The sequence below is a fragment of the Acidobacteriota bacterium genome, from assembly GCA_016184105.1.
GTDB lineage: Bacteria > Acidobacteriota > Vicinamibacteria > Vicinamibacterales > 2-12-FULL-66-21 > JACPDI01.
The window spans coordinates 1-57391 of sequence record JACPDI010000035.1 but is presented as its reverse complement, the minus strand read 5'-3'; the positions used below and the strand labels follow the sequence as shown (position 1 = coordinate 57391).

Sequence of the window (57391 nt, the reverse complement as noted above, 5' to 3'; positions counted from 1 at the left end):
GGAGAGCCCGCCCTTCGGATCGCCGCCGCCCGGGGCCGCGACGGGGATTGCCGGCCCGTAGAACAGCGCTTCTCCAGGGGCATTCCGATCGGCGGCGTCGGTCCAGATGAAGAACCGGTCCACTTGCGGGTAGGTGGCGAGCCCCTTGCGATAGGCCGCGGCGACGAGGTCGAACCGGCCCGCCACGAGGAACGGATGGTTGACCGAGGCGAGCGTGTCGAAGACGGGGCCATCGAAGGTGGCGCGGATTCGCTGGGCGGCGGCCGCCGCCGTCTGCTCGGAGATCTTCTGCAGGATGACCGTGGTCTGCCGGTCCAGCGCGGCCAGCGCCCTGTGATGGAGGAAGATGACGAGCGTGGAAGCGCAGAGGAGTGCCGCGATGACGAAGACGACGGGGTCAGGGCGCCGCGGCCGGAAAGCCCTCCACATCGGGAGCAGAACCGTACTCCCACCGGAAGCGGCCTGTCAATGATCGACGCTCGGCCCGGGTCCCCCCTCGCCAGGGACTTCTACGCCCGGCCCACCCTCATCGTCGCACGCGACCTCATCGGGATGGTCCTCGTTCACGAGACCAGGACGGGCACCGCTTCGGGCGTCATCGTCGAAACCGAGGCGTACATCGGCGAATCCGACCCGGCCTGTCATGCGGCGCCGGGACCCACCGAGCGCAACGCACCACTGTACGGGCCGCCGGGATTCGCGTACGTCTACGTGAATTACGGCATCCACTACCTGGTGAACGCGGTGACCGAGCCTGACGGCTGGCCGGCAGCGGTCCTGATCCGCGCGCTCGAGCCGCTGGAGGGCATCAGCGTGATGCGCCGCCGGCGCGCGCGCGGCACGCGCCGCAAGGGGGCGGACTTCGACGAGGTGGAATTGTGCCGCGGGCCCGGCAACCTCACGCGGGCGCTCGGGGTCGACCTGCGCCAGAACCGCTGCGATCTCACCGGCAGCGCGCTGCGCATCGAGGACCGCGGACTGGCGGCGGGCAGGGACGTGCACTGGTCGCCGCGGATCGGGATCACCGTCGGCGTCGAGCACCACTGGCGCTGCGTGGATGCGCGCAGCGCGGCGGTGACGAAAAGGCAAAAGGCAAAAGGCACTCACCTTCTTATTTGAGCGCTCGTGACCGTCACCGGCACGTCGATCGCGCGCCCCTCGCGGATGATTCCCAGTTTCACGGTGCTGCCGATCGGCGCGTCGGCGAGCAACCGCACGAACTGCGACGGGTCGTCGACGTTCTGGCCGTTGAAGCGGACGATGATGTCGCCCGGGCGGATGCCCGCCTCATACGCGGCCGAGCTGCGGGACATCTGGTAGACGACCGCCCCGCGCATGTCCCGCGCGCCCAGTTCCTGCGCGAGCTGCGTGGTCAGCGGCACCACGTCGAGGCGGCCGACCGATCCGCGGCGCACCTCGCCGTACTTCATGAGGCTGTCCATCACGCGCCGCGCGAGATTGCTCGGCACGGCGAAGCCGATCCCCTGGTACCCACCCGACCGGCTGAAGATCGCGGTGTTGATCCCCACCAGCTCGCCGCGCGCGTTGATGAGCGCGCCGCCGGAGTTGCCGGGATTGATCGCCGCATCGGTCTGGATGAAATCCTCGTAGCCCGCCACCTGCCCCTGGAGGCTCCGCTTGGTCGCGCTGACGATGCCCAGGGTGACGCTGGAGCTGAGGGAGAACGGGTTGCCAATCGCGAGGACCCACTCGGCGACTTTCAGCTTCGACGAGTCCCCCCAGTCGAGCGTCGGCAGGTCGCGCGCGTCCACCTTCAGCAGCGCGATATCGGTGAGCTCGTCCACGCCGACGATCTCCGCCTTGACCTCGCGCTTGTCGGCAAAGGTCGTCGTGATGCGCGCGCGCAGGTTGCCGACCACGTGCGAGTTCGTGAGGATGTATCCGTCGCTCGAGACGATCACGCCCGACCCGAGGCTCGATTCAATGCGGTTCCGGTAGCCGAAGATGTCGCTATCGTCGCCAAAGAACTGGCGGAAGAACGGGTCGGCCGCGAACGGCGAGTTCCGCTCGCGCACGACCTGTTCGGACGCGATGTTCGTGACCGCGTTGACCGCGCGTGACGCGACCGCGGAGAAGTCCGGGAGGCCACCGGTCACGGGCGGTGCCGCCGCGGCGGTCCGGGCGCCTCCCGGCTGGGCGACCGTGGCCGGCGGCAGGGCCATCACATCGTCGGCGGATCGCATGCGGCCGGCGAGGACGAGGCCCGCGGCGACGCCGCACGTGATGAAGACGAGGGCGAGAACAAGTTTGCGCATGGCTGGCATCAGTGGACGCGGCCCCGGCTAGGTGACGTCGATGCGGCGCGGCTCGGGCCGCGCGGATTTCGGCACGGTGATCGTCAGCACGCCGTCGCGGAATTCCGCGGCGATCCGCGCGGCATCGATGGCCTCGGTGAAGAGGAAGGCGCGTCCGAAGGGTCCCTGGAGCCGCTCCATCTGGAGGTACGCCGCGGGCGGCACGCCGGGTTCGGGCCGGCGGCCTCGAATCACGAGCTCTCCGTCGTGGACTTCGATCTGGATGTCGTCGCGCGTGAGGCCCGGCAGCTCCGCGGTCACGACGTACCGGTCGTCGGTCTCGAACACGTCGACCGGAGGGGTCCAGCCGCCCTCGGGCCCGCGCCCCAGCTGGTCCTGCAGCGCCATCAGCTCGCGGAGCGAATCCCACGACATGCCTCGATCCTAACACCCCGATTGCCGATTGCGGACTCGCGATCCCACGATTGCGGATCCGGCGATTTCGGGGCTAGGATAGATGGTTCGGGAGACAGCAGGAATGAGTTCAGTACAGGCCACACGGCTCCGGCGGGGCATGCTCATCAAGATGGGCAGCGACCTGTTCCGGATCATGGATCTTCAGCACATGACGCCGGGCAACAAGCGCGGTTTCGTCCAGGCCCGCATGCGCAATATCCGCACGACGACGTTGTCGGACCACAAGTTCAGGGCCGAGCAGGACGTGGAACGCGCCACGCTCGACGAGCGCCAGATGCAGTACATGTATCGCGACGGCGACTCGTTCCATTTCATGGACACGGACTCGTACGAGCAGATCCACATCAATGAAGAGACGCTCGGCGACTCGGTGAATTACCTGATCCCGGAGATGGTGATCGCGGTGGAGTTCTACGGGAGCGAGCCGGTGGGCATCGAGCTGCCGCAGACGGTCGATCTGAAGGTGCTGGAGACGACGCCGGCGATCAAGGGGGCGACGGCCAGCGCGCAGCTCAAGCCGGCGCGCACCGAGACGGGGCTCGTCGTGCAGGTCCCGCCGTTCGTCAACGAGGGAGACATGATCCGCGTCAACACCGAGTCTGGCGAGTACCAGTCGCGCGTATGACCGAAGTCGTTCAGCCGCGTTCCACCGGCGGGTGGATCGAGGTCGTCACCGGCAGCATGTTCAGCGGCAAGAGCGAGGAGCTCATCCGCCGGCTGCGCCGCGCGCAGATCGCGCGGCAGAAGGTGCAGATCTTCAAGCCCGCCATCGACAACCGCTACGGCGACGACCACATCACGTCGCACAGCGAGATGCGCATCCCGTCGGAGAACGTCGCCAGCTCGCGGGAGCTGCTCGACAAGGTCCATCCCGACACGGAAGTGGTCGGGATCGACGAGGGGCAGTTCTTCGACGCCGAGCTGCCGATGATCTGCAACTCGCTTGCGGACCAGGGCAAGCGGGTGATTGTCGCCGGCCTCGACCAGGACTACCTGGGGAAGCCGTTCGAGCCGATGCCGCAGCTGCTGGCGATCGCGGAATACATCACCAAGACGCTCGCGATCTGCATGGTGTGTGGCGCGCCCGCGAACCACACGCAGCGGCTGGTCGCGAGCCGGGAGCGGGTGCTGGTCGGCGCGCACGGCGCCTACGAGGCGCGGTGCCGCCGGTGCTTCGACCCCAGACTGGGGCAGTAGAGGGGGTCAGATCCCGAATTCTCACTTTTTTCTAGGGCTGACCCTAAGGGTCAGCCCTAGAAAAAAGTGAGAATTCGGGATCTGACCCCTAGAATGGTCGCATGGAAGCGCTGCTGCCGCGGGTGCTGTTCGTGCTCGGCGTGGGGTTTTCCGTGGCAAACGCGCGGCTGCTCCTGCAGTTCCTGCGCTTCCTGCGCCTCCGCTCCTCGGCCGTGCTCACCTGGCCGGCGGGGCGTCCCGCCTATTCGCATTTCTTCGCCGCGCTGGCCGGCGCGCTCGGCCTCCTCATCATCGTCAAGCTCGTGATCCAGCGGCAACCGCCGTCGAACGCCTTCGGCGAGAGCATGATGCTCGTCTACTACGGCTACGCGGCGCCGCTCAGCTGGCGGATCGGCCGCGGGTTCTACCAGGACGGCATCTGGTCGGACACCGGCTTCATGCGCTACGCGGAGATTGGCGGGCTGACGTGGCGCGAGAACGAGACGATCACGCTCGTCGTCATTTCGCGCGCGCGCCGCCTCGCGCGGCGCCTCGAGGTGCCGCTCAACCTCTACGGCGAGGCGCGCCGGATCCTGCGCGATCACATCGCCGCGCACGACATCCACTTCGCGGGACAAACGCTCGACCTGGGCGGGCACGACGAGCGGGAGGATGTGTAGGCACGAACCCTCGTGCGAGCCTTCGTCTATCGAAAGTACTGAAGCACCCACTGCAGCAGCCCCGGCCCGCTCGAGGTGGGGTCCTGCAGCCATGACGGGGGCGTCAGCCAGATGAAGGCGAGGATGGCGATCACCATCAGGTCGTACTGCCAGGTGGCGCGCTCGTAGGTCCAGAAGAGCGCATTCCAGACGATCACCGCGGGGAGCGACAGCGTCCGTTTGACCGTCATACCGTCACCCGTTCGGCCGCGCGCAGCTCGCGCCACGTGTAGAAGATCCGGTCGGCCACGGTGACGATCGACAGCACGAGGATGACCCACATCACGGCCGCCATGCGGTTGGTGAACGCGCCGATCATGAACAGCACGATCCGCTCCGGACGCTCCATGAAGCCCACCTTGCAGCGCGGGATCAGCGACTCGGCGCGCGCGCGCGCGTAGCTCGTCATGATGGAGAACAGCATCGCCAGCGCCGTGATCATCACGTAATCGGTCCGCCGCAGCTCCGAGTAGAGGTAGATGAGCCCGATGAACAGCGCGATGTCCGAGAAGCGGTCGATGACCGAGTCCCAGAAGCCGCCGAACTTGCTCACCAGCTTCGTCTCCCGCGCGACGTTGCCGTCGATGAAGTCGAAGATGTTGGCGACGATCATGATGACGCCCGCCAGCGTGAACCGGCCGACGCCGAGCGCGGTCGCCGCCGCCACGTTGATGAGGACCCCCACGAAGGTGAGCACGTTCGGGTGGATGCGCAGGGCCACCGCCGCGGCAATGATGAGGCGCAGCGGGAACATGCAGACGGTGCCGATGAAGCCGGTGACGGTCATTCAGTTGCTATAATGAAAGGTTCGAAAAACGCGCAGAATCAACGTAGTAACAGTAACGCATGCCCATCAGGGACCTCAAGAGCCAGATCGCCCGCCTCCCGGAACAGCCCGGCGTGTATCTCTATTACAACGCCACCGGGGAGACGCTGTACGTGGGGAAAGCCCGCGTGCTCAGGGACCGGGTGCGCAGCTACCTGAACGCCTGGGGCACGAGCCCCCGCCACGACGCGCTGCTCGGCGAGGCGGAGCGGCTCGAGACCATTGTCACCGATTCGGTCGTCGAGGCGCTCGCGCTCGAAAACCACCTCATTAAGCAGCGGCAGCCGCGCTACAACATCCTGCTGCGCGACGACAAGAACTACCCGTACCTGCAGCTGACCACCAGCGAACGGTTCCCCAGGGTGCTGGTCGCGCGCCGCGTCGAGCGCGACGGCGACGTGTACGTGGGGCCCTTCATGCCGGCCTGGCTCGGGCGGCGGACGATGGCGCTGACGCACCGGCTGTTCGGCATCCGCTCCTGCAACGAGGAGATCACCGGCCGCCGCGGGCGGCCGTGCCTCGAATACGACATCAGGCGCTGCATCGCGCCGTGCGTGGCGGAGATCTGCTCGGAGGCGCAGTACCGCGCGGCGGTCGCCGATACGCAGCTGTTCCTCGAGGGGCGCAACGAGGAACTCCTCGAGGACCTGCGGCGCCGCATGGCGGACGCGGCCGCCGGGGAGCGATACGAGCAGGCGGCGCAGCTGCGCGACGCGATCAGGACGATTGAAACCGTCGCCACACGGCAGCAGAAGATGTCGACGCCGGCGCTCGGCGACCGCGACGCGTTCGGCCTGAAGGCGGGTCCCGCCGGCGCCTCGGTCCAGGTCTTCCAGATGCGCGACGGCCGCGTGATCGAGCGCATCGAGCTGTTCGCGGAGGGCGCCACGGAGGCGGAGGCGGAGGCTGAGGCTGAGGCTGAGGCTGAGGCTGAGGCTGAGATCCTCGAGGCGGCCATCCAGCAGTTCTACGAACATCGCGAGCCGCCGCCGGAGATCCACGTGCCGCTCGACCTGCCGGACGCGGACCGCGAGGCGCTCGAGTCGTGGCTGTCCGCCCGCGCCGAACGCAAGGTCAAGCTCGTCGTGCCGCGCCGCGGCGAAAAGCGCGGCCTCCTCGAGCTGGCAACGCGCAACGCGGCGGTCGCCTACAACGCGCGCTTCAACGAGAACGTCGCCGCCAACTACGACGCGCTCGAAACGCTGCGCCTGGTGCTCAACCTCCCCGCCCTGCCGCGGCGAATCGAGTGCTTCGACATCTCGACGATCCAGGGGGCCGAAACGGTCGCGTCGCTGGTCGTCTGCGAGGACGGCCGGATGAAGCGGGGGGAGTACAGGAAGTTCAGGATCAGAGGCCGGAGGCCGGGTGCCAGAGGCCAGAGGCCAGGCAGCGGAGGCCAGGCACCGGAGGCGACCCCCGAGCGCGCAGCGGTACCTGGTGGCCTCCGGCCTCCGGTCCCGGTCGCCTGGCAAGACGATTTCGCCGCCATGAACGAAGTCGTCCTGCGCCGCTATCGGAAGCTCCTCGAACACGGCGGGCCGTTTCCGGACCTGGTGCTCATCGACGGTGGCAAGGGACAGCTCAACGCCGCGTACGACGCGTTGCAGCAGCTGGGGCTGGCCAATCTCGTGGCGGTCGGCATCGCCAAGAAGGAGGAGCTGCTCTACACCCGCGAGCACGCCGATCCGATCGCGCTGGCCGCGGAGAGCCCGGCCCTGCTCCTAATCCAGCGTATTCGCGACGAAGCGCACCGGTTCGCCGTCACCTTCCACCGCAAGGCGCGGACGATGCGGGACCTGCGGTCGGCGCTGGACGATATCCCCGGCATCGGGCCGCGCCGCCGCCGCGCGCTGCTCACCCACTTCGGCAGCCTGGCGGGCGTCCGGCGCGCCACGCGCGAGGAGCTCGTGCGCGTCGTGGGCCCGAAGGTCGCCGACGCGGTGCTCGCCCACTTCGCGGCCAATCCGTGAGGTACCGCGGCCTTTCTTGCTTCAAACTCTTGAGCCTCCGGGGCTTTTCCCGTATCCTGAACGTCTCTCGTGAGCAGACCCCGTGTTGTTTCCGGCATGCGCCCGACCGGGCGCCTGCATCTCGGCCATCTCGTCGGCGCGCTTCGAAATTGGGCGACGCTGCAGGACCGTTACGACTGCTATTACTTCGTCGCCGACTGGCACGCGCTGACGAGTGAATATGCGGACACGCGCGAGATCGTCGACAACGGGCTCGACAACGTGGCGGACTGGATTGCCGCCGGCATCGATCCGACGCGAAGCGTCGTCTTCGTGCAGTCGCTGGTGCCGGAGCACGCCGAGCTCTTCCTGCTGCTGTCGATGGTGATCCCCATCCCGTGGCTGGAGCGGGTGCCGACCTACAAGGAGCAGATCGACCAGCTCGCCGACAAGGACCTGTCCACGGTGGGGTTCCTGGCGTATCCGCTCCTGCAGACCGCCGACGTCGTGATGTACAACGCGAAGTACGTCCCGGTTGGAGACGACCAGGTGCCGCACCTCGAGCTGTCACGCGAAGTGGTGCGGCGCTTCCACAACTTCTACGGGCCGTTGTTCGAAGAGCCGCTGCCGCTGCTGACGCCCACCTCGCGGCTGCCGGGCCTCGACAACCGGAAGATGAGCAAGAGCTACGGCAACGCCATCAACCTCTCGGACGACGCGGAGACCGTGCGCAAGAAGGTCATGCAGATGTACACCGACCCGAAGCGGATCCGGGCCGACATTCCCGGCACCGTCGAGGGCAATCCGGTGTTCGTCTACCACGACGCCTTCAACCCGGACGCCGCCGAGGTGGAAGACCTCAAGACGCGCTACCGCGCCGGCAAGGTTGGCGACGTGGAAGTCAAGACGAAGCTCGCCAGGGCGATCAATGCGATGCTGGAGCCGATGCGCGAGCGGCGCGCGGAGGTGCTGCGCGATCCGAACGCGCTGCGCGACATCATCCAGGACGGCTCACGCCGCGCTCGCGCGGTGGCGCGGGAAACGATGGACCGCGTCCGCGCAGCGGTGCGGCTGCGATACTAGATAGGCACGAGTCATGGGGCACAAGGCACAAGGAGGTTCCTTGAGCCTCGTGCCTCGAGCCTCGTGCCTGGATTCACATGGACCAGCCCGAATTCGAGTCCGTCCTCGAGCAGTATCCCGTGCGCCTCGAGATCTTCGAAGGGCCGCTCGATCTGCTGCTGCACCTCATCAAGAAGCACGAGGTCAGCGTCTACGACATCCCCATCGCGCTCGTCACGAAGCAGTACCTCGAGTACCTCGAGCTGATGGAGGAGTTGAACCTGGACGTGGCGGGGGAGTTCCTGGTGATGGCCGCGACGCTGATCCACGTGAAATCGCGGATGCTGCTGCCGCGCCCGGATCCGTCGCAGGACGATCCGCTCGAGGATCCACGCGACGCGCTCGTGCGCCGGCTGCTCGAGCACCAGAAGTTCAAGGCCGCGGCGGAACTGCTGCACGAGCGGGAGACGATCCGCAGTGCACAGTGGAGCCGCCCCGACGGCGCGGTGCAGGACCTGACCGACAATCCGCCGGAGCCGGAGCTGGAGGTGGATCTCTTCAGCCTGCTCACCGCGTTCCGGGGCGTGCTCGAGCGCGCGAAGCAGCGCGCGATGGTCCCGTTGCCGCCCGAACAGATCCCGATCGAGGTCCGGATCGACCAGCTGCTCGGCCGGTTGTCGGAAACCGACGCGTGCGGGTTCGAGGACCTGTTCGCCGACGTGCAGACCCGGTCCGGGCTGATCGTCACGTTTCTCGCGCTGCTGGAGATGATCCGGCTGAAACTGATCCGCGTGTTCCAGTCCGGCGCCTTCGGCCCGATTCGCGTGTACAAACGCGCGCGCCCCGCCGATGCGCCGCATCCGATACTCGATCCCGAGGTCAAGCGGTGACCGATCGCCGCCAGATTGCCGATGTCTGAGCTGAAAGCCGTCCTCGAAGCGCTGATCTTCGCCTCGCCCGAGCCGTTGACGCCGAAGTCCATGTACAAGCTCCTCGAAGGGGAGCCGAAGGAAGACGTCGATGCCGCGCTCGAGGAGCTGAAGAAGGACTACGAACGCCCGGGCGGGCTGCAGATGGTCGAAGTGGCCGGCGGCTTCCGCATCGTCACGCGCCCGGAGCTGCACGAGTGGGTGCGCCGGCTGTTCCACCACCAGTCGACGCTGAAGCTGTCGGTACAAGCGCTGGAGACGCTCGCGGTGATTGCCTACAAGCAGCCGGTCACCGCGCCGGAGATCGCCGAAATTCGCGGCGTGAACACCTCGGGCGTCGTCGGCACGCTGATCGATCGCAAGCTGATCAAGATCGTCGGCCGCAAGCCGGTCGTCGGCCGGCCGTTCATGTACGGGACGACGCGCGAGTTCCTGGACCGGTTCGGGCTGAAAGATCTGAACGACCTGCCGAAGATCGAGGACATGGCCGACCTCCTCGGCTTCGAGCCGCCAAGCGGCCTGACGCCCGGGGCGGCAACCGTGACGTTGCCGTTCGAGCCCGCCGAGCCGTCGCCTGCAGAATCCGCGGAACGCGCGGAGCCACCTTCCGAGTCGAAGGATGACACGCCGGAGACCGTGCACTGAGCAGGTGTGGCGCGAGCCTTCCCGCCTCCGCCCAGGCTGCGGCGGGTCCGCCCCGCAGCAATATCACGGCAGCCCCGCGGCCTTCCTCAGCTTCGCCACTTCCGCGGGACTCAGCTCCCGGTAATGTCCGGTCTTGAGCTGGGGGTCGCGCACAGGTCCGATCCGCACGCGCCTCAGGCGCATCACCGGGTGGCCGACGGCGTCGAACATCTCGCGCACCTGCCGGTGGCGTCCCTCGTGGATGCCGATGAGCACCACGGCCTGAGGGCCGCTGTCTGCGTCGATCTTCTTCGCCAGCTTGACGGTGGCCGGTGCGGTCTTGCGCCGTTCAATCACGATGCCGGAGGCGAGACGGTCGAGCGCGTGCGCATCGGGAATCCCGCGGACGCGCGCTTCGTAGAGCCGCTCCACTTCGTGCCGCGGATGCGTCAATCGCGCCGCCAGCTCGCCGTCGTTCGTGAGCAGGAGCAGCCCCTCGGAGTCGTAATCGAGCCTGCCCACCGGGTACACGTACTCCTTCACGCCCTTGAGCAGATCCATCACGGTCGGCCGCTTCGCGGGGTCGGACCTCGTCGTCACGTACCCGCGCGGCTTGTTCAGGAGAAGGTAGCGCTTGCGTTGCGCCGCGCGGATCCGGCGCCCGTCGACGCGGATGTCGTCCTCGGCCGGGTCCGCCTTCGACCCCAGCTCCGCCACGACCTTCCCGTTGACGGAGACGCGTCCCTGCTGGATCAGCGTTTCGGCAGTGCGCCGCGACGCGACGCCCGCCTCCGAGAGAATCTTCTGAAGCCTGACTGCTGTCACCGTGAGCCTCTGTGTGGTGCTGGTGGTCTTCGTGGTCATTTCGTCCAGGTCATTCATCGAGCACGGCCGTCCAGAACCATATCAGCTTCCCGATCTCGACGACGTCGACCGGGCGGTCGAGCTCGGCGTGGGTGATGAGCGGCGTCAGGAGCAGGCGCACGTCGGTGGCAGGCGCGAGATGGCGCGCGAGCAGCGTGGACTCGACCGCGGGGATGACGTTGTCGTCGCTCCCGTGCAGAAGGTAGACGGGCGCGCGCGGCGCCGGGGAGCGTTCCGCGGACAGCGCGGCGTCGCCGGCGAGCGCCGCGACGTGCGGCAGGACAACCGGCCCGAGCCTGCCGACGTCCCGCGCGTTCACGTAGCGCATGTACGTGCCCGCGGGCTCCGGCATCCGCGCGGCCAGGGTCCTGGCTTCCTCGAAAATGGCGCGCGCGCGGCGCTTGTCCACCATGTCCACGTGCGACGCTTCGAGAAACACGTTGATGGCGTGACGCAGCGCCTCGACCTGTTCCGGAGGGACGACGCGATCGGCGACGCCGAGCAGGATGATGGCGACGCCGTAGTCGTGGGGCGCGCGGTACTGGCCGTCCGGCTGTCGTCCCGTGCAGAGATATTCCAACGTTCGTGGCAGATCGCCGTGCCCGCCGAAGGAAAACGCGAACGCGGTCCTGTCGCGCAGCGCCGGGCGCCCTGCGGCGACGACCGCCAGGCTGCCGGCGAAGCTGATGCCCATGAGGCCGACGCGTCCTTCGGGCGCGAGCTCGGGGCGGCCGGCCATCCAGACGCCGGCGTCCTCGATCATGTTGGTTGTCCGCGGCGTGATGGCGTAGTGTTTGAGATCCGGCAGCTCGATCGTGGCGATCGCGAGCCCGCGCGCGGCGAGATACCCGGCGAACGCCACGAGCCGGGGCTCGTCGATGCCGGCCGCGTGCACGCCTGGCACGAGCACGACGCCGCGGCGCACGGCCCCTTGCGGGCGGTAGATGCGCGCGGCCAGCCGGCCGTGCCGCGACGGCACCGTGACCGCCGTCGTGCGATACGCGAGCTCGCCGAAGGCCGCGATCGGCTCGGCCCAGCCGTGGATGTCCGCGGCGCGGAGCACGAAGGCGGCGCCACGCTGGTAGCCGGGCAGCACCAGTCCGGCCGCGACGAGCGCCGCCGCCACCACGAGCAGCGTCACGGGTCGAGCGCTCCGCACGGGGGCGATGATATCGTGATCAGGCACGAATCATCGGGCACAAGGCACAAGGAAGTCTCTCGTGCCTCGTGCCTGAAGCCTGGACATGAAGCCACTGATCATCGCCATCGACGGCCCGTCGGGAGCGGGCAAGGGCACCGTGGCGCGCGCCGTCGCGCGCGCGCTGCAGTATCGACACGTGGATACCGGCGCGATGTATCGCGCGCTCGCCTGGAAGGCGATGCAGGAGGGGCAGGATCTGTCAGAGGAGGCTGGCGTGGCGGCCATCGGCGAGCGCGCCATCTTCGAGCTGGATGCCGGGCGCATCCGGATCGACGGTCACGACGTGGCCGCGGCCATCCGCACGCCGGATATCGATGCCGCGGCGGCCCTGGTGGCGCGGCATCCGGCGGTGCGGCGCGTGCTGGTGGCGCGCCAGCGGGAGTACGGCCAGGACGGCGCCATCGTGATGGAGGGGCGCGACATCGGCACCGTCGTGTTCCCGGACGCCGACGTGAAGATCTACCTCGACGCTTCGCCCGAAGAACGGGCCCGCCGCCGCGCGCTGGACCCGGCGCACGCCAGCTCGCAAGGGCGAGCGCTGTCGGAGGTGGCCACCGCGCTGGCCGCGCGCGACCGGAGCGATTCGACGCGCGCGGCTTCGCCGCTCGCCATCGCGCCGGACGCCGTGGTGATTGATACGACGGGGGTGCCCGTCGAACAGGTCGTCGCCCGCGTGCTGGAAATCGTGCGAGCGCGCGAATAGGGTTCAGGATTCCAAACCCAGAACCCTACTTCTGCCGCTCTCTGTAGTCTTCCGCCGACGCGGGATCCAGCTCCCACCGCTTCTTGTCGCGATCGTCGATCTTGTCCACGCCGCGCAGTTCCTCGTTGTCCTGGTACTCGACGCCGAGCGCCTTGCCGATGTCGTCCACGCGCTGCTGATCCGGCGTCGGGTTGTCGCCGCCGGGCGCTTCCTCGCCGCTCGAGTACGCGTTCTCCCAGTCGGCGTCGACGTCGCCTCCCGTGAGGGCCGGGCTGGTCTCGGTGTGCTCGCGCAAGGCCTCGCGCAGCTCCTCGCGACCGGTCCGCGCAGCCGACGGGTGACGGTCGAGGTCGAGCGAAGACGGCGGGCCCTGAACGTCCTCCTCCTCCACCTCGGGGAGCCGCTTCCGCTCGCGTTCCAGGTACGGCGATCGGCCCCCTTTTGCCGTCGGGCGGGCCTTCAGGCGCGCGCTGGCCCGCGGGGTCCGTCCCGGCGGCTTCCGGGAGGTTTTCTTCGACGTTGTCCTGCGGGCGGTCTTCCGGACGGTCTTCCGGGCCATCTTCCGGGTTCGTTTCCGCGCCGGTTTTGTCGCTTTCCGGCGCCGTTTGGCCGCCCCCTTGCGTCCCGCCGCTCGCCGCTTCGCCTTCGCCATGCGCCCCCTCTTTAGCTTGACCGTACGCCTGTAAGTAATTTATATTGTATTGCTTATCGCAAATCCAGCGACAGCAATCTAGGGTCCGCCGGAGCCCGAAATTCCGGTAGTTCGTCAGAGGAGGACCGGCAGTTCATGGCAAGTTCAAACGAAATCACGAAGAAACCGATCGAAGGAGGTGCTGTCAGCGACGACGCGGTCGATCCCGAGGAATATCAGCGACTGCTGGAACTCTATGACAACAGTTTCCGGAATCTCTCCGAGGGAGAGGTGGTCAAGGGCACCGTGCTCAAGGTCACCCCGTCGGAGGTCGTCGTCGATGTGGGCTACAAGTCGGAGGGGATGATCCCGATTGAGGAGTTCATCGACGAGACCGGCACCGTGACGGTGCAGCCGGGCGACACGGTGGACGTGCTGCTCGAGCGCACCGAGGACCGCGACGGCTACGTCGTGCTGTCCCGCGAGAAGGCCGAGAAGATGAAGATCTGGGACGAGGTCGAGAAGGCCTACGCGGAGCGGAAGGTCGTCATCGGCCGCGTCATCGAGCGGATCAAGGGAGGCCTCGCGGTGGACATCGGCGTCCGCGCGTTCCTGCCCGGATCGCAGATCGACGTGCGTCCCGTCCGCAACCTCGACGCGCTGAAGGGGCAGGAGCTCCGCATGCGCGTCATCAAGGTCAACAAGAAGCGGGGCAACATCGTGCTGTCGCGCAAGGCGCTGCTCGAGGAGGAGAACGCCGAGCGGAAGAAGCACACGCTCGACACGCTCGCCGAGGGCAAGGTGCTGCGCGGCACGGTGAAGAACATCACCGACTACGGCGCCTTCATCGACCTGGGCGGCATCGACGGCCTGCTGCACATCACGGACATGTCGTGGGGGCGCGTCGGCCATCCCTCCGAGCTGTTCAAGGTCAACGACGAGATCGATGTCGTCGTCCTCAAGTACGACCCGGCGACCGAGCGGGTGTCGCTCGGGCACAAGCAGCTGGTGGGCGATCCGTGGCAGACCGTCATCGAGCGGTACCCGGTGGGACACCGCGTGAACGGGAAGGTCGTGAGCCTCACCGACTACGGCGCGTTCATCGAGCTGGAGCCGGGGGTCGAGGGGCTGATCCACGTTTCCGAGATGTCGTGGAGCAAGCGCGTGAAGCACCCGTCGAAGGTGCTGAACGCGGGGGATCCGGTCGAGGCGATGGTCCTCGGCGTGGATCCGGCGGCGCGGCGGATCTCGCTCGGCCTCAAGCAGGTCGAGTCGAACCCGTGGCACGAGCTTGCCGACAAGTACCCGGTGGGCACGAACATCACCGGCAAGGTGCGCAACCTCACCGAGTTCGGCGCGTTCGTCGAGGTCGAGGAGGGCATCGACGGCCTGATCCACATCTCCGACATGTCGTGGAGCAAGCGGATCAAGCACCCGTCGGAAGTCCTCAAGAAGGGGGACACCGTCCAGGCGATGGTGCTCAATATCGACGCCGACAACCAGCGGCTGTCGCTCGGCCTCAAGCAGCTGCAGACCGACATCTGGGACGAGTTCTTCTCCCAGCACAAGGTCGGCGAGATCGTCGAGGGCAAGGTGGTGCGCGTCACCAATTTCGGCGCCTTCGTCGAGCTGGCGGACGGCATCGAGGGGCTGATCCACGTGTCGGAGTTCGACGACCAGCGCGGCGAGCGCCTCGAGCTGCAGGTGGGCGAGAGCTACCAGATGAAGATCATCAAGCTCGTGCCCGGCGAGCGGAAGATCGGTCTCAGCATCCGCGCGCTGAAGAGCGACGAGTTCCGCACCGACTGGGAGGAGTACAACGAGTCGTCCGGCCGCCCGGGCGCCACGCTCGGCGACCACTTCCGGCAGCTGAATCGGGGCGAGTAAGCGAAAGGGGACCCTCATGGGGGCACCAATGACCAAGGCGGAACTCGTCGAAGAAGTTTCGCGCGTGTCGGATCTCACGAAGAAGCACTCCGAGCTGATCGTGGACACGGTGTTCAAGAGCATCATCGATGCGCTGCACCGCGGCGAGAAGATCGAATTGCGTGGGTTCGGCAGCTTCCGGCTGCGGCAGCGTGAGCCGCGGAAGGGACGCAACCCGAAGACGGGTGACAAGGTCGACGTGCCGCCGAAGAAGGTGCCCTACTTCAAGCCTGGCAAGGAGCTGAAGGACCTGATCAACCGCATCGAGGCGGAAGCGGCGGTCGCGCCGGCTCCTGCGTCGGTGGTCCCGGGGATCCCCAACGGCTCCGATTCGATGCTCACCTGAAATCCTTGTTGTGGCTGCCACGAATGGCGTGGCAGCCGCACCAGTCACGCTGTGGAGCGACTCTGGAGCCCGTGGAGGCTCGCGTACGTGACCGGTACCGGTAATCCGGATCCGGGCTGCATCTTCTGCGGCGCGCTCGATCGCGCGGCGGCGGAGCCGCTCGTCGTCCACGTCGGCGAGACCTGTTTCGTCATTCTCAACCTGTATCCCTACAACAACGGCCACCTGATGGTGGTCCCCAAGCGGCACATCGGGACGCTGGCGTCCGCGACGGCCGAGGAGCTGGGCGAGCTGATGCAGCTGACGCAGCTCGCCGAAGTCGCCTTGACCGAGGCCTACACCCCGCACGGGATGAACATGGGCATCAACCTGGGGCGCCCGGCCGGAGCCGGCGTTCTCGACCACCTGCACATCCACGTCGTGCCCCGCTGGAACGGCGACACCAATTTCATGTCGGTCGTCGGCAACGTGCGCGTCCTGCCGGAGGAACTGCCGCAGGTGTCGGCGAGGCTGAGGCCGATCTTTGAGCGGTTGTGCAGCCGCCGGCCTTGAGGCCGGCGATTTCGGCTGCGCCGGTCTGAAGACCGGCGGCTACACGTCTACGCCACTATGGACTTCTCCTTCACCCCTGAGCAATCCGCCTTCCGCGACGCCGCGGCGCGGTTTGCGTCCGCGCGCGTGGCGCCGCAGGCGGCGCACATCGATCGCGACGCCGAGTTTCCACGCGCGCTGATTGCCGAGGCCGCGAAGGCCGGGCTGTGCGGCGCGACGATCGCGCCCGAGTGGGGCGGCGCCGGCCAGGACTACGTGGCGTACGCGCTGGCGCTCGAAGCGGTGGCGCGCGCCAGCGCGACGGTCGCCGTCATCCTCGCCGTCAACAACTCGCTCGTCGCGGAGCCGATCGCGCAGTTCGGCAGCGACGCGCAGAAAGACGCCTGGCTGCGCGATCTCGTGAGCGGCCGCCGGCTCGGCGTGTTCGCGCTGTCGGAGGAGCAGGCAGGGACCGACGCGGCGAACCAGCGCACCATCGCGACCCTCGATGGCAGCGGGTACGTGATCAACGGGCGGAAGGTGTGGACCGCGAACGCCGAAGCGGCCGACGTCGCGGTCGTGTTCGCCGCCACGCAGCCCGGGCTGCGCGGCCGCGGGGTCTCCGCGTTCCTCATCCCGTTCGATACGCCCGGCGTCCACCGCCACGTCTCGGCCGACTCGCTCGGCGTCCGCGGGCTCGGGTGCATGGACCTGGAACTCAAGGACGTGCGCGTCGACGCGGGGGCGATGCTCGGCTCGCGCGGCGAGGGTTTCAAGATCGCGCTGTGGGCGCTCGACGGCGGGCGCGTCGCGATCGCCGCGCAGGCGCTGGGGGTCGGCGCCGCGGCGCTCGACGAGGCGCTCGCGCACGCGAAACAGCGGGAGACGTTCGGCCAGCCGATCGCGAACTATCAGGCGATCCAGTGGATGCTCGCCGACATGGCCACCGAGCTGGAAGCCGCGCGCATGCTCATGTGGCAGGCCGCCGACGCGCGCACCCGCAAGCCATCCGCCCGCCTCGAAGCCTCCATGGCGAAGCTCGCCGCGTCCGAGGCTGCGCACCGGGCGGCGGACAAGGCGATGCAGATCCTGGCCTCCGCCGGCTACCGCCGCGGCTCCACCGTCGAGCGGCTGTTCCGCGACGTTCGCGCGACGGAAATCTACCAGGGCACCTCAGAGGTCCAGCGGATGATCATCGCCGAGCAGGTGCTCGGGCTCCGGGGCTGAGCGGGCTCTGACGGATGGTTCTCACGGATTGCAGAACACAAGAGGCTTTCCGTTGTTCTCATCCCAGGATCTGTTTCGCGATCGTCTGCAGCTGCAGGTTTGACGTTCCCTCGTAGATCTGCCCGATCTTGGCGTCGCGGTACAGCTTCTCGACGGGGTAGTCCTTCACGAAGCCGTAGCCGCCGAAGAGGTTGACGGCGAGCGACGACACGCGTTCGGCGACTTCGGACGACAGCAGCTTGCAGATCGCCGCCTCGGTCAGGAACGGGCGGCCGGCATCCCGGAGCCGCGCGGCATTGTAGACGCTGAGCCGCGCGGCTTCGATCTCCGCGGCCGCGCGCGCGAGCTGGTGCTGCACCGCCTGGAAGTCGGCGATGCGCTGCCCGAACTGCCTGCGTTCTTTCGTGGCCGATGCCAATCCGCCCTTCGTTGAGGGTTTCGATCGCCACCTTGTAGCCCTTCCCGACCTCGCCAAGCACGCCGGTCTTCGGCACGCGGCAGTCCTCGAGGATCAGCTCGCACGTGCTGCTCGCCCGGATCCCGAGCTTGTCTTCCGTCTTGCCAACGGTGAATCCGTCGAACCCGCGCTCGACGATGAAGGCGGTGATGCCCCGGTACCCGGCGCCGGGGTCGATGCTGGCGAACACGATGAAGATGTCCGCCTCGTTGCCGTTCGTGATCCACAGCTTGCGCCCGTTGAGCACGTAGTGGTCGCCGTTGTCCACGGCGCGGGAGGCCAGCGCGAAGGCGTCGCTTCCCGACCCGGCCTCCGAGAGGGCATACGCGCCGACGGTCGTCGCGGCGAGCCGCGGCAGGCAGCGCTGCTTCAGCGCGTCGCTGCCCCAGCGCATCAGGGCGTTGATCACGAGCGTGTTCTGCACGTCCACGAGCACGCCCACCGACGGATCCACGCGCGACAGCTCTTCCACCGCGAGCACGGAATGGAAGAAGCGGCCGCCCGCGCCGCCGTGCGCCTCGGGCACTTCGATGCCCATGACGCCGAGGTCGAACAGTTTCTTGATCAGCTCTTTCGGGATCTTCGCCTGCTCGTCCATCTCGCGGGTGAGCGGCCGGACGTGGTCTTCGGCGAAGTCGCGCACGCTGTCACGGAAGATGATCTCGTCTTCGGTCAGGACGGTCAGTGGAGGAATGCTGTCGACTGTCTGCTGGCTCACAATCTGCAAATGTTATCATTCCATCCGGGCCGCCAGATCGTCCGATCTGTCATGAACAGAGCCATTGTCGTTCCGCTCGCCCTCCTGCTCGGCGCCGCCGCTCTCGCTGCGCAGACGCCCACCCCCGCCGGCCAGCAGCCGCCACCGGCGCCGGCGGGGCAGGCACCGCAGCAGCCGATTTTCCGGCGAGGCGTCAGCTACGTCAGCGTTGACGTCATCGTGACCGACAACAAGGGAAACCCCGTTCTCGACCTGAAGCCCGAAGACTTCGAGGTGACCGAGGAAGGGAAGCCGCAGAAGGTCGAATCGTTCCAGGTGATCAGAGTCGGGCAGGAGGCTGGCGGGACCGTCCCGTCCCCGATCCGGACGCAGGCGGACATCGAGCGCGAGGCGGAGCGCGCCGACGTGCGCATCTTCGCGTTCCTGCTGGACGACTACCACGTGCGGCGCGGCGCGAGCCTGGGCGTGCGCGACCCGCTCGTCCGGTTCGTGCAGCAGCAGATTGCGCCGACCGACCTGGTCGGCATCATGTATCCGCTCACGCCGGTCAGCGATTTCGCGCTGTCGCGCAACCGCGACGGGCTGGCGAACGCGTTGAAGAGCTTCCTGGGCCGGAAGTACGAGTACGAGCCGCGCAACGAGTTCGAGGAGCGATACGCGTACTACCCCGCGGAGACGGTCGAACAGATTCGCAACCAGGTGACGCTCTCGGCGCTGCGCGCGCTCGTCACGCACCTGGGCGGCCTGCGGGAGGGACGGAAGGCCGTGATCCTCGTCAGCGAGGGGTTCTCCAACACGCTGCCCGCTCAGCTGGCGGACCCCGTGGCGGCGATGCCCGGGTACGGAAACCCCGCCCGCGGCCGTCCGGGCGCGGTGCCCGATTCGGCGGGGCCGACCACCCGCGACTTTTTCGCGCAGGTGGACCTGATGTCGGAGCTTCGCGAGGTCTACTCGGCCGCCAATCGTTCCAACACCGCGATCTACACGCTCGATCCGCGTGGGTTGTCGGCCTTCGAGTTCGACATCAACGAAGGGGTGGGGAGCAACGTCGATCGCCAGATGGCCAATGCGACCCGCGACACGCTCTACACGCTGGCGGGCGAGACCGACGGGCGCGCGATCATCAACCGCAACGATCTGGACGGCGGCCTGCGGCAGATCGTGCGCGACTCGAGCGCGTACTACCTGCTCGGCTACAACTCCACGGAGTCGCCGGCCGACGGGAAATTCCACGCGATCAGGGTGCGCGTGAAGCGCCCCGGCGTGCAGGTCCGCGCGCGCAAGGGCTACTGGGCGTACTCGGCGGAAGACGCGGCGCGCATCACCGAATCGGGCGCCGCCGCGGCGGCCGGCACGCCCGCGGTGCCGCCCGAAATCGAACGCGCACTCTCGTCGATGGCCGTGCCGCGCAGCCGCCCCGCTCGCACGTGGATCGGCACCATGCGTGCCGATGACGGCAGGACGCAGGTGACCTTCGCGTGGGAGCCGGCGTCGGCCGGCCCGGGATCGGTCGGTGGCGCGACACCGGCCAGAATCTCGCTGACGGTCGTGGCTCCCGGCGGCGAGCCGTTGTTCCGCGGGACGGTGGAGGAGCGCACGGCGGCGCGATTCGTGGTGCCGCCTGGCCCGGTGCAGATTCGCTACAACATCGAGGCCGCTGACGGCCGCGTGATCGATTCGGACAGCCGCGAGCTGGTGGCTGCCGATTACCTCCGGCCGCAGCTTCAGCTGTCGACCCCGGTCCTCCTGCGCGGCCGGACGGCGCGCGACCTGAACGCGCTGCGCGCGGACGCCGCGGCCTCTCCGACCGCGTCACGCGAGTTCAGCCGCGCCGAGCGCCTGGTTGTCCGCGTCCAGGCCTATTCGCCGGGCGACCAGCCGCCGGCGGTGACCGCGCGTCTCCTCAATCGAACCGGCAAGCCGATGGCGGATCTGCCGATGAAGGCGCCGACCGGCGGCGCGCGCGACTTCGAGGCCGAGCTGCCGCTGGCCGCGCTCGCGGCCGGCGAGTACCTCGTGGAGATCAAGGCCTCGGCGGCCGAGGGCGAGGCGAAGGAACTGGTGGCGTTTCGGGTCGGGAGCTGACGTCGGCCGGGCTCAATCCACTGACTATCGCCCGCGCACGCGCAGCGGCCGCGCCGCGTCGGTCGCGGCCCCGATCTTCACCGCGTACCCGCGCCTGAGCGCGACATCGTCATCGGTGACGATGTGCACGTCGAGGAGGCGGGGGGTGCGGCGGCCGGTGCGCAGGTAGTTCGTCTCGGCGAGGGCGGCGCTCCAGCCGTCGAGCCAGTCCATGAGGGCGCGCCGCTGGTTGTAGCTGCCGGCGAAGTGCACGAGCAGGTCGATGTCGCTCGACGCGCCCGCCGTCCCGTTCCGGGTGCTCCCGAAGACATAGAACGCTTCGATCCCGAGGCGGTCGATGTCCGCCTCCTCGGCGATGCGTTCCGCCATTCGCATGCGCCAGCGCGAGTGCTCGTCGCTCGAGTAGGACGGCGGCGCCGCCGCCGGCTCCACGGCCCGGAGGCTCCGCGCCTGCACGGCTTCGGGCTCCGCAAACATCCCGAGCGCCTGCTCCTGGTCGGCGTTCATCAGGACGCGCAGCGTGAGCCCGCCCGTGGCCTCGGCGACGTCGATGACGCGGATCGCGCGCGCCAGGTGCGCGTACTTCGGGAGCATGGCGGCCAGGACGCTCGGCCTGGTCTGCAGGAAGTTGACGTCGAAGATCGTGTCGGGGTCGTCGGGGAAGATCGGCAGATACCTGATCGCCGACTCCACCAGGTCCTGGAAGAAGTGGGTGCCGAACGACAGTTCCGGCACGTAGCTGCCGCGGCGCGCCGCCACTTCGATCAGCATCGCGGAGTGGTTGATGTCCGAATAGGTGACCTGCACGCCCAGCCGGATGTCGCCGCGGCTGCCCCAGCGCCCCGGCCCGATGAGCACGAAACGCCGCTTCGGCAGCAGCTTGTTCAGCCGTCCCACGGCACGGCCCACCTCGATCAGGTCGGTGCGCTTCGCGAGCGACTGGTAGCCTTCCGGATCGACGTACACGATGTGCGTGAGGTTGGGGACGCGCCCGTCGGACACGTACCGCTTCGTCGAGAACAGCACGCGGTCGCGCGGCACGTCCTGGGGCACCGAGACGGCCGCCTCGGCGGCCGCGGAGCTCTGGGGGCGGCACTGCAGCAGGTAGAACCGTTCGCCATCGGACGCGAACTCGATGTCGACCGGCATCTCGAGCTTGTCGCTGAGCACGCGCAGCAGCGCCCGCATCTTCGCGATGAAGCGCGTGTCGCGCACCAGCCCTTCGAAGGTCACGACCGTCACCGCGCGCTTCGGGTTCCACCCGAACGGGGGCATCCGCAGCACGCCGCTTTCATCCATGACGGAGATGATCCGGCGGACCATCGGGTACTCGTCGCCGTGCTGCGCGATCAGGTCGGAGACGAGCACCGTCTCGAACTGCCGCGTCTCCAGGTTGATGACGTCGATCTTCTTGGGCGAGTAGCGCTCGATCTCCTCGCGCGTGACGTTCACGCGCAGGCCCGGCTGCCCCGGCGCGATGAGCACCGGGTAGTCGTCGCTGACCCGATCGACCGCGCGGGTGCCGAGGCCCGGCACGAGCCGGAGGAGCCCGTCCTGCCGCCGGATGCGCGGCGACCACCGGAACTCGTTGCGGCTGAACGCGACGCCGCCGTACGCCGGGAGGAAGTAGGGCCCGACCCGCGTGCCGACCACCGCCTGGATCATGATCGCCATCTCCTCGTAGAAGTCGAGGAGCCCGCGGGCCGCGCGGTACTCGATGGGGTCGGGGCCGAAGACCGAGGCGTAGACCTCGGCGATCGCATCGAGCAGCGCGGCCAGCCGCTCCCGCTTCGTGCCCTGGTTGGCGAGGAACAGGCTCTTGTACTTCCCGGAGAACGAGCTGCCGATGCGGTCCTCGAGCAGCGACGAGCTGCGGACGATCAGCGGGACCTCGCCGAAGTCGTCGAGCGCGTTCGACAGGCCCTCCACGAGGTCCGGCGGGAACTCGGAGTGCTTGAACACCTGCACGATCTGCGGGTACTCGCGCCGGATCTGCTCGATGTCCAGGTACTTCCGGTTCTGCACGTCGTCCAGCTCGTTGTACTCGAAGAAGGCGAGCGCGGCGTCCGAGGTGAGGTACCACGTCTTGGGAACGTTGATCTCACCGAGGAGCTCCGCGTCCTCGTGCGCGCGGCCGATGATCGCGGCGGCGAGCAGCAGTCCGGACGCCTTCCCGCCCAGCTTCCCGTGACTGCTCGCGGCGTCGACCGTTCGAGAGAGCACGCGGCTGTAGTCCTCGACGCCGATGAACCGCTTCGCCTTGGCGACGAACTCGATGTCGTCGGTCAGGAGGCGGCGGGCGAGCGCCGCGCGCAGCCCCGTGCGGACGGCACGCGACAGCTCGCGGTCCCGCCCGGCGAAATGCTCCTGGAAGTGCAGCGCCTGCGCGATGTCGGAGAGCGACCGGTGCTGCCGCTGGACCGCCTCGATGAGGATGCCGGACTTGTCGTCCTTGATCCACTTTTCGAGGTCCTTGAGGATTTCCTCGGGCGCGAGGTGGCGCGACGCGATGCCGAAGGTTTCCTCGACCGGAGCGGTCGCGGCCCGCACCGCGATCGGCTGGTTGTCGGTCAGGGCGTCTTCTTCCGGCAGCCCCGCGGCGGCGCGTTGCAGCAACGGCTGCGCCTCGTTGATCCCCCGCCAGCACAGGTGGTTCACCATGCGCCGGGTGATACGGCCGAGGAGAGCCGGGTCACTCTCGCGGAGGAATGAAACGACGGACTGCCAGTCGGACATGGAAAAGGGCCGCACGCCCACAGGGACGTGCGGCCCTTAGTGTACAGCTATACCCACCCTCGATCCCTGCACGCCCGGGCGACGCGGTTGATGGCGACGACGTAGGCGGCGTCGCGCATGTAGAGCTTCTGGCGCTGCGCGATGTCGTAGACGCCCGCAAACGCGCTGGTCATCTTCGTGTCCAGCTTGCTCAGGACCTCTTCGCGCTCCCAGTAGTAGTTCATGTTGCTCTGCACCTGCTCGAAGTAGCTGCAGGTGACGCCGCCGGCGTTGGCGAGGAAGTCGGGAATGTTGAAGATGTTCCGCTTCTTCAGCACCTCGTCGGCTTCCGGCGCCGTCGGGCCGTTCGCTCCCTCGGCGAGAACGCGGACGCTGCGGGCGATCTTCTCGACGTTGTCCGCGCGCACCTGGTTCTCGAGCGCCGCGGGAATCACTACGTCCACTTCCTGCTCGATCCAGGCGCCGCCGGGCAGGATCTCGCACCCGATGTCCCGCGCCTTGGCCTTGTCGATCCCGCCGAACTTGTCGGTGATCTGCATGAGCGAGTCGAACTGCAGGCCGTCGGCCCGGCGGCAGGTGTACGCGGCCTGATCCTTCTGATCCCACGACGAGACCGCGATCACTTTCCCGCCCAGGTTGGTGAACAGCTGGATCGCGTACTGCGCGACGTTGCCGAAGCCCTGGACGCTGGCGGTGCACCCGTCGATCCTGGCGCCCATGGCCTTCAGCGCCTCGCGGATGGTGAAGACCACGCCGTAGCCCGTCGCCTCGGTGCGGCCGAGCGACCCGCCGAGCCCCACCGGCTTGCCGGTGATCAAACCCGGGTAGTGCTGGCCTTTATTGATGGTCTCGAACTCGTCGAGCATCCACACCATGTGCTGCGGGTTGGTCATGACGTCGGGCGCGGGCACATCGACGAGCGGGCCGATGTCGCGCGCGACCTGGCGCACCCAGCCGCGGCAAACCAGCTCCTGCTCGTGCGCGCTGAGATTGTGCGGGTCGCAGACGACGCCCCCCTTGCCGCCGCCGAGCGGGATGTCCACCACCGCGCACTTCCAGGACATCCACATCGCGAGCGCGCGGACGGTGTCGATCGTCTCCTGAGGGTGAAAGCGGATGCCCCCCTTGGACGGGCCGCGCGCGTCGTTGTGCTGCACCCGGAAGCCGGGGAAGATCTTCACGTGCCCGTCGTCCATCCGGACGGGAATGGTGAAGTGGTACTCGCGCTGCGGGACGCGGAGCAGCTCTCGCGTCGCGCGGTCGAGATCGAGCAGATCGGCGACGCGGTCGAACTGCCGCTGCGCCATTTCAAACGCGTTGAATGATGTGTGTTCCGACATGATGGCTGTGCTCATTGGGGGTACCTCGCGCGTACAGGCGACGCGCGCAGGTGAGAGGACGGTGCATCACCGGTGCCATGAGGCGGCGCGAAGACCCTCCAGCGTAGCGTGAAACACCGCCGCTGTCCACCCGCGCGCCGCACCCGGCAGTGGTCAACTTTCGCTGAGCCGTGTCGTTCGGCTACTTTACAGGCGGACGTTCGATTTCTGTGTACCGGTCGAAGACATCGAACATCGCCCACGACACGCTCGACAGGTCCGCCCCCTTCGGCGGCAACGCGGCGTGAACGACCTTTCGGCCCTTCGTATTCAGAAATTCCACGGCCGGAACCAGGTCGCGGTCCGAGGTCGCAAGCACGGCCAGGTCGTACGCGCTCTCCCAAGCCAAGCGAATCATGTCGGTCGCGATCAATGTGTCGACGCCCTTTTCTTGACTTGGTCGAATTGGTCTCTTGCAATGCGGACAATCGGCAATGGTTTGATGGCATTCCGGACAGTCGGGCGCCGCCTTCGGTTTCCGTTCTCGGCACTCGACGATCAATCCCGGCTGCTTCGTCAACCACGAATTAACCCAGCCAAAGAACTTCTTGTCCGACTCCTTGCGGGGATCGTACGAGACGTACAGGTGTGCGCCTTCAAACGAATGCCCGGAGAGGCCCGCCGCCTCGCACGCACGAGCGGCAAGCCACGGACCCAATTTCCGCCATTCGATTTGGAATCGAGTGTCTGCCAGCTTTTTGCTTTTGGCGATCCGCTCGTTCAACGTGAGTTGAAAGTTCCAGTAGTCCACAAACACACGGACTCGCGTGATTGTGATATTGGTGCTGGAAGCGGCAGGCGCGGAAGTCGAATCTCGTGGCATTGCAGCCCTCTCTTTTACCCTCAAAAAAACATCAGGGGGTATCGCCTGACGGCGTACCCCCTGGGGCTAATATTACCGCCGAGATTGCAGTTCTCAGTACAGAGAACCTCAGCGATGGGCTACAACGCCACTCAATATAAGCCCCCATTACCTGCCGCGTCAAGCACAATAAAAGCGAAATAGCACATCGTTCCTAAGCGGCTCAAGTACCACGTTTTAAGAGAAGGTGTCAGGCCGCCTACGCAGCTTTCTTTCTCGACCTCGACGGCGTCGAGCAGTCCTACCTCTCCGGCGCGCGCCCTCCTCCTGCCGCGCCGTGGTCTCGCCGATTTCCCGGCAGCCGAACGTGTGAAATCGCTGGCGCGTGCTCGGCGACCGCCACCGACCGGCTCGCGTCGCCGGCCGGGGCACGGACGCGCGGGTCAGGACGCGTGCAATGCGCGGAAGCCCAATTGAGTCTGCGTGTTCCGCGCGTGACGCGGCAAGCCTTCTATATAATTGATGCGTCATGCCCAAGAGCGTCACCGCCGAGACCGACAAGCAGCGTTGGGAGCGCGAAACGCTCGCGGTCGTGCTCAAGAAGAGCCCGGAGCGCGGCCTGCCGTTCACGACGATTTCCGGCCGCGAGATCGACCGGCTCTACACCCCGGACGAGGTGGCCGGGCTCGACTACCAGCGCGACCTCGGGCATCCCGGCGAGTTTCCCTACACGCGCGGCATTCATCCCACCGGCTACCGCGGCAAGCTCTGGACCATGCGGCAGTTTGCCGGGTTCGGGACGCCGGAAGAGACCAACGCGCGCTACAAGCAGCTGCTGAAGGCGGGCGGCACCGGGTTGAGCGTGGCCTTCGACCTGCCGACGCTGATGGGGCGCGACCCGGATCACGGTCTCTCGCTTGGCGAGGTGGGCAAGTGCGGCGTCAGCATCGCCACGCTGGCCGACATGGGGCGGTTGTTCGACGGCATCGACCTGGGCGCGATCACGACGTCGATGACGATCAACTCTCCCGCGCCGATCGTCTTCGCGATGTATCTCGCGGTGGCCGAGAAGCAGGGGGCCGATTGGCGGCGGCTCTCCGGCACGATCCAGAACGACATCCTGAAGGAATACATCGCGCAGAAGGAGTACATCTTCCCGCCGCGGCCGTCGATGCGCTTCATCACCGACGTGTTCGCGTTCTGCTCGAAGGAAGTGCCCCGCTGGAACACGATCTCGGTGAGCGGCTATCACATCCGCGAGGCGGGCTCGACCGCGCTCCAGGAGCTGGCGTTCACGCTGCGCGACGGCATCGAGTACGTGCAGTGGGGCGTGGATGCGGGGCTCGACGTGGACGACTTCGTGCCGCGCATGTCGTTCTTCTTCAACGCGCACAGCGATTTCTTCGAGGAGATCGCGAAGTACCGCGCGGCGCGGAAGCTGTGGGCCGAGGTGATGCGCGACCGCTTCGGCGCGAAGAGCGACCGCTCGTGGAAGCTGCGCTTCCACACGCAGACGGCCGGCGTGTCGCTCACCGCGCAGCAGCCGTACAACAACGTCGTGCGGACGGCGCTCCAGGCGCTCTCCGCCGTGCTGGGCGGTACCAACTCGCTCCACACGAACTCGCTGGACGAGGCGCTCGCGCTGCCGACGGCGGAGGCCGCGACGCTCGCGCTGCGCACCCAGCAGATCATCGCCCACGAGAGCGGCGTCACGAACATGGTGGACCCGCTCGGCGGCTCGTACTTCGTCGAGAAGCTCACGCTCGACATGGAAGAGGGCGCGAAGCAGTACGTCGACACGATCGACCGGCTGGGCGGGATGGTCGCGGCCATCGAGCAGGGCTATCCGCAGAAGGAAATCGCCGAGGCCTCCTATCGCTTCCAGCAGTCCGTCGAGCGGCGCGACAAGATCATCGTGGGCGTCAACGGTTTCGTGATGGAGAACGAGGAGCCGATCCCGATTCTCTACATCGACGAGACCACCGCCGAGCGGCAGGTGGATCGGCTGGCCGCGCTGAAGAAGTCGCGCGACAACGACGCCGTGCGCCGCGCGCTCGACGCGCTGCGCGCGGCGGCGGCGGGAGGCGAGAACACGATGTACCCGCTCATGGACTGCGCGCGCGCGTACGCCTCGGTCGGCGAGATGTGCGACGCGCTCCGCGAGGTGTGGGGGGAGTACGAGGAAGAGCCGTTGATCTAGGGGCCAGAGGCCAGAGGCCAGGTACGTTGGCTGTCTGGTCCCTGGCCTCTGGTACCTGGAACTTATGCGCAAAATACGAGTCGTCATCGCGAAGCCGGGGCTGGACGGGCACGACCGCGGCGCGAAGGTCATCGCGCGCGCGCTGCGCGACGCCGGCATGGAAGTCATCTATACCGGGTTGCGGCAGACGCCCGAGCAGATCGTCGGCGCCGCGCTGCAGGAGGACGCCGACGTCATCGGCCTGTCGATCCTGTCCGGCGCGCACATGCACGCGTGCCCGCGCGTCATGGAGCTGCTCAAGGAAAAGGGGCTCGGCGACGTCATGGTCGTGGTGGGCGGCATCATCCCGGATGTGGACATCCCGAAGCTGAACGCGATGGGCATCACCGGCATCTTCCTGCCGGGCACGCCGATGCAGGAGATCATCGCCTTCATCGACCAGCATGCCCGGCTGCGCACGGAGCCTGTCTGACATGCCGAAGCTCCTGCTGGCCGACGACAGCGTGACGATCCAGCGCGTCATCGAGCTGACGTTCGCGGACGAGAACATCCAGGTCGTCGCCGTCGGCGACGGACAGCAGGCCATGACGCGCATCGACGCCGAGCCGCCCGACATCGTCCTGGCGGACATCGGCATGCCCGAGCGCGACGGCTACGAAGTGGCCGCCCACGTCAAGGGCAACCCGCGCACGGCGCACATCCCCGTCCTGCTCCTGACGGGCGCGTTCGAGCCGATCGACGAAGCGCGCGCGCACGCGGTGGGGTGCGACGGCGTGCTCGTCAAGCCGTTCGAGCCGCAGATGGTCATCAACCGCGTGAAGGATCTGCTGGCGGGACGGCGCCCGGCCTCGCTCTGGGCATCGCCGGGCGGCCCGCCGGCCCCGTCCGGCGCCACGTCTCCCGCGCCAGGCAAGCCGGTTGACGTGACGCCGAAGATCGCGTCGCCGTCCGCCCCGCGGGCCGACTCGCCCGGGGGCGAGGCCAGATCGCTGGAATCGCTCGACGACTATTTCGATCGGCTCGACGCCGCGTTCTCGACCGACGCCGCGCCCGCGGCGGGTTTCGACGCGCCGCTTGCGGCGCCGGCGGCGCCGGAAGCACACGGCGACTTCGGCACCTGGGACATTCCCTTCGAATCGCGCCAGGGCGGCAGCGCGCCCGAGCCCGCACGCGAGCCGCCGGCCGCGCCCGCTGCCACTTTGCCGGCCACGCGCGGCGCCGCGCCCGTGCCGCCGCCCAACGAGATTCCCACGATCGCGCCGGAGTCGCCTCCGGCGGCGCAGGCGCCGGCGCTCGCCGACGCGTTCGCGGCGCTGCTGGCCGCGGAGCAGAAGGTCGGCGTGCCCGCCGCGCCGCCGGCCGCGTCCTCCCTGGACGAGGCGGCGATCGACGAGATCGCGCGTCGCGTCGCGTCGCGCCTCACCGGCGACGCCGTGCGCTCGACCGTGCTGGATGTCGCCGAACGCCTCGTCCGCGAGGAAATCGAGCGAATCAAACAACAAGCGAAGCTGTGATGCCACACGTCCCGGAGAAGCCCGCGCTGGAGGGGCTCGAAGAGAAGTGGCGCGCGCGGTGGGAGGCCGAAGGCACGTATCGCTTCGATCGCACGCGCCCGCGCGCCGACATCTACGCGATCGACACGCCGCCGCCGACCGTCAGCGGATCGCTCCACATCGGACACGTCTTCTCGTACACGCACACCGACGTCATCGCGCGCTACCAGCGCATGCGCGGCCGCGAGGTGTTCTACCCGATGGGCTGGGACGACAACGGCCTGCCCACCGAGCGCCGCGTGCAGAACTACTACGGCGTGCGATGCGACCCGTCGCTGCCGCACGACGCCTCGTTCGTGGCCCCTGAGAAGCCGCCGAAGCCGCCAATCTCGGTGTCTCGCCGCAACTTCATCGAGCTGTGCGAGCGGCTGACGGCCGAAGACGAAAAGGTCTTCGAAGACCTGTGGCGCTTCCTCGGGCTGTCGGTGGACTGGTCGATGACGTACGCGACGATCGGCGCGCGCGCGCGGCGCGTGTCGCAGCGCGCGTTCCTCCGCCTGCTGCAGCGGGGCCAGGCGTACCGACTCGAGGCGCCGACGCTCTGGGACGTGGATTTCCGCACGGCCGTTGCGCAGGCGGAGCTCGAGGATCGCGAGATGCCGGGCGCGTACCATCGCGTCCGGTTCGGCACGGCCGGCGAGCTGGAAATCGACATCGAGACCACGCGCCCCGAGCTGATCCCGGCCTGCGTGGCGCTCGTCGCGCACCCGGACGACGAGCGCTACGCGCCGCTGTTCGGACGCGACATCCGCGTGCCGCTGTTCGGGACGCGCGTGCCGATCCGGCCGCACCCGCTCGCGAACCCGGAAAAGGGCACCGGCATCGCGATGTGCTGCACCTTCGGCGACCTCACCGACGTCACGTGGTGGCGCGAGCTGCGCCTGCCCGTCCGCGCGATCATCCAGGCCGACGGGCGGCTCGCGCCGGTCGCGTGGGGCTCCGCGGGATGGGAGACGAACGAGGCGGCGCAGGCCGCCGGCTTCTACGCGCAGCTCCAGGGGCTCCCCGTCGCGAAGGCACGCGACCGCATCGCCGACATCCTGAAGGGAACCGGCGACATGATCGGCGACGCGCGCCCGATCACGCACCCGGTGAAGTTCTACGAGAAGGGGGACCGCCCGCTCGAGATCGTCACCAGCCGGCAGTGGTTCATCCGGACGATCGAATTCCGCGATGCGCTCATCGCGCGCGGGAGCGAGCTGCAGTGGCACCCGCCGTACATGCGGGCGCGGTACGAGAACTGGGTGGAGGGGCTGAACGGCGACTGGTGCGTGAGCCGGCAGCGGTTCTTCGGTGTGCCGTTTCCGCTCTGGTATCGCGTGCGCACCGACGGCACGGTCGACTACGCCGATCCGATCCTTGCCCCCGAGGCGTCGCTGCCCGTCGATCCGTCGAGCGACGTCCCGCCGGGATTCAGCGCGGACCGGCGCGGCAGGCCGGGCGGCTTCATCGCCGACCCGGACGTGATGGACACGTGGGCGACCTCTTCGCTGACGCCGCAGATCGCCGCGGCGTGGGAGGAGGACGCGGATCTGTTCGCGCGCGTGTTCCCGATGCACCTGCGCCCGCAGGCGCACGACATCATCCGCACGTGGCTCTTCAGCACGGTGCTGCGGTCGCATCTCGAGCACGGGCGGCTGCCGTGGGCGAACGCCGCGATCTCGGGGTTCGTCGTGGATCCGGATCGCAAGAAGATGTCGAAGTCGAAAGGGAACGTCATCACGCCCATGGCGCTCCTGCAGGAGCACGGATCCGATGGGGTCCGTTACTGGGCGGCGGGCGGGCGGCCGGGCACCGACACGACGTTCGATCCCGGCCAGATGAAAGTGGGACGGCGCCTCGCGATCAAGATTCTGAACGCGAGCAAGTTCGTGCTGGCCTCCGCCGGCGGCGAGCGCGGAGCGGTGAGCGAGGTGCTGGACCGCGGCATGCTCACGATGCTCGCGCGCGTCGTGCGCGAGGCCACCGAGGCCCTCGAGGCCTACAGCTACACGAAGGCGCTCGAACGCACGGAATCGTTCTTCTGGTTTTTCTGCGACAACTACCTCGAGCTGGTGAAGTCGCGGCGCTACGGCGATCAGGGGGCTGCGGGCGCCGCGTCCGCCAATGCCGCCATGGCGATGGCCGTGGACACCTTCCTGCGGCTGTTCGCGCCGTTCCTGCCGTTCGTCACCGAGGAAGCCTGGTCCTGGTGGCGGGACGGATCGGTGCATCGCGCGGCGTGGCCGGACGCGGACGCGATCGTGGGCGCGATCGGCGCGGAAGATGACCGCGCCGCCTCCGCGCTCGAGTTCGGGGCGCTCGTGCTGAGCGAGGTGAGGAAGCGGAAGTCCGAAGCGCAGAAGCCGCTCAAGTCGCCCGTGGCGCGGGCGTCGATCCGCGACACGGCCGAGCGCATCGCGCTCCTCGATGCGGTGCGCGCCGACGTGACCGCCGCCGGGTTCATCCGGCAGATCGAGGCGCGCGAGTCACAGGAGTTTGGCGTCGATGTCGAGCTCGCGACCGAAGCTTGATCCGGCCGACTACCAGGATCTGGTCCGGCGCGCGCTGGAGGAGGACGTCGGCACGGGCGACATCACGACGCGCGCGACGGTTGCGCCCTCGCGCCGCGGCCGCGCGCAGCTCGTCGCCAAGTCCCCGCTCGTGCTGGCGGGCCTCGACATCGCCGAGGACGCCTTCCGCCAGGCCGATCAATGGAGCGTGGTCACGCGGCACCTCGATGACGGCGACCACTGCCCGGCCGGCGTCGTCGTGGCCGAGATCGACGGCTCCGCGGCGGGGCTGCTGACGGCGGAGCGGACGGCGCTGAACTTCCTGCAGCGCCTCTCCGGCATTGCGACGATGACGCGCCGGTTCGTGGATGCCGCCGCGGGCCGCATCACCATCCTGGACACGCGCAAGACGACGCCGACGCTGCGGGCGCTGGAGAAGTACGCCGTCCGCTGCGGCGGGGGCACGAACCACCGGTTCGGCCTCTTCGATGCGATCCTGATCAAGGACAATCACGCCCGGCTGGCGGGCGGCATTGGTGCGGCGGTGGAGCGGATGCGAGCCGCCGCGCGCGGTCTGCCGATTGAGGTCGAGGCGCAGTCGCTCGCGGATGTGGATGCCGCCATCGCCGCCCGCGCCGACATCATCCTGCTGGACAACCTGACGATCGCGGAGATCCGGGACGCGCTCGGCCGGATCGCCGGCCGCGCGAGGACGGAGATCTCCGGGGGCGTGACGCTCGACCGGCTGCCGGAGCTGGCCGCCACCGGCGCGGATTTCGTGTCAGTCGGCGGGCTCACGCACTCGGCGCCGGCGGCGGACTTGAGTCTGGAGATCGGAGAAAGGGGGACAGTCACACTGTCCCGGTCGCTGCCTCGGAAAGTGTGACTGTCCCCCTTATATGATTGGACGCCAGATCGTCTACGAGACCGAGGTCGGGTCGACCAATGACCTCGTGGCGGCGCGGGGGGCGCGCGGAGAGGCCGAGGGGTTCGTCCTGGTGGCGGACTCGCAGACGGCGGGACGCGGACGGCGCGGGCGCACGTGGTACTCGCCGCCCGGCAGCGGCCTGTATGCGTCGGTGCTGCTGAAACCGCCCGCCGAAGTGGTCGGACTGCTGACGCTGGCGGCCGCGGTCGCCTTGTGCGAGGCCGTGCGGGAGAGCACCGCGCTCGCCGTCGAGATCAAGTGGCCGAACGATTTGCTCGCGCCGGGCGGAAGGCGCAAACTGGCGGGCATCCTGGTCGAGGGCAGTGCGAGCGGCTCTCGCGTGGAGTACGCGGTGCTCGGGTTCGGCATCAACGTGGGGCCGAGCGCGTATCCCCCGGAGATTCGCGATCGGGCGACGTCGCTCGAGGAAGAACTGGGGCGGCCGGTCGACGCGTCGAGCGTTCTGTCGCATTCGCTGGCCGCGCTCGACCGCCGGTATGACGACCTGCTCGACGGGCGTGCGGCGGCCGTCCTGGCGCGCTGGTTGGAGCTGTCACCCGGCGCTCGCGGTGCCCGCGTGACTTGGGCGGCGAACGGCGTCGTGCGCGAGGGGGTCACGGCCGGCATCGACGCGCAGGGCGCGTTGCTCGTGCGGACGCCGGCGGGAGTGGAGCGGATTGTGTCCGGAGAGGTGACCACGTGCTCCTGGCGATAGACGTCGGCAATACCAACATCGTGCTGGGCGTGTTCGAAGGCCGGGAGCTTCGCCATAGCTGGCGGCTGGCCACGTACCGCGAGCGCACCAGCGACGAGCTCGGCATCCTGGTCTCCGAGCTGTTCGCGCACGCCGCGCTGCCGCGGGATCGGATTACCGGGATCATCCTCAGTTCCGTCGTGCCGCCGCTGACGCGCCCCGCGGTCGAGATGTGCCGGCGCTATTTCTCGCGCGACGCGCTGGTGGTGGATCCGGCCGGCAACGCCGGCATGGTGGTGCTCTACGAGCCGAAGACGGACGTGGGCGCCGACCGCGTGGTCAACGCCGTGGCCGCCTACGAGCTGTACGGCAAACAGAAGCGCGCTCCGATCATCGTCGTTGATTTCGGCACGGCCACGACGTTCGATGCGATCACCGAGCGCGGCGAGTACCTGGGCGGCGTGATCTGCCCGGGCGTGCAGATCTCGGCGGACGCGCTGTTCCAGCGGGCCGCGCGGCTGCCCCGCGTCGACGTGCAGAAGCCCGCGACGGTCATCGGCAGGACGACGGTGACGTCGATGCAGTCGGGGCTGTTTTTCGGCTACGTCGGCATGGTGGATGGCATCGTGGCCCGGATGCGAAAGGAACTTGGTCCCGCCCGCGCGTTCTGCATCGGCACCGGCGGCCTCGCCGAGATCATTGCCGCCGAGACCGACACGATCGAGACGGTCAACCCGGATCTCACGCTGCTCGGGCTGAAGATGATCTGGGAGCGGAACAGGAACTGAAGGCCCGGAAGACTGATGGTGGACGCCGGGGAGTACTGCCGCGAACTCGAAGCGCACCTGTGCCGGAAGAACGACGGCCACTTGATCCGCATTGCCGGTCCCGCCTTCGAGACGGTCTGCGGGTGGGCGGAGCAGGGCATTCCGCTGAAAGTCGCCTTCCAGGGAATCGACCGCTACTTCGAGCGTTACTACGCGAAGGGGCCGCGCCGGCGTCCCGTGCGGATCGAGTTCTGCGAGGCGGACGTGCTCGACGCGTTTGACCAGTGGCGTCGCGCGGTCCGAGTGGCCGCAGCCGGCGCATCCGGCGAGCAGGCGTCCCGCCAGCCGTCGCTGCCCGCGCACCTCCAGCGCGTCCTGCAGAAGCTGACGACGGCGCGCGGCACGAGCGGCGACACGGCGGTGACCGCCGCGATCGATGCGGCCATCGATCGCGTGGAGGCGGTGCGCAGCGCCTCGGCGTCGCGGGGCGGCGCGGCGCGGGAGGCGGCGATCGAGACGCTCGCGGCCATCGATCGCGACTTGATCGCGCAGGTGCGCGAGGCCGCCGATGCCGCGACCCTGGCGGCGATGGCCGCCGAGGCGGAGCAGGAGCTGTCCGGTTTCGCCGCGCGCATGACGCGGGAGGCGCACGCTGAGGCGATGACGGCCGCGACCGGACGACTCCTGCGCGCGCGCGCCGGACTTCCGCGCATCGCGTATCGCGACTGAAAGCGGCCCAACCGGATGCTGGCCACCAACGACCTCGTCGAGCTCACCATCGAGAAACCCGCGGCCGGCGGCCGCATGATCGCGCGGCACGAGGGCCAGGTCATCCTCGTGAGCGGCGCGATCCCGGGCGAGCGCGTGAGCGCCAGGGTCGAACGTGCGGACAAGACCCTCGCGTATGCCGCCGTCGTCGACATTTTGGAGCCCCACCGGGCGCGGCGTCTTGTCGCCGGCGATTGGACGTGCGGCGGCAACGTGTACGCCTTCATCGATTATCCCCATCAGCTGGCGATCAAGGCCGACGTCGTGCGCGACGCGTTCGCCCGCCTCGCGCGCCTGCCGCTCGATCGCGACGTGCCGGTGACCGGCTCGCGGGAGGACGGCTACCGCATGCGCGCCCGCTTTCAAGTGATGGCGGGACGCGTCGGGTTTTTTCGCGAGGGCACCCACGAGTTGTGCGAGTCGGGCGCGACCGGACAGCTGCTGCCGGAGACCTCGCGCGTCATCGCGCAGGTCTCGCAGCGGCTGCGACAGATCGACCCCGAGGGCGTGCTGGCGATCGAGCTTTCAGAGAACATCCCTGGCGGCGAGCGCGCAATCCACCTGCAGCTGCGCCCCGCGGCGCGCGTCCGCACGACGGTCTTCGGGCCGATCGCGGGGGTGCGGGGGATCACCGGCGCCACGTGCCAGCTCGCGAGCGGCGCGCCCGTCGTGCGGCTGGGTGGCGTGCCACTGGTCGGCGACGAGCTGAGCCAGGTCCTGGGGGTGCCCGCGGCGCGATTCGGTGACGTGCGCGTCGAGCGCAGCGCGCGGGCATTTTTCCAGGGCAATCGTTACCTGCTGCCGCGGCTCGTGCAGGCCGTGCTCGCGTGGGTCCCCGCCGAAGGGGAGGTGCTGGATCTGTACGCGGGTGTGGGCCTGTTCGCGCTCGCGCTTGCGGCGACCGGGCGCGAACAGGTGACCGCGGTGGAAGGGGACCGCATCAGCGGCGCGGATCTCGTCTCGAATGCGCGCAAGTGCGGCGGCGCCATGCGCGTCGAGGTCGGATCCGTCGAGGGATACCTGGCAAGGCGGCAGGGGGCGCGCGCGCCCACCATCATCGTCGACCCGCCACGGACCGGGCTCTCGCGCGATGCGCTCCGCGCGGTGCTCTCGCACGGGGCCACCCGGCTGGTCTACGTGTCCTGCGACATCGCCACGCTCGCGCGCGACGTGCGCCAGGCGGTGGACGCCGGCTACGCCCTGGCGCATCTCGAAGCGTTCGATCTGTTCCCGAACACGGCGCACGTCGAGACGCTCGCCGTGCTGCAGAGGGCCGAGGCGTCATGAGGCGCTGGATCATCTGTCTGTTGTGGCTGCCGCAAATTGGCATCTCCGGCTCGGCCGCGGCGCAGACCGTTTCACGGTTCGATCGTGGCACCAACCCCATCGCCCTGAGCGGGCCGGCGCGGCCGCAGCGCTACATGGAGGCGTCGGGGCTGCGCGCCGCGTTTCTGGGACGCGAAGACGGCACCTTCGAAGCCTGGGTGTACCCGCTGAAGGTGCTCCACGGGTTCGAGCTGTCGTTCCGCACGCCGGCGCACGCCGACCCGATACCTGGCAGCGCGCTCGCGGCGTCCGTGGACGTTCGCCCCGAGGCGAGCGCGGTGCGTTACGCGCACGACTCGTTCACGGCCGATGCGATCTGGCTGGTCCCGCGCGACCAGGCGGGGGGCATCGTGCTGCTGGATATTCGCACGTCGGTGCCGCTGCAGGTCATCGTGAAGTTCCGGATCGATCTGAAGCCGATGTGGCCTGCCGCGCTCGGCGGCCAGTACAGCTACTGGGACGACACGCTGAAGGCGTACGTGGCGGGAGAAGCCAGCCGAACGCACGCGGCGATTGTCGGCTCACCGCTCGCGCTCACCCCGCCGGAGCAGCCGGCGCACAACCTGCCGGACGCCCCCTCGCAGTTCACGATCGCGGTGAGCCCTGAGGACGCCGCTCGCGGCCTGGTGCCGATCGCCATCGCCGCCACGCCGAACGGCCCCGACGCCGCAAGGACGATCTACGCGGGCCTGCTCGCGGCCCCGGAACACGCGTATCACGAGGCGGCCGCGCACTACCGCGGCCTCCGTGACACGTTCACCTCGCTCGACACGCCCGACGACCGGCTCGATCTCGCGTTCGAGTGGGGGAAGGTCGCGCTCGACAAGGGCTTCATCTGCAACCCACAGCTCGGGTGCGGGCTGATCGCGGGGCTCGGTCCGTCCGGCACGACCGAGCGCCCCGGCTTCGGCTGGTTCTTCGGCGGCGACGCGTTCATCAACTCGTGGGCCATCACCGCCTACGGCGACTTCGAGACGGTCAAGCGATCGCTCGAGTTCCTCCGCAAGCGGCAGCGCGCCGACGGGAAGATGATGCACGAGCTGTCGCAGGGCGCGGCGTACATCCGCTGGTTCGAGGACTTCCCGTACGGCTACTACCATGCCGACACCACGCCCCTCTACATCACGGCAGTACGCGACTACGTGCGCGCGAGCGGCGACATCGCGCTCGCGAAGGAGTTCTGGCCCTCGATCAGGAAAGCCTACGGGTACTGCGCGTCGACAGACGAGGACGGCGACGGGTTGATGGACAACACGAAAGCGGGGCTCGCCGCGGTTGAAACGGGAGCGCTCCGGAGCCGCGACGTGCTGACCGACGTCTTTCTCGGAGCGGCCTGGACGGAGGCCGCGGCCGCCGCCGCGGAACTCGCCGAGATCGCGGGCGATCCCCTGTCCAACACCGCGCGCGCGGCCCACGAGAAAGCACGAGCCTCGCTGAACGCACGCTTCCTGGACGACGCGAGCAGGCGAATCAACTTCGCGTACATGAAGGATGGAAAGGGGCAGGCGGAGCCGACCGTGTGGCCGGCATTCGGGATCTGGCGGGGCGTGTTCGACGCGGATCGTCCCGCCGTCGCCGGCGCGCTCGACGAGCTGGCGGGGGCCGGCATCGGGGCGGACTGGGGCGCGCGCATGCTGTCGCGCGAGAGCCGGCTGTACGATCCTCTCAGCTACAACAACGGCGCCGCGTGGCCGTTCCTGAGCGGCTTCGCCATCCTCGCGCTCTATTCGCAGCATCGCGCCGACGCCGCCTGGTCGTACCTCGATGGCACGGCTGAGCTGACGTTCATCGAGCCGCGGGGCTACATGCCCGAGTTGTTCTCAGGCGACCTCCTGCGGTCGGTTGACGCGGCGGTGCCGCACCAGCTGTTTGCGACAACGGGTCTCATGTCGGGAATCATGCGCGGCATGATCGGATTGCGAGAGCCGCCGGCGCTCGCGCCCGACGGCGTTCTGACGATCGAGCCGCAGATGCCGCCGGACTGGAACCGGATGACGCTGCGCCGCCTGCGCTGGCGCGACGCGAGCTTCGACGTGATCCTCGACCGCGAGCCGGGCGGCATCGCGGTGTCGGTCAGCAACGAGGGTCAACCGCGGCCGCTCGTCGTCAAGCTGGCCCCGGCGCCGGGCGCCGAGGTCCGGGGTGCGGGGCGCGAGCTGCGGTTCGCCGGCGGGCGGACTCGGGAGACGCAGCGCGTACGCGTGCGGCAAGGGTTCGAGCTGGTGGCCGAGCACGCCCCCCTGGCGCTCGGCGACCCGTCGGGACGGTTGCGCATCATCAGGACGTCGGCGAGCGGCCGTGACTTTACGGCGAAACTGCAGGGGCGGCGCGGACGGACCTACCGCGTCCGGCTGCGCGCTCCCTCCAACCGCGTGGCGATCGACGGAGGCACCCTGCGTGGCACGCGGGACGGGTGGATGGAGATCGACGTGACGTTCCAGGGAGAGCGCGACTGGATCGAGCAGGCGCTGGCCGTGCGCCCTCGCTGATGGCGAGCCGCTAACCTTGCGTGCGGTTTCTCTCTTGAGCCGCGATCACCAGCCCGCGAAAGAGGCCGGCGAACTCGCCGCCTTCGACGAAATTCTCCGGGTGCCATTCGACGCCGACGCAGAATGGCGCGTCCGGTTTTTCGACCGCCTCGACGATCCCGTCCGGCGCGGTCGCGGTGGCGATGAGGCCGGGGGCCGTGCGGCTGACCGCCTGGTGGTGGCGGCTGTTGACCTGCGCGATCGTGCGTCCGAGGATCGAGGCGAGGCGCGAGCCGGGCGCGATCGCGATCGGATGTGCGGTCGCGTTCCTTGGCTCGGCGACCGCATGATTTCCGGCGCCTGGCACCTCGCTCGGGATGTCCTGCACGAGCGTGCCGCCGGCCGCGACGTTGAGCACCTGCATCCCGCGGCAGATTGCGAGCAGCGGCACGTCCTGCTCGAGCGCGCGGGCCGAAAGCTCCAGCTCGAAGTCGTCGCGGGCGGGATCGGCGAAGGACACGCGCGGGTGGGCCGTCTCATCGTAGCGCGCCGGATCCACGTCGGGCCCGCCGGTCAGCAGGATGCCATCGACCGCCGCCAGTGCGTCGGCCACGGGCATCGTGCTCCAGTCGAGCACCACCGGCTCGCCGCCCGCTGCCCGGACTGACGCCTCGTAGTCCGCCATCCTCGAGCACTTCGAAATTCCGATCCGCGGCTTGTGAGGCACTCCTTACATCCTCGCGGGCACTTCGCATCCCATGAGGTCCAGCGCCGTCGTGAGCTGGCGTTTCACTGTACTTGGCGAGGGTGGCGGGCTCCAGCGTGCGCACCGCCTGCTCGACCACTTCGTCGAGGCGCGCGGCCTCGAGCGCCAGCCCCCAGAGATCGTGGCCTTCCTCGCCGGCTGCGAGCGGCGCGCCATCCGATTGCTCGAGCGACGCGATCATGTCCGCTTCGGTGATCCCTTCGCGGTCCTGCAGCTTCCCAAAGATGTTCTTCGCCCGGACGACGGCGTACTGGAGGTACGGACCGGTTTCCCCCTCGAAGCTCAGGGCCTCGGCGATGTCGAAGACGATCATCTTCGACAGCGAGTACTTGAGCAGGAAATATCGCACTGCCGCCGTGGCAATCGTGCGCGCCGTCTGCCTGCGCTCGGCGTCGGGCTGCTCGGGGTTGCGCTTCTCGACCTCGCCGAGCGCCTTCTCAAAGAGGCGGTCCAGCAGGTCGTCCGCCTTGACGCCGAGCCCCTTTCGCCCCGAGACGTCCACGTACGGCTTGCTCGTGTCGTCCGGCTCGTACCCAAGCTCCCGCGCTGTCGCGTGCGACAGCCCGACCATCTCGTAGGAGAAGTGCGTCGAGTTTTCCGCCTCTCGCGCGTAGCCCATCGTGGCCAGCGCCTGCTTCAGCAGTTTCTGAAGGTACGACTGCCGGGTGTCGATCACGTTGAACGTCATCGACGCCCCCCCGAAGTGCGGCCGGCGCGGATCATCCTGGCCGGCGGTGGACGTCGTCGCCCAGAGCGGCGGACGGCCGGCGCCACGCTCCTGGTACACGCGGTAATAGAAGTCCTTGCCGAGGACGCCGAGCTTCCAGAACTGGTAGGCGATGTCCTTGCCGACGTACGTGACGGTGCCGTCGGAGCGGACGATCACTTTTTCCTTGTGATCCGCGTCTTCGTCCCCCTCGAGGTCCGCGCTCTGATCGTCTTCGATGCGCATGACCCAGCAGCCCTGGAGTTTGCCCTCCGTCTGCAGGTAGACGGCGCCTTTCTGCTTGAGCACTTCGAAGGCCGTCGCCCAGAACTTGAGCCGGAGGATGTCCCCTTCCCACGTGAGCAGGTCGTACTCGACGTTCATGCGCGCGAGCGTCTGCAGATGCGCGCGAACGATCCGGTCGGCGATGAACGCCCCCATCTCCGCGTTCGCGTTCCCGCCGTGCTCGATGTCGTGCAGCGTGCGCGCGCGTACCTTCAGCCGTTCCCTGTCCTGCTCGTACCACTCCGTCACGCGTGCGTACAGGTCCCAGCAGTAATAGTCGAACCGGCCGGCGCCGGCGAGGGCTCGAACCTCGTCCAGCCCCTTGCGCTCGAGCTCCCGGAACCCGACGACCACGTCGGCGACCTGCACGCCGGTATCGTCGATGTAGTTCTGCACTTCGACCGGGATCTGCCGGAACCGGAGGAGGCGCACCAGGCTGTCGCCGAGCGTCGAGTTCCGCAGGTGGCCGACGTGCGCCGCCTTGTTCGGATTGATGGCCGTGTGCTCGACGATGGCCTTGCCGCGATTGGCGGCTTCGGCCGCCGGCCAGCCGGTTCGCGTCAGCTGATCGACGAGGAACGCGCGCCGGTCGAGAAAGAAATTGATATAGCCGCTCGGCGCCGCGGTGACCTGCGTGACGCCCGGCGGGACGGGCAGCGCCGAGGCGATTTCCTGCGCGATGGCGCGCGGCGCCTTGCGAAGGCGCCTGGCGAGCTCGAACGCCAGGGGTACCGCGAGGTCGCCCATTGCGCGGTTCGGCGGCGTCTCGATCGGGATGGTCGCGGGCATTGCCGCCTCGTCGAGCTGGTACAGGCGGCGAACGGTGTCGATCAGGGCTGCGCGAAGCGTGTGATGAATGGGCAGAATCATGAAGCGTCGGGAGCGTGATGGCGGTCGTGATACGATTCGATCAACTGCAGTGCGCGCTCGTAGTCATGCGGCGTGTTCACGTTGAACAAGAGCGTTCCAGCCGGTCGATCGAAGCGCGCCACCTCGCCGGGACCGATCTCACGAACCCGCAGCGCGGACAGCGCATCGATGATCCGCCGGTGGCCCGACGACGCCCGCCGCTCCAGCTCCGCCAGCGCGCGATGGGACCAGCAGGCGCACAACGGATGATACCCATCGGCGGTCTTCGGCAGCGCGACGTCATAGCCGCGGCATTCGGCCGCCAGCCATCGGACAAAGGCGGCCGTGACAAACGGCAGGTCGCACGCGAGGACGATCGTGGCCTCCGCCGCCGATTCGGCCATCGCGGTCACCAGGCCCCCCAGGGCGCCCGCGCCGTCGATGCGGTCGGGCACGACACGGAGGCCGAGCGGCTCATACGTGCCAGCATCATTGCTGACGATGAACGGCTCACCGGGTGCCAGCGCCTCGCGCAGGGCGGCTATCTGGCGATCGACGATGCGCGTGCCGCCAAGCGGCAGCAGCGCCTTGGCGCGGCCGCCGAGCCGCGCGGCGCGACCGCCCGCAAGGATGGCTGCCGACAGGTGCTGCAATCCCACGACAATAGCATTGTTCAGGCCTCGCGGCGCGGCCTGTCGCGGCGCATCAGCCGCTTCGCGGCGGCGCAGTCTGCGCGAGGCCTGGATGAGTGAGGCCCGGATCGGCCGCCTGCTCGTCGCGAGCCTCCACCAGGCGATCGCCGACGTGCTGCCGGATCGCCTCGAGTTCTACGAGAACTGGCTGAACGCGCGCGGGCTGCGTCGCGGCACCATCGGGCTGGCTGCGATCTCCGCCGTGCTCAGCTTCCTCCGGGGCGAAGGGGAGATGTACGCCGAGGTCGTGCGGCGCGCGGGCGAGCACGCAGCGGAGTGGGCGCTGCTCAGCACGGGACGCGTCCGCCGCGCCATGGCGCTCGCGCTGCCGCGCGCGGCGCGCGCGCGGCTGGCGCTGTCGCTCGCCCGCCGGATCACGCGCGAGACGTACGCCGACAGCCGCGCGATCACGAAGATTCGCCGCGGCACCGCGCGGGTGGAACTGCGCGGCTCGCTCTTCTGCGAGGTGCGGGAGCCAGGCGAGCGCATGCTGTGCGGTTTCTACCTGGCGCTGGCCGAACGCCTGCTGCAGCGCTACAACGTGCCCGCCGAAGGCGAGATCGACACGTGCCGCGCTGCAGGGGGGCGCAGCTGCGCCATCGTGATCCGGCTCGGCGCCGCCGCTCCCGTCGGCGCCGCCGGCGTGCTCACCGCGCTGCTCCTGCTGCCCCTGCTCGCCGCCGGTGCCGCGGCGCAGGAGCGCCCCGCGGGAGAGCGGCTCCTCGTGGTGCCCTTCGAAAACGTCGAGCGCGATCCCCCGCTCTTCTGGCTGACCGAAGGGGCAGCCATCCTGCTCACCGACGCCGCGATCGACCAGGGGGCCAGCGCCATCACCCGCACCGAGCGGATCCGTGCGTTCGACGACCTGCACCTGCCCGCCGCGTCCGTGCTCAGTCGCGCGACCGTCATCAAGGTCGGGCAGCTCGTCGGCGCGGCGCGGGTCGTGGTCGGCAGCCTCCAGCGCACGCGGCGCGAATCAGCCGCCGATTCGGACATGGCCGGAGACGAGCTGGTGGTCCGGGTGCGCGGCGTGCGCCTCGACACCGGGCGCCTGGATCCGGAGATCACCGAGCGCGCGCCGCTCTCGCAGCTCTTCGAGTTGTTCCAGCGCGTCGCTGCCCGGCTGCTCGGCCGCGGCGCCCCGTCCGCCGCCTCCGCCGAGCCCGACCGCGTCCCGCTCGAAGCGTTTGAAAGCTACGTGAAGGGCCTGCTCGCGGAGAACTCGGAAGCGCGCGTGAAATACCTCGAGGCGGCGCTGCGGCAGTACTCCCGCTATGACCGCGCGAACCTCGCCCTGTGGGAGGTGCGGAGCGAGCGCGGCGAGTACGCGCAGGCGCTCGCCGCCGCGCGCGGCATCCCGGAGTCGTCGTCTTTTTCCCGGCGCGCCAGGTTTGCCGTCGCCCTGTCGCTCCTCGACCTCACGCGTCACGACGAAGCGTTCGACGCACTGAAGGCGCTCGACGTGGAGGCGCCGACGGCCGCGCTCCGCACGGCGCTGGGGGTGACCCAGATCCGCCGCGGGTGGACGCCCCAGACCGGTAAACCGGCGTACTATTTCGATCGCGCGGCCGCGCTCGAGCCCAACGATCCAGACGCCTACTTCAACCTGGGCTACGCCTACGCGCTCGACAACGACCCGCAGGCGGCCATTTACTGGTTGCGCGAGACGGTCCGCCGGAACCCCGCCGACGCGGAAGCGCACTTCGTCCTCGGCGCCCTCCTCCAGGGCACCTCGAACACGGTCGAAGCCCGGCGCGAGCTCGACCTGGCCGCGCAGCTGTCCGCCGCGCACGCCGAACTGGTGAAGGAGGCGGGGGACGACAAGGTGAAGGTCCCTGCCGGCCTCGAGCGGCTTCGGCGGCGCCTGGATCCCCATTCGAGCGTGGAAACCGCCATCGCGATGCCCGCGCAGCGCGAGCAGCGGGAGCTGGCGACGTTCCACCTCGATCGGGGGCGGCGGCTCGTCGATCAGCAGCGCGACCGTGAGGCCATTGCCGAACTCCGGCGCGCCATCTATCTTTCGCCGTACAATGCAGAAGCGCACCTGCTTCTCGGTCGCGTCTACCTTCGCTCGGGACGCGTCGCGGACGCGATCGGCGCGCTAAAAATATCCATATGGAGCCAGGACACGGCTTCGGCGCGCGTCGCGTTGGGGGGGGCCTACCTCCGGTCCGGCGATCGAACCGCCGCGCGGGAACAGGCGGAGCGTGCGCTCGCGCTCGCGCCCGATTCCGCCGAGGCGCGGCAGCTGCTGGCGCGCTTGCAGTAGCCGCCGGGGCCCTCCTCGGTGCGCAGGCACGCCAGGACCCGCCGCTGGTGCTGTCGGCGACGGTCGATTCCGTCATTCATCCCGTCAGCGCGGACTTCATGGTGAGCGCCATTCGGCGCGCCGAAGCCGAGCGCGCCGCGCTGCTCATCTTCACGCTCCGGACCCCGGGCGGCCTCGTGGACTCGACCCGCGAGATCACCACCGCCATCGTCGCCTCGCGCACCCCCGTCGTGGTGTTCATCGCGCCCTCGGGTGCGCGCGCCGCCTCGGCCGGGTTCCTCATCACGATGGCGTCCGATCTGGCCGCGATGGCGCCAGGCACGCACATCGGCGCCGCGCACCCCGTCAGCGGCTCGGGCGAGAAGATCGACGAGACGATGTCGAAGAAGATGGCGTCGGACGTGGCGGCGAGCGCCCGCGCGCTGGCGTCGCACCGCGGGCGCAACGTCGCGCTCGTCGAGCAGGCGGTGACCGAAAGCCGCTCGTACACGGAGCAGGAGGCGGCGCAGGCCTCGCCGCCGCTCGTCGAAGTGATCGCGGCCGACGTGCCGGACCTGCTGAGAAAGATCGACGGCAGGCAGATCGCGCGCTTCGACGGCCGCAGGGAAGTGCTCCACACCCGCGGCGCCCGGGTCGTCCCGATCGAGATGAACTGGCGGCAGCGCATCCTGAGCGCGATCGCGCACCCGCAGGTGGCGTACATCCTCTTCACGCTCGGCACGCTGGGGCTGACGATCGAGCTGTGGAGCCCCGGCGCCATCCTGCCGGGCGTGGTCGGTGGCATCTGCCTGCTGCTGGCGTTCTTCGCGTTCTCGATCCTGCCGATCAACTACGCGGGGCTGCTGCTGATCGTGTTCGGCCTCGCGCTGATCATGCTCGAGGTGAAGTTCACCAGCTACGGCGTGCTCGGCGCCGGCGGCCTCGTCGGCCTGGTCGTCGGCTCGCTGATGCTCGTCGATGCGAGCGCGCCGGACCTGCGGTTGCCGCTGTCATTCGTCCTGCCGATCGCGCTGGGGATCTCGGCGATCATCCTGTTCCTCGTACGGCTCGCCGTCGCCGCGCAGCGCGGGCGCGCCGTCACGGGCGAGTCAGGCATGGTCGGCGAGCTTGGGCGGGCGCTTTCGGCGATCACGCTCGACGGCGGGCAGGTCCTCGTGCACGGGGAAATCTGGAATGCGCGGTCGGACGTCCCGATTCCCCCGGGCGGCACCGTACGTGTGGTCGCGCTGAACGGGCTCACCCTCGTTGTCTCGGCCTACGGCATCATCGCCAAGGAGCAACCATGACCATCTCTGCACCCGCGATTGTCGGGTTCATCGTCGTGCTCTACCTGATCTCGTCGATCAAGATCCTCAACGAGTACGAGCGTGGGGTCATCTTCCGCCTCGGCAAGCTGCTGCCCCAGCCCAAGGGACCGGGCATCATCCTCGTGTTCGCTCCGATCGACCGCATCGTGCGGGTGAGCCTGCGGACCATCGTGCTGGACGTGCCGCCGCAGGACGTCATCACCCGCGACAACGTCTCGGTCAAGGTCAACGCGGTCGTGTACTTCCGGGTCATGGATCCGAACCGCGCGATCGTCGAGGTGGAGAGCTATCACTACGCCACCTCGCAGCTGGCGCAGACGACGCTCCGCAGCGTTCTCGGAGAAGTCGAGCTCGACGACCTGCTCTCGCAGCGCGAGCAGCTCAATAAGCAGCTCCAGAAGATCCTCGACCTGCACACCGACCCATGGGGCATCAAGGTGAGCGCCGTCGAGGTGAAGCACGTCGACCTGCCCGCCGACATGCAGCGCGCGATGGCGCGGCAGGCCGAAGCGGAGCGCGAGAAGCGTGCTAAAATCATCCATGCCGAGGGCGAGCTGCAGGCGTCCGAGAAGCTTGCGCAGGCGGGCGCCGTCATTGCCGCCGAGCCGGTCTCGCTGACCCTGCGCTACCTGCAGACGCTCACGGAAATTGCTTCCGAGAAAAACTCCACTATCGTCTTTCCGCTGCCGATCGAGTTGCTCAGCGCGTTGATGAGCGGCCGCGGATCGCAGCCGAGATAACGTGTGTCACATCCCGCGGAAGACGGGTTCCACGAAATCCAGCTGACCGGAAAACAGCTGGTGTTCCTCTTCATGGCGACCACCGTCGTCGCCGTGGTGATCTTCCTGTGCGGCGTCCTGGTGGGACGCGGCGTCAGGACCGATCGCGCGGCGACGGAGGCGGCCGCCATGACGCGTGAGACGCCGCCGGATGATGCCGTCACGCCGCCACCGGCCGCGCCCGCGCAGACCGGAGAGCCCTCGGCGGCGACGGCCGAAGATCTCAGCTACGCGCGGCGCCTGCAGGGGGAGGATCCGAAAGAGCAGTTGAAGCCGGGCGCGCCGGAGGATTCCACGGCGGAGCCGCCGACGCCCGTCGAGTCGACCTCCGACCAGCCGCCCGCCGAGCCGCAGGCCCCGGCCTGGGCGGTCCAGATTGCCGCGCTCCGCGATCGCGCAGCCGCCGTCGCCATGATCCGGCGCCTCACCAGCAAGGGCTACCAGGCGTTCATCGTCGAGCCGCGCGCCGGTGCGCCGGCCGCCGGCTACCGTGTGCGCGTGGGCCCGTTCCAGGATCGCCGCGAGGCGGAACAGGTCTCCCGCCGCCTCGAGCGAGAAGAGCAATTCAAGCCGTTCATCACCCGCTGACGCGCCTGCACGTCGCGCTCGCGTGCGTCAGCGGTGTCCTGCTCGCGCTCAGTTTCCCGAAATTCGGTCATCCAGCGTTCGCCTGGGTGGCGCTCGTGCCGCTGCTCATCGCGGCGTGGGACTGCGGCCGCGCGCGCGCGCGGCGGCGCGCGTTCCTCCTGGGATGGATCGCGGGGCTCGTGTACTTCGCCGGTACCCTCTACTGGCTCGTCCAGGTGATGACCGTCTACGGCGGCCTCAGCACCCCGGTGGCGATCGGCGTCGCGATCCTCCTGATCGCCTACCTCGCCCTGTTCGTCGGGATTGCGGCGTGGGCGGTCGCGGCCGCGTGCGCCACGTTCGGCGCGAGCGGCCTGCTGCTCGCCCCGGCCGCGTGGGTCGCGGGGGAGCTCGGGCGCACGTACGTGTGGAGCGGCTTTCCGTGGGCGCTGCTGGGCTACAGCCAGGTGCGGGTGACGCCGATTGCGCAGACCGCGAGCCTCGCCGGCGTCTACGGGCTCTCGATGCTGATCGCCTTGACGAGCGCCGCGCTCGCCTATGCCTTCGTGGCCCGCCGCCGGAGGTTCGTGCCCGCCATCGCCGCCGCGGCGCTGATCGCAGCGACGGCGGCGTGGGGAGCGGCGCGAGTCTCGCGCGCGGCGCTGACCCGCGAGGGCACGCCGATTCGCGTCGGGGTCGTGCAGGGCAGCATCTCGCAGGACGAGAAGTGGTCGCCGTCGCTGCGCGACGCGATCATGCGTCGCTACATCGATCTGAGCCGTGCCGCGCTCGGGGAGGGGGCGCGATTCGTGCTCTGGCCCGAGTCGTCGCTGCCGTTTTATTTCGAGGTCGATCGCGCCGGCGTGGAGCCGATCCGGCGTCTGGCGCGCGAGGGGCGGGCGGCGTTCCTGGTTGGCAGCGATCAGATCGAGCAGGTCCAGTCCGTCCCGGGCAGGTCGCCGCGCGAGCGCTACTACAACGCGGCCTTCCTCGTGCTGCCGGATGGATTGACCGGCGCCGTGTACCGCAAGATGCACCTGGTCCCGTTCGGCGAATACGTGCCGCTCAAGGACCTGCTGTTTTTCGTCGCGCCGCTGGTGGAGGCCGTGTCCGACTTCTCGCCCGGGGACGCGCCCACGACGCTGCCGATCGGCGGCCATGCGGCGAGCACGGCGATCTGCTACGAGGTCGTGTACCCGCGACTCATCGCGGGCATGGTCGATCGCGGCAGCGAGTTGCTGACAACGATCACCAACGATGCCTGGTTCGGCGAATCATCCGCCGCCTACCAGCACTTCGACCAGGCAGCGATGCGCGCGATCGAGCAGGGGCGCTACCTCGCGCGCGCGGCGAACACCGGGATCAGCGGGTTCGTCGATCCCTACGGCCGCGTGATCGCCGACACGAAGCTGTTCGAGCCCGCCGTGCGGGTTCGCGAGGTGCGCTTTCTCACCGGACGGACCGTCTACGGCGTCATCGGCGACTCGGTGGCGTACGCAGGACTTGCCGTCACTCTTCTGGTTCTGACGGTTGGTTCTTCCAGGAGGGTCTTTCGGTAGGTTCTCCACGATAGGCTCTGCAGGATAGGTTCTGCACGATAGGTTCTGCGCGGCGGGTTCTGCACGGGGGGTTCGGCACGGCAGGTTCGGCGCTGAACCCCCCGTGCCGAACCAACAAGTTACAATGGTCCCATGGCCGTTCAGCAGATCGACGAACTCGTCAAACGCTACCAGGAGCTCGCAAAGCGGGCCGGCGATCTTCGGAGTTATCTTTGACGTTGCACGCCTCGATGCCGAGCTTGCGAAGATAGAGGCGCAGGCCGCGGCGCCTGATTTCTGGAACGACCAGGCCAACGCACAAAAGGTCCTACAGCGACGCAGGCGCGTCGAGGAAGACCGCGAGCTCGGCGACGCGCTCGGCCGGCACGCGGACGATGCGGGTGTGCTGATCGAATGGGCACAGGCCGGAGAGCCGGTCGAGGAGGACCTGAAGACGGCGCTCGACCTGTTCCAGGCGGACGTCGACGCCGGCGAGATCAAGAAGATGCTCGGCGGCGAGCACGACCGCAAGAACGCGATCGTGACCATCCACCCGGGCGCCGGCGGCACCGAGTCGCAGGACTGGGCCGAGATGCTGCTGCGCATGTACCTGCGCTGGACCGAGCGCCGCGGCTTCAAGCGCGAAGTCATGGACCTGCAGCCGGGCGATGAAGCCGGCATCAAGAGCACGACGTTCACCGTGACCGGCGACTTCGCGTACGGCCTGCTGCTCGCCGAGGCGGGCGTCCACCGCCTCGTGCGGATGTCCCCCTTCGACCAGGCGGGCCGCCGCCACACGTCGTTCGCGTCCGTCTACGTCTGGCCCGAGCTGCCCGACGACGTGGACATCGAGATCGAGGAAAAGGACCTGCGCATCGACACGTTCCGGTCCGGCGGCCGTGGCGGCCAGCACGTCAACGTCACCGATTCGGCCGTGCGGCTGACGCACCTGCCCACCGGGCTCGTCGTGTCCTGCCAGAACGAGCGGTCGCAGCACCGCAACCGCGACTCGGCGATGCGCGTCCTCAAGGCGCGCCTCTACGATCTGAAGACGAAGGAGCAGCAGGCGAGGCTGGAGCAGCTTGGCGGCGAGAAGAAGGACATCGCCTTCGGGAGCCAGATCCGCAGCTACGTCCTGCACCCCTACCGGATGATCAAGGACCACCGCACGAAAGAGGAAGTGGGTGACGTCGATCGCGTGCTCGACGGCGACATCGACATGTTCATCAAGGCGTACTTGATGAAGAAGGCCGCCGGCGCGCTGTCGGCAACGGCGGAGGACACTGAGTAACAAACCACGGGCCCGTGTCCCTTTGTGCAGGCAGATCATCGATCATTGACGACTGGAGCCTCCGTTGACCGTCGTCCTTAAATTCGCCCGCCGCGCCGGGATCGTTGCGCTGTTCTTCGTCGCGGCGGGGCTGGGCACGGTCACCGGCGTTCTCTTCGCCTATTCCGGCGACCTTCCGGCGATCGAGGCGCTGGACGACTACACCCCCAGCACGATCACGCGCGTGTACGACGCGCGCGGCCGGACCATCGGCGATTTCGCCATCCAGCGGCGCGAGGTCATCACCTACGAGCAGATTTCGCCCACGCTGCGCCACGCCATCCTGGCCGCCGAGGACGACGAATTCTTTCAGCACTTCGGGCTGAGCATTCCGCGCATCGCCTTGACGCTCGTCAAGGACATCATCGAACGGCGGAAGGCCGCCGGTGCGAGCACCATCACGCAGCAGCTCGCACGCAACCTCTTCCCCGCCACGATCGGCTTCGAGAAGACGTGGGAGCGGAAGATCAAGGAAGCGATCGTCGCCATCCAGCTCGAGAAGCGGTACACGAAGCAGGAGATCTTCACCTTCTACTGCAACCAGATTCACCTCGGGCACGGCGCCTACGGGGTGCAGGCCGCGTCGCGGCTCTACTTCGCGAAATCCGCGAAGGACCTGGGCCTCGAAGAAGCGGCGCTGATTGCCGGCATCATCCAGGCGGCCTCGCGCCAGAGCCCGTACGTGAACATGGACGCCGCGAAGCGGCGCCGCGGGTATGTGCTGCAGCGGATGGCGGACCTGCACTACATCACGCCCGAGCAGGCCGCCGCCGCGAAGGCGAAGCCGATTACGCTGCGCGGCGATCCGGCCCAGGACCAGTCGATGGCGCCGTACTTCGTCGAGGAAGTGCGCAAGCAACTGGAGGCGCGCTACGGCGTGAAGCCGCTCTACGAGGGAGGCCTCACCGTTCAGACGACGCTCGACAGCGACCTGCAGCGATCGGCGAACCTGTCGATCACCGAGGGGCTGCGGCGGCTGGACAAGCGCCGCGGATGGCGCCGGCCGTCGCGCAACGTGGTGGCCGAGGGGCACGCCGCCAGCGCGTTCCGGCACCCGCGATGGGACAAGCCGGTCGCGGCCGGCGACGTCGTGCCAGCCCTGCTCATCGGGGTTGACGGGCCGCGCCTGCGCCTGCGCGTGGGCGCGCGCGCGGCGGTGATCGAGCCGTCCGGCTACGCGTGGACGCGACGGAAGCCGGCGCAGATCGGCAGGGCCGGTGATCTCGTCGAGCTGCGCGTGCAGCAGGTCGCACCCGACGGCTCCCTCACAGGCTCGCTCGAACAGCCGCCGGCGCTCGAGGGAGCGCTGCTGGCGATCGAGAACCGCACCGGCCGCATCCTCGCGATGGTGGGGGGCTACAGTTTCGACCGAAGCAAGTTCAACCGCGCGACGCAGGCCGCCCGGCAGGTCGGATCGGCGTTCAAGCCCTTTGTGTACACCGCGGCGATCGATCGGGGATACACGCCGGTCTCGACGATCATCGACGCGCCGGTCGCCTTCCCGACCGGCCCGAACCAGCCCCCGTACTCACCGCAGAACTACGACCATGAATTCTGGGGGCCGATCACGCTCCGGCGCGCGCTCGAGCAGTCGCGAAACGTGCCGGCCGTGAAGATGATGGAGGAGCTTGGCCCGCCGCAGGTGATCGCCTACGCGCGGCGCCTCGGGCTCACCTCGCCGATCCCCCCGTACCTCGCCGTGGCGCTCGGCGCGGCGGAAGCGACGCTGCTGGAGATGACGAGCGCCTACTCGGTCTATCCGAACCAGGGCGTCCGCATGTCGCCGTACACGATCGCCAAGGTGACGGACCGCGAAGGCAACGTGCTCGAAGAGCACCGTCCCGAGCCGCACGACGCCATCCGTGCAGACACCGCGTATGTCATGACCAACCTGCTGCGCGGCGTCGTGGTGAGGGGCACGGCGGCCAAGGCCGCGGAGATCGCGTGGCCCCTTGCGGGCAAGACGGGGACGACCGACGACTACAGCGACGCGTGGTTCATCGGCTTCGATCCCGAGGTCACCGTCGGCATCTGGATCGGGCACGACCAGAAGAAGACGATCGGACCCGGGTTTACCGGCAGCGAGGCGGCACTGCCGATCTGGATCGATCTCATGAAGCGCTACGTGGACGGCCGCACGCCCCCCGCCTCCTTCGAGCCGCCGGGCAATATCGTCTTCGTGGCGATCGATCGCTCCACCGGCGACGCCGTCGAGCCCGGCACCCCGGGAACCATCCAGGAAGCGTTCATCGCGGGGACGCAGCCGGGGGCGGCCGTCAGGCAGTAGTCAGGCACGAGGCACAAGGCACAAGGAAGGCTTCAGGAACCCTCGTGCCTCGTGCCTATTGCCTTGTGCCTGATCCTCACCCTCCCGATCCTGTCCACCCCGCTGCACGCGATCCACAGGTCGCCGTTCGGCGCCGTCACCATGTGGCGGACGACGCCACCGCCCGAGGGAATCGGCCAGGTCTGGAACGTGGCGGTCTTCGGATCGAAGCGGACGATGGTGTTCGGCTCGACGCCCGACTCGCTGTACCAGATCGCGCCGTCCGAGGTCGCCGTAATGGCATACGGCCGCGACCGCTCGCCGCCGGGCGACTTGAACTCCTCCACGTTCCACGGGGTGAGCGTCACCCGGCCGAGATACCCGCGCGCGTAGTCCGTGTAGTAGATCGTGTCGTCGGCAGTCACCGCGATGCGGCGCGGACGCGCCCCCTCGGGCAACGCGTATTCCGTGATCGCCATCGTCTTCGGATCGATCGTGCCGATTTTGTTCGTGTTGAACAGATCGAAAACGGGCACGCCCTTTGAGGTCACGACGATCCCGTACGGGCGCGAGTTGGGCGTCGGCGCTTCCGTCAACGTGATCGCTCCCGTCTTCGGATCGAGCTTGCCGACGAAATTGCCCCCCTGCACGGTGAACCACAGCGTGCCCTTCTGGTCGAAGATCGGCGTGTGCGGATCTCTCGCGCGCGGGTCCGGCATTTTGTACTCCGTGACCCTGCCGGTCTTCGGGTCGAGCTTGCCGATGTGCGCGGCGAAGTTTCCCGTGTACCAGATATTCCCCTCCGTGTCGGCCACCAACCCGTGCGGGCCCGATTTCGGCGTGGGCAGCGGGAATTCCTGGATGTTGCCCGTGGACGGGTCCAGCCGTCCGAGCGTGTTGTTCATCTGGCCCGTGTACCAAGCGGCGCCGTCGGGCGCCACCGCCGGATCATGCGGGCGTGACTTCGGCTGCGGCACCGGCCACTCGTCGATCGTGACGTGGAGCCGGCTCCCCGTTGACTGACCCAGGCTGGCGACCGCCGATGCGGCGAGCAACGCCGGCACCAACCAGACCGTTCGACCGCTCATGTGTCCCCCCTCCTGCTATAGTTCCACGATGCTTCGCGTGCTGCTGCTTGGCTGCCTGCTGGCACTGATCGCTATTACGCCGGTCACCCTTCACTCGTTTGCCGAAGGCCCGTTCCCCGGGTTCACCGGAGGGTTCGACGAGCCCACCTGCCAGCAGTGCCATTTCGGCAATGACCTCAACGCCCCGGGCGGGAAGGTCACGCTCTCAGGCCTGCCCGCAGTGTATGAGCCGGGACAGAGCTACACGGTTTCGGTGTCCCTCGCAAAGAATGGGCTCGAGAAGGGCGGGTTCCAGCTTTCCGCCCGCGCCGCTTCCGGCGCGTCGCGCGGGCGCGACGCCGGAGGGCTCGTCGTGCAGGGGACGGATCTGCAGGTCGTCACGAGCGAGGACCGGAAGACGACCTACATCCAGCACTCCCCCGCGGGGACGCGCACGAAGACCCCGGGAACGATCTCATGGCGATTCCGCTGGACGGCGCCGAAGACCGGCGTCCCCGTGCGGTTCGACGTCGCAGCGAACGCGTCGAATAACGACGAGTCGCCGATGGATGATTTCATCTACACCGCAGCAGCGACTGTGAAACCGAAGCGCTGACCGCCGAGAAGTTCGTCCCCTGCGCCCCCCGTGGTTTGTGACTCGGCGTCCTCCGGGGACTCAACGTCTCGTTCCACGCGGAACAGGGCGCGACGGGCCATCGCCCCCGCGCGGGACGGCGCGCGACGGACGGTCGCTTTCGCCGCCGCGCGGAGCCGACGGCGGCGGACCGTACGACGGACGCGCGTGCGACGGGCGGGAGTACGTGGGGACGGAGCGGGTCGGGCGATCGGCGCTCGGCGGAGCCGCGGGCGGCGGCGCCGGTCGCGAGTACTCCGGGTTGCGCCGCGCCGGCCGGTCGTACGCCCGCTCGCGCGGCCGCGCCGGCTCGTAGCTCGACGGCGGCTCGTAGCTCCGCTGTGGCTCGTAGCTCCGCGGCGCCGAACGAGGGACGCCGCGCGGCGCGTAGCCTGGCCCACCATCGGGCAGGCCGCGCGGGCCGTAAACTGAACGGCTCCGCGCAGGCCCATCCCAATCCGCACCCGCGGCCTCCGGCACCTGACCTCTGGCCTCTGGTACCTGGCCTCTGCCCTCACGCCCCCCCGGTCCGAGATCGGCCGACGGGTATCGGGAGCGTGCGCGATTTACCGGCGCGGCGGTGGCCGGCGCGCCGAGCACGCCGGATGCGGCCGGGGGAGTGGCGCGCGGCGTTCCCATTCCGTCACGGCGCCTTCCAGCCTCGCGTGACGGACCTGAAGGGCCCGCCCCGTGCGAGTCAACCGGCCGCGGGCTCGAAAGCTCCGCCCCGCGTGTGACCACGCGCGTCCGTCCCGCGGCGTAGATCGGAGCGGCGTTGGCGCGGGCACTCACCGTGTCCGGGCGCACGGGCGCCGCTGCGCTCTCGACCGACCATCGCGGCACGGCACGCTCGATGGAGTGGCGCGGCACCGCGTATTGGCCGACATGGCCGCGGGAGGCGAAGGCGTGTCGCGGCACGACCGTCCACGCGCGGTACGGGTCGTAGTACCCGCGCCCGCCGAAGCCGACCTTCACGTTGATGATGTTGAAGATCGGCCGGCCGTTCCACCCGAGCGGGCACCAGCCGACGTAACCCGGCGCCGAGGCCCAGTACACGTAGGCTGGCCCCCAGTGCCGCGCGGGAATCCAGAACCACGCGCCCGCGCGAAAACCCCAGCGGCCGTAGTGATGCGTGGGCCACCCCCACCACGGGTCGCCGGCAATCCACGTCCAGCCCCACGGGCCGTAATAGCTCCAGCGGCCGTAGGAGTAGGGGCGCCACTGCACGTGCACGCGTGGGTACCAGACGTAGCCGTACGTGTCCTCGTAACGCCAGTCGCCGTACCGATCGAACGAGGCGGCATACACCCGCACATCATCCGGCAGATAGCGCGCCGAGGTCGTGCCGGTCCGCTCGTCGCGGCGATCCTGCGCCCAGCGGTCGAAGGCGTCCCACGCGGCCGAGTTGTACGCCTGCGCGTAGGACGGCGCCAGTGACGCCGTGGCGAAGGCGCGCGCCCCCGCGCCGACGCCGGTTTCACCGAGATCGTTCACGAGCGTCGCGTAACCCCGGATCGTGATCAGCTCGACGTCCGGACGCCCGCTGCTCTCGCCGAGGAGCGCGATGCGGTACTCGCCCGGCGTGTCGATGCGGACGGCGCCTGCCGGCGTGTCGATGCGATACGCGACGCGGTCGCGCCCCGCGATCGTCAGCCGGAGGCGTCCCTCGAGCAGCCGCAGCAGCTCGTCGGAGAGAAAGTCGAGCGACGTGTAGTGGTCGACATCGAGCACGCTGGCGTCAACGAACAACACTTCCACGCGCCCGTCCTGCGTGCGCAACCGGTCGCCGGAGAGGAGCGGGACGTTGATGTCGGCCTGGTCGGCGCGCCCATCGTGCGTGATCGTCGCGGTGCCGTCCACGTAGGCGACATGCGCCGGTTCCGGCGTATCTGGCTCGGGGGCGGTCTGCGCGAGGCCGGGCATCGCCGCGGCGAGTGCGCACACCACGAGCAGGAGCCGCAGGGCGACTGGTGAACGAGTGACCATCGGTGACCTCTGACCCGAGACGGGACGACAGGGTGATGACCCTGCAGGCGGGCTGGCGGGTACAACTATAAAACAAGAAGTGTGACTGTCACACTTCTTCGTAAGTGGGACAGTCACACTTCCGCTCAATTAAGTGTGACTGTCACACTTCCTGGCCGACAGGCATTGACAATAGATTACTCACATTTTATACTATCTTTATTGTTAACGTTATCGAGAAGGGACTGGAACACATGAGCAAGATCATTGGTATCGACCTGGGCACCACCAACTCGGTTGTGGCCGTCATGGAAGGCGGCGAGCCGGTCGTCATTACCAATGCCGAAGGCAGCCGGATCACCCCGTCGGTCGTCGCTTTCACCAAGTCGGGTGAGCGGCTCGTGGGACAGGTCGCCAAGCGGCAGGCGGTCACCAACCCGGAGAACACCGTCTTCTCGATCAAGCGCTTCATGGGGCGGCGCTTCGATGAAGTGAACGAAGAGATGAAGATGGTGCCCTACCAGGTCGTTCGCGCGAGCAACGGCGACGTGCGCGTGAACGCCGGTGGGAAGGAATATTCGCCCCCCGAAATCTCCGCGATGATCCTGCAGAAGCTGAAGCAGGCCGCGGAAGACTACCTGGGCCAGACGGTCACCAAGGCGGTGATCACGGTGCCTGCGTACTTCAACGACGCGCAGCGCCAGGCGACCAAGGACGCCGGCAAGATCGCCGGCCTCGACGTCTCGCGCATCGTCAACGAGCCGACCGCGGCCGCCCTGGCCTACGGCCTCGACAAGAAGAAGGACGAGACGATCGCCGTCTACGATTTCGGCGGCGGCACGTTCGACATCTCCATCCTCGAAGTCGGCGAAGGGGTCGTCGAGGTGAAGGCGACCAACGGCGACACGCACCTTGGTGGCGACAACCTGGACCAGCGCGTGATCGAGTGGATCATCGCGGAGTTCAAGAAGAGCGACGGCATCGACCTCGGCAAGGATCGGATGGCGCTCCAGCGCCTGAAGGAGGCGGCCGAGAAGGCGAAGATGGAGCTGTCGTCGGTGCTGGAGTCGGAGATCAACCTTCCGTTCATCACGGCGGACCAGAGCGGGCCGAAGCACCTGCAGATGAAGCTGACGCGCGCGAAGTTCGAGTCGCTCGTCGAGGATCTGCTGCAGAAGACCGTCGGACCGACCCGGCAGGCGCTCGGGGACGCGGGCGTCGACGCCGGCAAGATCGACGAGGTGGTGCTCGTCGGCGGCTCCACGCGGATCCCGCGCGTGCAGCAGATCGTCCGCGATCTGTTCAAGAAGGAGCCGCACAAGGGCGTGAACCCGGACGAGGTGGTCGCGGTCGGCGCTGCGATCCAAGGCGCCGCGCTCGGCGGCGCCATCGACGAGGTGCTGCTGCTCGACGTGACCCCGCTCGCGATCGGCGTAGAGACGGGGGGCGGCGTGTTCACCCGGCTCATCCCCCGCAACACGACCGTCCCGACGGAGAAGAGCGAGATCTTCACCACCAGCGTGGACAACCAGAGCTTCGTGCCGATCCACGT

General features: G+C 68.6%; 49 protein-coding genes and 1 pseudogene (1 of these 50 cut by a window edge). 33 read left to right on the top strand and 17 right to left on the bottom strand.

The genetic code is table 11. The annotated features are described in order from the left end of the window. On the bottom strand, nt 1-429 hold the start of the coding sequence (locus tag HYU53_13200; GenBank protein MBI2222149.1) for a HAMP domain-containing histidine kinase. It extends 1320 nt beyond the left edge of the window; the window shows 429 of its 1749 coding nt (coding positions 1-429); the start codon lies at nt 427-429; its stop codon lies beyond the left edge, outside the window. A 39-nt stretch (nt 430-468) separates the two neighbouring features. On the opposite strand from HYU53_13200, the gene HYU53_13195 reads away from it, so the two are divergent. Continuing rightward, nucleotides 469-1119, top strand: coding sequence for a DNA-3-methyladenine glycosylase (locus HYU53_13195; GenBank protein MBI2222148.1), 651 nt, complete (start codon nt 469-471; stop codon nt 1117-1119). Here HYU53_13195 and HYU53_13190 read toward each other — a convergent pair. Both HYU53_13190 and HYU53_13185 read right to left on the bottom strand, forming a co-directional pair. After that, nucleotides 1104-2276 carry a trypsin-like peptidase domain-containing protein gene (locus HYU53_13190; protein ID MBI2222147.1) on the bottom strand — a complete coding sequence of 391 codons (1173 nt, stop codon included), beginning with the start codon at nt 2274-2276 and terminating at the stop codon, nt 1104-1106. The genes HYU53_13195 and HYU53_13190 overlap by 16 nt on opposite strands. Before the next feature lie 27 nt (nt 2277-2303). After that, nucleotides 2304-2690: an Hsp20/alpha crystallin family protein gene (locus tag HYU53_13185; GenBank protein ID MBI2222146.1), complete on the bottom strand. Its 387-nt coding sequence runs from the start codon at nt 2688-2690 to the stop codon at nt 2304-2306. A gap of 103 nt (nt 2691-2793) precedes the next feature. Between HYU53_13185 and efp the strand changes: the two genes are divergently transcribed. The 3 genes from efp to HYU53_13170 all read left to right on the top strand — a co-directional run bounded on the left by efp (nt 2794) and on the right by HYU53_13170 (nt 4588). Beyond that, on the top strand, nt 2794-3357 hold the full coding sequence (gene efp, locus HYU53_13180) for an elongation factor P (protein MBI2222145.1): 564 nt from the start codon (nt 2794-2796) through the stop codon (nt 3355-3357). Then, nucleotides 3354-3929, top strand: coding sequence for a thymidine kinase (locus tag HYU53_13175; protein MBI2222144.1), 576 nt, complete (start codon nt 3354-3356; stop codon nt 3927-3929). The genes efp and HYU53_13175 overlap by 4 nt, the downstream gene beginning before the upstream one ends. A gap of 101 nt (nt 3930-4030) precedes the next feature. Beyond that, a complete protein-coding gene (locus tag HYU53_13170; GenBank protein ID MBI2222143.1) occupies nt 4031-4588 on the top strand; it encodes a hypothetical protein in 558 nt (185 codons plus the stop codon). A 26-nt stretch (nt 4589-4614) separates the two neighbouring features. On the opposite strand, the gene HYU53_13165 is transcribed toward HYU53_13170, so the two are convergent. Both HYU53_13165 and HYU53_13160 read right to left on the bottom strand, forming a co-directional pair. After that, nucleotides 4615-4818, bottom strand: coding sequence for a hypothetical protein (locus HYU53_13165; protein ID MBI2222142.1), 204 nt, complete (start codon nt 4816-4818; stop codon nt 4615-4617). Then, a complete protein-coding gene (locus HYU53_13160) occupies nt 4815-5414 on the bottom strand; it encodes a CDP-alcohol phosphatidyltransferase family protein (GenBank protein ID MBI2222141.1) in 600 nt (199 codons plus the stop codon). The genes HYU53_13165 and HYU53_13160 overlap by 4 nt, the downstream gene beginning before the upstream one ends. 59 nt (nt 5415-5473) lie before the next feature. Here HYU53_13160 and uvrC point away from each other — a divergent pair, with 59 nt between their 5' ends. From uvrC to scpB, 4 genes are all read left to right on the top strand, one after another. Continuing rightward, nucleotides 5474-7423, top strand: coding sequence for an excinuclease ABC subunit UvrC (gene uvrC / locus HYU53_13155; protein ID MBI2222140.1), 1950 nt, complete (start codon nt 5474-5476; stop codon nt 7421-7423). A gap of 69 nt (nt 7424-7492) precedes the next feature. Further along, nucleotides 7493-8485 (top strand): tryptophan--tRNA ligase, encoded by a 993-nt coding sequence (gene trpS, locus HYU53_13150; GenBank protein MBI2222139.1) that lies wholly within the window; start codon nt 7493-7495, stop codon nt 8483-8485. 77 nt (nt 8486-8562) lie between these two features. Then, the gene (locus HYU53_13145; GenBank protein MBI2222138.1) at nt 8563-9354 is read left to right on the top strand and encodes a segregation/condensation protein A; all 792 of its coding nucleotides are present in this window, start codon (nt 8563-8565) and stop codon (nt 9352-9354) included. Nucleotides 9355-9375: 21 nt separating this feature from the next. Continuing rightward, the gene (gene scpB, locus HYU53_13140) at nt 9376-10038 is read left to right on the top strand and encodes an SMC-Scp complex subunit ScpB (GenBank protein MBI2222137.1); all 663 of its coding nucleotides are present in this window, start codon (nt 9376-9378) and stop codon (nt 10036-10038) included. A 63-nt stretch (nt 10039-10101) separates the two neighbouring features. Here the strand turns inward: scpB and HYU53_13135 are convergent, their stop codons facing one another. Together HYU53_13135 and HYU53_13130 are read right to left on the bottom strand one after the other, a co-directional pair. Next, a complete protein-coding gene (locus HYU53_13135; GenBank protein MBI2222136.1) occupies nt 10102-10881 on the bottom strand; it encodes an rRNA pseudouridine synthase in 780 nt (259 codons plus the stop codon). 10 nt (nt 10882-10891) lie between these two features. Further along, nucleotides 10892-12010 carry a hypothetical protein gene (locus tag HYU53_13130; protein MBI2222135.1) on the bottom strand — a complete coding sequence of 373 codons (1119 nt, stop codon included), beginning with the start codon at nt 12008-12010 and terminating at the stop codon, nt 10892-10894. A gap of 124 nt (nt 12011-12134) precedes the next feature. Between HYU53_13130 and HYU53_13125 the strand changes: the two genes are divergently transcribed. Continuing rightward, on the top strand, nt 12135-12785 hold the full coding sequence (locus tag HYU53_13125; protein MBI2222134.1) for a (d)CMP kinase: 651 nt from the start codon (nt 12135-12137) through the stop codon (nt 12783-12785). A 25-nt stretch (nt 12786-12810) separates the two neighbouring features. Here HYU53_13125 and HYU53_13120 read toward each other — a convergent pair whose 3' ends face one another. Continuing rightward, the gene (locus HYU53_13120) at nt 12811-13437 is read right to left on the bottom strand and encodes a hypothetical protein (GenBank protein MBI2222133.1); all 627 of its coding nucleotides are present in this window, start codon (nt 13435-13437) and stop codon (nt 12811-12813) included. Nucleotides 13438-13572: 135 nt separating this feature from the next. On the opposite strand from HYU53_13120, the gene HYU53_13115 reads away from it, so the two are divergent. Genes HYU53_13115 through HYU53_13100 form a run of 4 tightly spaced genes read left to right on the top strand, consistent with a single transcriptional unit; the run spans nt 13573 to nt 17446 of the window. Next, a complete protein-coding gene (locus HYU53_13115; GenBank protein MBI2222132.1) occupies nt 13573-15303 on the top strand; it encodes a 30S ribosomal protein S1 in 1731 nt (576 codons plus the stop codon). A 28-nt stretch (nt 15304-15331) separates the two neighbouring features. Next, nucleotides 15332-15688, top strand: a complete 357-nt coding sequence (locus HYU53_13110; protein MBI2222131.1) for an integration host factor subunit beta — start codon at nt 15332-15334, stop codon at nt 15686-15688. Nucleotides 15689-15739: 51 nt separating this feature from the next. Continuing rightward, nucleotides 15740-16240, top strand: coding sequence for an HIT domain-containing protein (locus HYU53_13105; GenBank protein MBI2222130.1), 501 nt, complete (start codon nt 15740-15742; stop codon nt 16238-16240). Between the two features lie 57 nt (nt 16241-16297). Continuing rightward, nucleotides 16298-17446, top strand: a complete 1149-nt coding sequence (locus HYU53_13100; protein ID MBI2222129.1) for an acyl-CoA dehydrogenase family protein — start codon at nt 16298-16300, stop codon at nt 17444-17446. 58 nt (nt 17447-17504) lie between these two features. Here the strand turns inward: HYU53_13100 and HYU53_13095 are convergent. Continuing rightward, nucleotides 17505-18561, bottom strand: a pseudogene (locus HYU53_13095) (acyl-CoA dehydrogenase family protein). A gap of 111 nt (nt 18562-18672) precedes the next feature. On the opposite strand from HYU53_13095, the gene HYU53_13090 reads away from it, so the two are divergent. After that, entirely contained in the window at nt 18673-20706 is a 2034-nt protein-coding gene (locus HYU53_13090; GenBank protein MBI2222128.1) for a VWA domain-containing protein, read from the top strand. 24 nt (nt 20707-20730) lie between these two features. Here HYU53_13090 and HYU53_13085 read toward each other — a convergent pair whose 3' ends face one another. From HYU53_13085 to HYU53_13075, 3 genes are all read right to left on the bottom strand, one after another. Beyond that, nucleotides 20731-23367, bottom strand: a complete 2637-nt coding sequence (locus HYU53_13085) for a nucleotidyltransferase domain-containing protein (protein ID MBI2222127.1) — start codon at nt 23365-23367, stop codon at nt 20731-20733. A gap of 122 nt (nt 23368-23489) precedes the next feature. Continuing rightward, entirely contained in the window at nt 23490-24782 is a 1293-nt protein-coding gene (locus HYU53_13080) for a Glu/Leu/Phe/Val dehydrogenase (protein ID MBI2222126.1), read from the bottom strand. A gap of 181 nt (nt 24783-24963) precedes the next feature. After that, nucleotides 24964-25644, bottom strand: a complete 681-nt coding sequence (locus tag HYU53_13075) for an NYN domain-containing protein (protein MBI2222125.1) — start codon at nt 25642-25644, stop codon at nt 24964-24966. 508 nt (nt 25645-26152) lie between these two features. Between HYU53_13075 and HYU53_13070 the strand changes: the two genes are divergently transcribed. The 10 genes from HYU53_13070 to HYU53_13025 all read left to right on the top strand — a co-directional run bounded on the left by HYU53_13070 (nt 26153) and on the right by HYU53_13025 (nt 38840). Then, entirely contained in the window at nt 26153-27823 is a 1671-nt protein-coding gene (locus tag HYU53_13070; protein MBI2222124.1) for a methylmalonyl-CoA mutase family protein, read from the top strand. 64 nt (nt 27824-27887) lie between these two features. After that, nucleotides 27888-28295 carry a cobalamin B12-binding domain-containing protein gene (locus HYU53_13065; GenBank protein MBI2222123.1) on the top strand — a complete coding sequence of 136 codons (408 nt, stop codon included), beginning with the start codon at nt 27888-27890 and terminating at the stop codon, nt 28293-28295. Nucleotide 28296: 1 nt separating this feature from the next. Next, the gene (locus HYU53_13060) at nt 28297-29337 is read left to right on the top strand and encodes a response regulator (protein MBI2222122.1); all 1041 of its coding nucleotides are present in this window, start codon (nt 28297-28299) and stop codon (nt 29335-29337) included. Continuing rightward, the gene (valS, locus tag HYU53_13055) at nt 29337-31889 is read left to right on the top strand and encodes a valine--tRNA ligase (GenBank protein MBI2222121.1); all 2553 of its coding nucleotides are present in this window, start codon (nt 29337-29339) and stop codon (nt 31887-31889) included. The genes HYU53_13060 and valS overlap by 1 nt, the downstream gene beginning before the upstream one ends. Further along, nucleotides 31864-32754: a carboxylating nicotinate-nucleotide diphosphorylase gene (gene nadC, locus HYU53_13050; GenBank protein ID MBI2222120.1), complete on the top strand. Its 891-nt coding sequence runs from the start codon at nt 31864-31866 to the stop codon at nt 32752-32754. Before valS ends, nadC begins: the two co-directional genes overlap by 26 nt. A 13-nt stretch (nt 32755-32767) precedes the next feature. Then, nucleotides 32768-33511 carry a biotin--[acetyl-CoA-carboxylase] ligase gene (locus HYU53_13045; protein MBI2222119.1) on the top strand — a complete coding sequence of 248 codons (744 nt, stop codon included), beginning with the start codon at nt 32768-32770 and terminating at the stop codon, nt 33509-33511. Then, on the top strand, nt 33496-34278 hold the full coding sequence (locus tag HYU53_13040; GenBank protein MBI2222118.1) for a type III pantothenate kinase: 783 nt from the start codon (nt 33496-33498) through the stop codon (nt 34276-34278). The genes HYU53_13045 and HYU53_13040 overlap by 16 nt, the downstream gene beginning before the upstream one ends. 15 nt (nt 34279-34293) lie before the next feature. After that, nucleotides 34294-34986 (top strand): hypothetical protein, encoded by a 693-nt coding sequence (locus HYU53_13035; GenBank protein MBI2222117.1) that lies wholly within the window; start codon nt 34294-34296, stop codon nt 34984-34986. 15 nt (nt 34987-35001) lie between these two features. After that, nucleotides 35002-36312 (top strand): class I SAM-dependent RNA methyltransferase, encoded by a 1311-nt coding sequence (locus tag HYU53_13030; GenBank protein ID MBI2222116.1) that lies wholly within the window; start codon nt 35002-35004, stop codon nt 36310-36312. Next, nucleotides 36309-38840: a hypothetical protein gene (locus tag HYU53_13025; GenBank protein MBI2222115.1), complete on the top strand. Its 2532-nt coding sequence runs from the start codon at nt 36309-36311 to the stop codon at nt 38838-38840. The genes HYU53_13030 and HYU53_13025 overlap by 4 nt, the downstream gene beginning before the upstream one ends. Nucleotides 38841-38850: 10 nt before the next feature. On the opposite strand, the gene HYU53_13020 is transcribed toward HYU53_13025, so the two are convergent. The 3 genes from HYU53_13020 to HYU53_13010 are packed head-to-tail and all read right to left on the bottom strand — an operon-like array spanning nt 38851 to nt 42084. Then, nucleotides 38851-39432, bottom strand: coding sequence for a gamma-glutamyl-gamma-aminobutyrate hydrolase family protein (locus HYU53_13020; protein ID MBI2222114.1), 582 nt, complete (start codon nt 39430-39432; stop codon nt 38851-38853). Continuing rightward, nucleotides 39356-41446, bottom strand: a complete 2091-nt coding sequence (argS, locus tag HYU53_13015) for an arginine--tRNA ligase (protein MBI2222113.1) — start codon at nt 41444-41446, stop codon at nt 39356-39358. Before argS ends, HYU53_13020 begins: the two co-directional genes overlap by 77 nt. Beyond that, the gene (locus HYU53_13010) at nt 41443-42084 is read right to left on the bottom strand and encodes a molybdenum cofactor guanylyltransferase (protein MBI2222112.1); all 642 of its coding nucleotides are present in this window, start codon (nt 42082-42084) and stop codon (nt 41443-41445) included. The genes argS and HYU53_13010 overlap by 4 nt, the downstream gene beginning before the upstream one ends. An 85-nt stretch (nt 42085-42169) precedes the next feature. Here HYU53_13010 and HYU53_13005 point away from each other — a divergent pair, with 85 nt between their 5' ends. The 7 genes from HYU53_13005 (at nt 42170) to HYU53_12975 (ending at nt 52194) form a co-directional block, all read left to right on the top strand. Beyond that, entirely contained in the window at nt 42170-44386 is a 2217-nt protein-coding gene (locus HYU53_13005; GenBank protein ID MBI2222111.1) for a tetratricopeptide repeat protein, read from the top strand. Between the two features lie 47 nt (nt 44387-44433). Next, nucleotides 44434-45672: a nodulation protein NfeD gene (locus HYU53_13000; protein ID MBI2222110.1), complete on the top strand. Its 1239-nt coding sequence runs from the start codon at nt 44434-44436 to the stop codon at nt 45670-45672. Beyond that, nucleotides 45669-46433 carry a slipin family protein gene (locus tag HYU53_12995; GenBank protein ID MBI2222109.1) on the top strand — a complete coding sequence of 255 codons (765 nt, stop codon included), beginning with the start codon at nt 45669-45671 and terminating at the stop codon, nt 46431-46433. Before HYU53_13000 ends, HYU53_12995 begins: the two co-directional genes overlap by 4 nt. A 3-nt stretch (nt 46434-46436) precedes the next feature. Then, the gene (locus HYU53_12990; GenBank protein ID MBI2222108.1) at nt 46437-47060 is read left to right on the top strand and encodes an SPOR domain-containing protein; all 624 of its coding nucleotides are present in this window, start codon (nt 46437-46439) and stop codon (nt 47058-47060) included. Between the two features lie 86 nt (nt 47061-47146). Continuing rightward, nucleotides 47147-48598: an apolipoprotein N-acyltransferase gene (gene lnt, locus HYU53_12985; protein MBI2222107.1), complete on the top strand. Its 1452-nt coding sequence runs from the start codon at nt 47147-47149 to the stop codon at nt 48596-48598. A gap of 132 nt (nt 48599-48730) precedes the next feature. Next, nucleotides 48731-49868, top strand: a protein-coding gene (gene prfB, locus HYU53_12980; protein ID MBI2222106.1) for a peptide chain release factor 2 whose coding sequence is annotated in 2 segments (ribosomal slippage) — nt 48731-48811 and nt 48813-49868 — 1137 coding nt in all. Because the reading frame shifts where the segments join, the coding sequence is not laid out codon by codon here. A 64-nt stretch (nt 49869-49932) separates the two neighbouring features. After that, nucleotides 49933-52194: a PBP1A family penicillin-binding protein gene (locus tag HYU53_12975; GenBank protein ID MBI2222105.1), complete on the top strand. Its 2262-nt coding sequence runs from the start codon at nt 49933-49935 to the stop codon at nt 52192-52194. 32 nt (nt 52195-52226) lie between these two features. Here the strand turns inward: HYU53_12975 and HYU53_12970 are convergent, their stop codons facing one another. Next, entirely contained in the window at nt 52227-53261 is a 1035-nt protein-coding gene (locus HYU53_12970) for a lyase (GenBank protein ID MBI2222104.1), read from the bottom strand. Nucleotides 53262-53289: 28 nt separating this feature from the next. Between HYU53_12970 and HYU53_12965 the strand changes: the two genes are divergently transcribed. Then, nucleotides 53290-53856 carry a hypothetical protein gene (locus HYU53_12965; protein MBI2222103.1) on the top strand — a complete coding sequence of 189 codons (567 nt, stop codon included), beginning with the start codon at nt 53290-53292 and terminating at the stop codon, nt 53854-53856. A 60-nt stretch (nt 53857-53916) separates the two neighbouring features. On the opposite strand, the gene HYU53_12960 is transcribed toward HYU53_12965, so the two are convergent. Beyond that, nucleotides 53917-55860, bottom strand: coding sequence for a FecR domain-containing protein (locus tag HYU53_12960; GenBank protein MBI2222102.1), 1944 nt, complete (start codon nt 55858-55860; stop codon nt 53917-53919). 233 nt (nt 55861-56093) lie between these two features. Here HYU53_12960 and dnaK point away from each other — a divergent pair. Then, a partial coding sequence (gene dnaK, locus HYU53_12955) for a molecular chaperone DnaK (GenBank protein ID MBI2222101.1) occupies nt 56094-57391 on the top strand: 1298 nt, incomplete at its 3' end.

What these genes read in the sequence shown, in the direction of transcription:
- scpB (MBI2222137.1), top strand. Translation starts at nt 9,376, where the DNA reads ATGTCTGAGCTGAAAGCCGTCCTCGAAGCGCTGATCTTCGCCTCGCCC.
- HYU53_13085 (MBI2222127.1), bottom strand. Translation starts at nt 23,367, where the DNA reads ATGGTGAACCACCTGTGCTGGCGGGGGATCAACGAGGCGCAGCCGTTG.
- uvrC (MBI2222140.1), top strand. Translation starts at nt 5,474, where the DNA reads ATGCCCATCAGGGACCTCAAGAGCCAGATCGCCCGCCTCCCGGAACAG.
- HYU53_13100 (MBI2222129.1), top strand. Translation starts at nt 16,298, where the DNA reads ATGGACTTCTCCTTCACCCCTGAGCAATCCGCCTTCCGCGACGCCGCG.
- HYU53_12970 (MBI2222104.1), bottom strand. Translation starts at nt 53,261, where the DNA reads ATGAGCGGTCGAACGGTCTGGTTGGTGCCGGCGTTGCTCGCCGCATCG.
- HYU53_13145 (MBI2222138.1), top strand. Translation starts at nt 8,563, where the DNA reads ATGGACCAGCCCGAATTCGAGTCCGTCCTCGAGCAGTATCCCGTGCGC.
- HYU53_13195 (MBI2222148.1), top strand. Translation starts at nt 469, where the DNA reads ATGATCGACGCTCGGCCCGGGTCCCCCCTCGCCAGGGACTTCTACGCC.
- HYU53_13065 (MBI2222123.1), top strand. Translation starts at nt 27,888, where the DNA reads ATGCGCAAAATACGAGTCGTCATCGCGAAGCCGGGGCTGGACGGGCAC.
- HYU53_13090 (MBI2222128.1), top strand. Translation starts at nt 18,673, where the DNA reads ATGAACAGAGCCATTGTCGTTCCGCTCGCCCTCCTGCTCGGCGCCGCC.
- HYU53_13185 (MBI2222146.1), bottom strand. Translation starts at nt 2,690, where the DNA reads ATGTCGTGGGATTCGCTCCGCGAGCTGATGGCGCTGCAGGACCAGCTG.
- HYU53_13075 (MBI2222125.1), bottom strand. Translation starts at nt 25,644, where the DNA reads ATGCCACGAGATTCGACTTCCGCGCCTGCCGCTTCCAGCACCAATATC.
- HYU53_13060 (MBI2222122.1), top strand. Translation starts at nt 28,297, where the DNA reads ATGCCGAAGCTCCTGCTGGCCGACGACAGCGTGACGATCCAGCGCGTC.
- HYU53_13165 (MBI2222142.1), bottom strand. Translation starts at nt 4,818, where the DNA reads ATGACGGTCAAACGGACGCTGTCGCTCCCCGCGGTGATCGTCTGGAAT.
- HYU53_13120 (MBI2222133.1), bottom strand. Translation starts at nt 13,437, where the DNA reads ATGGCGAAGGCGAAGCGGCGAGCGGCGGGACGCAAGGGGGCGGCCAAA.
- HYU53_13115 (MBI2222132.1), top strand. Translation starts at nt 13,573, where the DNA reads ATGGCAAGTTCAAACGAAATCACGAAGAAACCGATCGAAGGAGGTGCT.
- HYU53_12960 (MBI2222102.1), bottom strand. Translation starts at nt 55,860, where the DNA reads ATGGTCACTCGTTCACCAGTCGCCCTGCGGCTCCTGCTCGTGGTGTGC.
- valS (MBI2222121.1), top strand. Translation starts at nt 29,337, where the DNA reads ATGCCACACGTCCCGGAGAAGCCCGCGCTGGAGGGGCTCGAAGAGAAG.
- HYU53_13110 (MBI2222131.1), top strand. Translation starts at nt 15,332, where the DNA reads ATGACCAAGGCGGAACTCGTCGAAGAAGTTTCGCGCGTGTCGGATCTC.
- nadC (MBI2222120.1), top strand. Translation starts at nt 31,864, where the DNA reads ATGTCGAGCTCGCGACCGAAGCTTGATCCGGCCGACTACCAGGATCTG.
- HYU53_13160 (MBI2222141.1), bottom strand. Translation starts at nt 5,414, where the DNA reads ATGACCGTCACCGGCTTCATCGGCACCGTCTGCATGTTCCCGCTGCGC.
- efp (MBI2222145.1), top strand. Translation starts at nt 2,794, where the DNA reads ATGAGTTCAGTACAGGCCACACGGCTCCGGCGGGGCATGCTCATCAAG.
- HYU53_13005 (MBI2222111.1), top strand. Translation starts at nt 42,170, where the DNA reads ATGAGTGAGGCCCGGATCGGCCGCCTGCTCGTCGCGAGCCTCCACCAG.
- HYU53_13175 (MBI2222144.1), top strand. Translation starts at nt 3,354, where the DNA reads ATGACCGAAGTCGTTCAGCCGCGTTCCACCGGCGGGTGGATCGAGGTC.
- argS (MBI2222113.1), bottom strand. Translation starts at nt 41,446, where the DNA reads ATGATTCTGCCCATTCATCACACGCTTCGCGCAGCCCTGATCGACACC.
- HYU53_13070 (MBI2222124.1), top strand. Translation starts at nt 26,153, where the DNA reads ATGCCCAAGAGCGTCACCGCCGAGACCGACAAGCAGCGTTGGGAGCGC.
- HYU53_13135 (MBI2222136.1), bottom strand. Translation starts at nt 10,881, where the DNA reads ATGACCACGAAGACCACCAGCACCACACAGAGGCTCACGGTGACAGCA.
- HYU53_13190 (MBI2222147.1), bottom strand. Translation starts at nt 2,276, where the DNA reads ATGCGCAAACTTGTTCTCGCCCTCGTCTTCATCACGTGCGGCGTCGCC.
- HYU53_13035 (MBI2222117.1), top strand. Translation starts at nt 34,294, where the DNA reads ATGGTGGACGCCGGGGAGTACTGCCGCGAACTCGAAGCGCACCTGTGC.
- HYU53_13030 (MBI2222116.1), top strand. Translation starts at nt 35,002, where the DNA reads ATGCTGGCCACCAACGACCTCGTCGAGCTCACCATCGAGAAACCCGCG.
- HYU53_13025 (MBI2222115.1), top strand. Translation starts at nt 36,309, where the DNA reads ATGAGGCGCTGGATCATCTGTCTGTTGTGGCTGCCGCAAATTGGCATC.
- HYU53_13080 (MBI2222126.1), bottom strand. Translation starts at nt 24,782, where the DNA reads ATGTCGGAACACACATCATTCAACGCGTTTGAAATGGCGCAGCGGCAG.
- HYU53_13170 (MBI2222143.1), top strand. Translation starts at nt 4,031, where the DNA reads ATGGAAGCGCTGCTGCCGCGGGTGCTGTTCGTGCTCGGCGTGGGGTTT.
- HYU53_12995 (MBI2222109.1), top strand. Translation starts at nt 45,669, where the DNA reads ATGACCATCTCTGCACCCGCGATTGTCGGGTTCATCGTCGTGCTCTAC.
- HYU53_13045 (MBI2222119.1), top strand. Translation starts at nt 32,768, where the DNA reads ATGATTGGACGCCAGATCGTCTACGAGACCGAGGTCGGGTCGACCAAT.
- HYU53_12965 (MBI2222103.1), top strand. Translation starts at nt 53,290, where the DNA reads ATGCTTCGCGTGCTGCTGCTTGGCTGCCTGCTGGCACTGATCGCTATT.